General features: G+C 61.2%; 55 protein-coding genes, 2 tRNA genes and 2 pseudogenes (2 of these 59 running past the window's edge). 34 read left to right on the forward strand and 25 right to left on the reverse strand.

What is annotated here, in order from left to right:
• The 4 genes from BW992_RS05390 to BW992_RS05405 all read right to left on the reverse strand — a co-directional run.
• Positions 1–15 carry the 5' end (the start) of a DUF2164 domain-containing protein gene (locus BW992_RS05390; protein ID WP_072397915.1) on the reverse strand. Its footprint begins 240 nt before the window's first position, so the window shows 15 of its 255 coding nt (coding positions 1–15); its start codon is at positions 13–15; the stop codon falls past the left edge of the window.
• Positions 15–653, reverse strand: coding sequence for an imidazole glycerol phosphate synthase subunit HisH (gene hisH, locus BW992_RS05395; protein WP_072397914.1), 639 nt, complete (start codon positions 651–653; stop codon positions 15–17). The genes BW992_RS05390 and hisH overlap by 1 nt, the downstream gene beginning before the upstream one ends.
• Positions 653–1246 carry an imidazoleglycerol-phosphate dehydratase HisB gene (gene hisB, locus BW992_RS05400; protein WP_003186751.1) on the reverse strand — a complete coding sequence of 198 codons (594 nt, stop codon included), beginning with the start codon at positions 1244–1246 and terminating at the stop codon, positions 653–655. Before hisB ends, hisH begins: the two co-directional genes overlap by 1 nt.
• Before the next feature lie 290 nt (positions 1247–1536).
• Positions 1537–3198, reverse strand: coding sequence for an OFA family MFS transporter (locus BW992_RS05405; protein ID WP_072397913.1), 1662 nt, complete (start codon positions 3196–3198; stop codon positions 1537–1539).
• A 261-nt stretch (positions 3199–3459) separates the two neighbouring features.
• On the opposite strand from BW992_RS05405, the gene panM reads away from it, so the two are divergent.
• The 11 genes and pseudogenes from panM to BW992_RS05460 all read left to right on the forward strand — a co-directional run bounded on the left by panM (position 3460) and on the right by BW992_RS05460 (position 13101).
• Positions 3460–3858, forward strand: a complete 399-nt coding sequence (gene panM, locus BW992_RS05410) for an aspartate 1-decarboxylase autocleavage activator PanM (protein WP_072459104.1) — start codon at positions 3460–3462, stop codon at positions 3856–3858.
• A 210-nt stretch (positions 3859–4068) separates the two neighbouring features.
• On the forward strand, positions 4069–6294 hold the full coding sequence (locus BW992_RS05415; RefSeq protein WP_072431687.1) for an AsmA family protein: 2226 nt from the start codon (positions 4069–4071) through the stop codon (positions 6292–6294).
• Positions 6291–7358, forward strand: coding sequence for an A/G-specific adenine glycosylase (mutY, locus tag BW992_RS05420; RefSeq protein ID WP_072397910.1), 1068 nt, complete (start codon positions 6291–6293; stop codon positions 7356–7358). The genes BW992_RS05415 and mutY overlap by 4 nt, the downstream gene beginning before the upstream one ends.
• On the forward strand, positions 7355–7627 hold the full coding sequence (locus BW992_RS05425; RefSeq protein ID WP_053147893.1) for an oxidative damage protection protein: 273 nt from the start codon (positions 7355–7357) through the stop codon (positions 7625–7627). The genes mutY and BW992_RS05425 overlap by 4 nt, the downstream gene beginning before the upstream one ends.
• A 102-nt stretch (positions 7628–7729) precedes the next feature.
• Positions 7730–7805 (forward strand) — tRNA-Phe (locus tag BW992_RS05430).
• Between the two features lie 125 nt (positions 7806–7930).
• Positions 7931–8260, forward strand: coding sequence for a DHCW motif cupin fold protein (locus BW992_RS05435; protein ID WP_072397776.1), 330 nt, complete (start codon positions 7931–7933; stop codon positions 8258–8260).
• Positions 8261–8327: 67 nt separating this feature from the next.
• The gene (locus tag BW992_RS05440) at positions 8328–8735 is read left to right on the forward strand and encodes a hypothetical protein (protein ID WP_072397775.1); all 408 of its coding nucleotides are present in this window, start codon (positions 8328–8330) and stop codon (positions 8733–8735) included.
• Positions 8736–8957: 222 nt separating this feature from the next.
• Positions 8958–9589, forward strand: a pseudogene (locus BW992_RS05445) (DUF1016 N-terminal domain-containing protein); the annotation flags it as partial.
• A gap of 192 nt (positions 9590–9781) precedes the next feature.
• On the forward strand, positions 9782–10381 hold the full coding sequence (locus BW992_RS05450) for a biliverdin-producing heme oxygenase (protein WP_076405731.1): 600 nt from the start codon (positions 9782–9784) through the stop codon (positions 10379–10381).
• Entirely contained in the window at positions 10378–12612 is a 2235-nt protein-coding gene (locus BW992_RS05455) for an ATP-binding protein (protein ID WP_076405732.1), read from the forward strand. Before BW992_RS05450 ends, BW992_RS05455 begins: the two co-directional genes overlap by 4 nt.
• 42 nt (positions 12613–12654) lie before the next feature.
• Positions 12655–13101, forward strand: coding sequence for a hypothetical protein (locus BW992_RS05460; protein ID WP_072397772.1), 447 nt, complete (start codon positions 12655–12657; stop codon positions 13099–13101).
• Positions 13102–13113: 12 nt separating this feature from the next.
• On the opposite strand, the gene BW992_RS05465 is transcribed toward BW992_RS05460, so the two are convergent.
• Complete coding sequence (locus BW992_RS05465; protein ID WP_072397771.1) at positions 13114–13566, reverse strand: hypothetical protein; 453 nt, start codon at positions 13564–13566, stop codon at positions 13114–13116.
• A 513-nt stretch (positions 13567–14079) separates the two neighbouring features.
• Between BW992_RS05465 and BW992_RS05470 the strand changes: the two genes are divergently transcribed.
• From BW992_RS05470 to BW992_RS05500, 7 genes are all read left to right on the forward strand, one after another.
• Positions 14080–14853 carry an ABC transporter ATP-binding protein gene (locus tag BW992_RS05470; protein ID WP_072397770.1) on the forward strand — a complete coding sequence of 258 codons (774 nt, stop codon included), beginning with the start codon at positions 14080–14082 and terminating at the stop codon, positions 14851–14853.
• Between the two features lie 13 nt (positions 14854–14866).
• A complete protein-coding gene (locus tag BW992_RS05475) occupies positions 14867–15622 on the forward strand; it encodes an ABC transporter substrate-binding protein (protein WP_072397769.1) in 756 nt (251 codons plus the stop codon).
• Positions 15623–15697: 75 nt separating this feature from the next.
• Positions 15698–16393 carry an ABC transporter permease gene (locus BW992_RS05480; protein ID WP_072397768.1) on the forward strand — a complete coding sequence of 232 codons (696 nt, stop codon included), beginning with the start codon at positions 15698–15700 and terminating at the stop codon, positions 16391–16393.
• On the forward strand, positions 16390–17079 hold the full coding sequence (locus BW992_RS05485; RefSeq protein ID WP_072397767.1) for an ABC transporter permease: 690 nt from the start codon (positions 16390–16392) through the stop codon (positions 17077–17079). Before BW992_RS05480 ends, BW992_RS05485 begins: the two co-directional genes overlap by 4 nt.
• Positions 17060–18313 carry a methyltransferase gene (locus BW992_RS05490; RefSeq protein ID WP_072397766.1) on the forward strand — a complete coding sequence of 418 codons (1254 nt, stop codon included), beginning with the start codon at positions 17060–17062 and terminating at the stop codon, positions 18311–18313. The genes BW992_RS05485 and BW992_RS05490 overlap by 20 nt, the downstream gene beginning before the upstream one ends.
• Before the next feature lie 310 nt (positions 18314–18623).
• A complete protein-coding gene (locus BW992_RS05495; protein ID WP_072431693.1) occupies positions 18624–19469 on the forward strand; it encodes an FkbM family methyltransferase in 846 nt (281 codons plus the stop codon).
• A gap of 54 nt (positions 19470–19523) precedes the next feature.
• Positions 19524–19599: transfer RNA gene (locus BW992_RS05500), tRNA-Thr, on the forward strand.
• Between the two features lie 410 nt (positions 19600–20009).
• Here BW992_RS05500 and BW992_RS05505 read toward each other — a convergent pair.
• Positions 20010–20969 carry an alpha/beta fold hydrolase gene (locus BW992_RS05505; RefSeq protein ID WP_083714535.1) on the reverse strand — a complete coding sequence of 320 codons (960 nt, stop codon included), beginning with the start codon at positions 20967–20969 and terminating at the stop codon, positions 20010–20012.
• A gap of 323 nt (positions 20970–21292) precedes the next feature.
• Here BW992_RS05505 and BW992_RS05510 point away from each other — a divergent pair, with 323 nt between their 5' ends.
• Positions 21293–22900 carry a methyl-accepting chemotaxis protein gene (locus BW992_RS05510; protein ID WP_076405734.1) on the forward strand — a complete coding sequence of 536 codons (1608 nt, stop codon included), beginning with the start codon at positions 21293–21295 and terminating at the stop codon, positions 22898–22900.
• Positions 22901–22950: 50 nt separating this feature from the next.
• On the opposite strand, the gene BW992_RS05515 is transcribed toward BW992_RS05510, so the two are convergent.
• The 3 genes from BW992_RS05515 to BW992_RS26865 all read right to left on the reverse strand — a co-directional run bounded on the left by BW992_RS05515 (position 22951) and on the right by BW992_RS26865 (position 24380).
• Positions 22951–23628 (reverse strand): RES family NAD+ phosphorylase, encoded by a 678-nt coding sequence (locus BW992_RS05515; protein ID WP_072397763.1) that lies wholly within the window; start codon positions 23626–23628, stop codon positions 22951–22953.
• Entirely contained in the window at positions 23628–24038 is a 411-nt protein-coding gene (locus BW992_RS05520) for an MbcA/ParS/Xre antitoxin family protein (protein ID WP_072397762.1), read from the reverse strand. Before BW992_RS05520 ends, BW992_RS05515 begins: the two co-directional genes overlap by 1 nt.
• 135 nt (positions 24039–24173) lie before the next feature.
• Positions 24174–24380, reverse strand: a complete 207-nt coding sequence (locus BW992_RS26865; RefSeq protein ID WP_143147066.1) for a hypothetical protein — start codon at positions 24378–24380, stop codon at positions 24174–24176.
• Between the two features lie 79 nt (positions 24381–24459).
• On the opposite strand from BW992_RS26865, the gene BW992_RS05525 reads away from it, so the two are divergent.
• A complete protein-coding gene (locus tag BW992_RS05525) occupies positions 24460–25386 on the forward strand; it encodes a LysR family transcriptional regulator (RefSeq protein ID WP_072397761.1) in 927 nt (308 codons plus the stop codon).
• Here the strand turns inward: BW992_RS05525 and BW992_RS05530 are convergent.
• From BW992_RS05530 to BW992_RS05570, 9 genes and pseudogenes are all read right to left on the reverse strand, one after another.
• Entirely contained in the window at positions 25303–25620 is a 318-nt protein-coding gene (locus BW992_RS05530) for an AzlD domain-containing protein (RefSeq protein ID WP_076405736.1), read from the reverse strand. The two genes, BW992_RS05525 and BW992_RS05530, sit on opposite strands and share 84 nt — an antisense overlap.
• Entirely contained in the window at positions 25599–26312 is a 714-nt protein-coding gene (locus BW992_RS05535; protein ID WP_072397759.1) for an AzlC family ABC transporter permease, read from the reverse strand. The genes BW992_RS05530 and BW992_RS05535 overlap by 22 nt, the downstream gene beginning before the upstream one ends.
• Positions 26309–26746 carry a GNAT family N-acetyltransferase gene (locus BW992_RS05540; RefSeq protein WP_172834649.1) on the reverse strand — a complete coding sequence of 146 codons (438 nt, stop codon included), beginning with the start codon at positions 26744–26746 and terminating at the stop codon, positions 26309–26311. The genes BW992_RS05535 and BW992_RS05540 overlap by 4 nt, the downstream gene beginning before the upstream one ends.
• A 13-nt stretch (positions 26747–26759) precedes the next feature.
• Positions 26760–27506, reverse strand: coding sequence for a 2OG-Fe dioxygenase family protein (locus BW992_RS05545; RefSeq protein WP_072397758.1), 747 nt, complete (start codon positions 27504–27506; stop codon positions 26760–26762).
• A 233-nt stretch (positions 27507–27739) separates the two neighbouring features.
• Complete coding sequence (locus BW992_RS05550; RefSeq protein ID WP_072397757.1) at positions 27740–29026, reverse strand: OprD family porin; 1287 nt, start codon at positions 29024–29026, stop codon at positions 27740–27742.
• A 369-nt stretch (positions 29027–29395) separates the two neighbouring features.
• Complete coding sequence (locus BW992_RS05555) at positions 29396–29596, reverse strand: hypothetical protein (RefSeq protein WP_072397756.1); 201 nt, start codon at positions 29594–29596, stop codon at positions 29396–29398.
• A gap of 244 nt (positions 29597–29840) precedes the next feature.
• Complete coding sequence (gene aguA / locus BW992_RS05560) at positions 29841–30947, reverse strand: agmatine deiminase (protein ID WP_072459169.1); 1107 nt, start codon at positions 30945–30947, stop codon at positions 29841–29843.
• Positions 30948–30950: 3 nt separating this feature from the next.
• Positions 30951–31829, reverse strand: coding sequence for an N-carbamoylputrescine amidase (gene aguB, locus BW992_RS05565; protein WP_072397754.1), 879 nt, complete (start codon positions 31827–31829; stop codon positions 30951–30953).
• A 309-nt stretch (positions 31830–32138) separates the two neighbouring features.
• A pseudogene (locus tag BW992_RS05570) lies at positions 32139–35050 on the reverse strand (aminotransferase).
• Positions 35051–35301: 251 nt separating this feature from the next.
• On the opposite strand from BW992_RS05570, the gene rfbB reads away from it, so the two are divergent.
• From rfbB to BW992_RS05605, 7 genes are all read left to right on the forward strand, one after another.
• Entirely contained in the window at positions 35302–36384 is a 1083-nt protein-coding gene (gene rfbB, locus BW992_RS05575) for a dTDP-glucose 4,6-dehydratase (RefSeq protein WP_072397752.1), read from the forward strand.
• Entirely contained in the window at positions 36381–37256 is an 876-nt protein-coding gene (gene rfbA, locus BW992_RS05580) for a glucose-1-phosphate thymidylyltransferase RfbA (RefSeq protein WP_072397751.1), read from the forward strand. Before rfbB ends, rfbA begins: the two co-directional genes overlap by 4 nt.
• Positions 37253–37798, forward strand: a complete 546-nt coding sequence (gene rfbC, locus BW992_RS05585; protein ID WP_072459167.1) for a dTDP-4-dehydrorhamnose 3,5-epimerase — start codon at positions 37253–37255, stop codon at positions 37796–37798. The genes rfbA and rfbC overlap by 4 nt, the downstream gene beginning before the upstream one ends.
• The gene (gene rfbD / locus BW992_RS05590; RefSeq protein WP_072431751.1) at positions 37795–38676 is read left to right on the forward strand and encodes a dTDP-4-dehydrorhamnose reductase; all 882 of its coding nucleotides are present in this window, start codon (positions 37795–37797) and stop codon (positions 38674–38676) included. Before rfbC ends, rfbD begins: the two co-directional genes overlap by 4 nt.
• A gap of 109 nt (positions 38677–38785) precedes the next feature.
• Positions 38786–40594: a sensor histidine kinase gene (locus tag BW992_RS05595; protein WP_072459166.1), complete on the forward strand. Its 1809-nt coding sequence runs from the start codon at positions 38786–38788 to the stop codon at positions 40592–40594.
• Entirely contained in the window at positions 40591–41982 is a 1392-nt protein-coding gene (locus BW992_RS05600) for a sigma-54-dependent transcriptional regulator (protein WP_072459165.1), read from the forward strand. Before BW992_RS05595 ends, BW992_RS05600 begins: the two co-directional genes overlap by 4 nt.
• Before the next feature lie 36 nt (positions 41983–42018).
• Positions 42019–42474, forward strand: a complete 456-nt coding sequence (locus BW992_RS05605; RefSeq protein WP_072397746.1) for a YiiD C-terminal domain-containing protein — start codon at positions 42019–42021, stop codon at positions 42472–42474.
• A 130-nt stretch (positions 42475–42604) separates the two neighbouring features.
• Here the strand turns inward: BW992_RS05605 and cysQ are convergent, their stop codons facing one another.
• A complete protein-coding gene (gene cysQ, locus BW992_RS05610) occupies positions 42605–43432 on the reverse strand; it encodes a 3'(2'),5'-bisphosphate nucleotidase CysQ (RefSeq protein ID WP_072459164.1) in 828 nt (275 codons plus the stop codon).
• Positions 43429–43995 carry an ADP compounds hydrolase NudE gene (gene nudE / locus BW992_RS05615; RefSeq protein ID WP_072397744.1) on the reverse strand — a complete coding sequence of 189 codons (567 nt, stop codon included), beginning with the start codon at positions 43993–43995 and terminating at the stop codon, positions 43429–43431. The genes cysQ and nudE overlap by 4 nt, the downstream gene beginning before the upstream one ends.
• An 88-nt stretch (positions 43996–44083) precedes the next feature.
• Here nudE and yrfG point away from each other — a divergent pair, with 88 nt between their 5' ends.
• On the forward strand, positions 44084–44746 hold the full coding sequence (gene yrfG / locus BW992_RS05620) for a GMP/IMP nucleotidase (protein ID WP_072397743.1): 663 nt from the start codon (positions 44084–44086) through the stop codon (positions 44744–44746).
• Between the two features lie 43 nt (positions 44747–44789).
• Here yrfG and lysM read toward each other — a convergent pair whose 3' ends face one another.
• Entirely contained in the window at positions 44790–45230 is a 441-nt protein-coding gene (gene lysM / locus BW992_RS05625) for a peptidoglycan-binding protein LysM (RefSeq protein WP_072397742.1), read from the reverse strand.
• Positions 45231–45512: 282 nt separating this feature from the next.
• Between lysM and BW992_RS05630 the strand changes: the two genes are divergently transcribed.
• From BW992_RS05630 to BW992_RS05645, 4 genes are all read left to right on the forward strand, one after another.
• Positions 45513–46400, forward strand: coding sequence for a LysR family transcriptional regulator (locus BW992_RS05630; protein ID WP_072397741.1), 888 nt, complete (start codon positions 45513–45515; stop codon positions 46398–46400).
• Positions 46401–46492: 92 nt separating this feature from the next.
• Entirely contained in the window at positions 46493–47332 is an 840-nt protein-coding gene (gene fdhD, locus BW992_RS05635) for a formate dehydrogenase accessory sulfurtransferase FdhD (protein ID WP_072397740.1), read from the forward strand.
• Positions 47329–49677 carry an FdhF/YdeP family oxidoreductase gene (locus BW992_RS05640; RefSeq protein WP_072397739.1) on the forward strand — a complete coding sequence of 783 codons (2349 nt, stop codon included), beginning with the start codon at positions 47329–47331 and terminating at the stop codon, positions 49675–49677. The genes fdhD and BW992_RS05640 overlap by 4 nt, the downstream gene beginning before the upstream one ends.
• A 203-nt stretch (positions 49678–49880) precedes the next feature.
• Entirely contained in the window at positions 49881–50360 is a 480-nt protein-coding gene (locus BW992_RS05645; protein ID WP_072397738.1) for a glycine zipper domain-containing protein, read from the forward strand.
• A gap of 65 nt (positions 50361–50425) precedes the next feature.
• Here the strand turns inward: BW992_RS05645 and BW992_RS05650 are convergent, their stop codons facing one another.
• On the reverse strand, positions 50426–50845 hold the full coding sequence (locus BW992_RS05650) for an acyl-CoA thioesterase (protein ID WP_072431754.1): 420 nt from the start codon (positions 50843–50845) through the stop codon (positions 50426–50428).
• 43 nt (positions 50846–50888) lie between these two features.
• Complete coding sequence (locus BW992_RS05655) at positions 50889–52115, reverse strand: 3-hydroxyacyl-CoA dehydrogenase (protein WP_076405738.1); 1227 nt, start codon at positions 52113–52115, stop codon at positions 50889–50891.
• Positions 52116–52429: 314 nt separating this feature from the next.
• On the opposite strand from BW992_RS05655, the gene BW992_RS05660 reads away from it, so the two are divergent.
• Both BW992_RS05660 and BW992_RS05670 read left to right on the forward strand, forming a co-directional pair.
• Positions 52430–53455 carry a S8 family peptidase gene (locus BW992_RS05660; protein ID WP_076407328.1) on the forward strand — a complete coding sequence of 342 codons (1026 nt, stop codon included), beginning with the start codon at positions 52430–52432 and terminating at the stop codon, positions 53453–53455.
• Positions 53456–53912: 457 nt separating this feature from the next.
• Positions 53913–54179 carry a hypothetical protein gene (locus tag BW992_RS05670; RefSeq protein WP_072397734.1) on the forward strand — a complete coding sequence of 89 codons (267 nt, stop codon included), beginning with the start codon at positions 53913–53915 and terminating at the stop codon, positions 54177–54179.
• Between the two features lie 175 nt (positions 54180–54354).
• Here BW992_RS05670 and BW992_RS05675 read toward each other — a convergent pair whose 3' ends face one another.
• Together BW992_RS05675 and hslO are read right to left on the reverse strand one after the other, a co-directional pair.
• Positions 54355–55896: a phosphoenolpyruvate carboxykinase gene (locus tag BW992_RS05675; RefSeq protein ID WP_076405740.1), complete on the reverse strand. Its 1542-nt coding sequence runs from the start codon at positions 55894–55896 to the stop codon at positions 54355–54357.
• A gap of 178 nt (positions 55897–56074) precedes the next feature.
• On the reverse strand, positions 56075–56777 hold the 3' portion of the coding sequence (gene hslO, locus BW992_RS05680) for an Hsp33 family molecular chaperone HslO (protein WP_072397732.1). The gene runs 200 nt beyond the window's last position; 703 of the gene's 903 nt are visible here — the last part of the coding sequence; the start codon falls outside the window, past its right edge — the gene reads right to left on this strand; the stop codon is at positions 56075–56077.

Here is a 56777-nt window from a genome sequence, read left to right on the forward strand (position 1 = left end):
TTTCTTGCGCGCCATTACCAGCGGCCGTCCCACGCCGCGAAATTCTGCAGCAACTGCAGCCCATGGGTGTGGCTCTTCTCGGGGTGGAACTGCACGGCGAAGCGCGAGCCGTCGGCCAGGGCGGCGGCGAAGTCGACGCCATAATGGCCGCTGCCCACCACCTGCCGCGCATTGCCGGCCGCGATGTAGTAGCTGTGCACGAAGTAGAAACGCGCCAGGTCCGGAATGTTGTGCCAAAGCGGGTGGTCCACCGTCTGCTTCACTTCGTTCCAGCCCATGTGCGGGACTTTCAGGTGCTCGCCGTCCTCATGCAGGTCCTTGCCGAAAAACTTCACCTGGCCCGGGAACATACCGATGCAATCGACGCCGGTGTTCTCTTCGCTGTGTTCGAGCAAGGCCTGCATGCCGACGCAGATTCCCAGGAACGGACGATCCTGGCTGACTTCCTGGACCAGCGAGTCGAAGCCCAGGCGACGGATCTCGGCCATGCAATCGCGGATTGCACCGACACCGGGGAATACCACCCGGTCGGCTTCACGAATCACATCCGCATCGCTGGTGATCAGCACCTTGCCGGCCCCCACGTGCTCGAGAGCCTTGGCCACCGAGTGCAGGTTGCCCATACCGTAGTCGATAACCGCGACCGTCTGCATTACAGGACGCCTTTGGTGGAGGGCATCTGCCCGGCCATGCGGTCATCGAGCTCCACGGCCATGCGCAGGGCGCGGCCGAAAGCCTTGAACACGGTTTCGATCTGGTGGTGGGTGTTGTGCCCGCGCAGGTTGTCGATGTGCAAGGTCACGTTGGCGTGATTGACGAAGCCCTGGAAGAATTCCTGGAACAGGTCAACGTCGAAACCACCCACGGTGGCACGGGTGTACGGCACGTGCATCTGCAGGCCCGGGCGGCCGGAGAAATCGATGACCACCCGCGACAGCGCCTCATCGAGCGGCACGTAGGCGTGGCCGTAGCGACGAATACCCTTCTTGTCGCCAATGGCCTTGGTAAAGGCCTGGCCCAGGGTGATCCCGACATCCTCCACGGTGTGGTGGTCGTCGATATGCAGGTCGCCCTTGCTGACGATGTCCAGGTCGATCAGCCCATGACGGGCGATCTGGTCCAGCATGTGCTCAAGAAACGGCACGCCGATATCAAACCGGGCCTTACCGGTGCCATCCAGGTTGATCGAGGCTTTGATCTGGGTTTCCAGAGTGTCGCGCTCGACAGACGCCTTACGTTCGGCCATCACCAGCTCCGCAAAATCATTGGGCGAAAAAGGCAGCCATTATAGGGGCGCGAGCGGCAAACAGAAACACGGGAGGTGATATCGCTGACGGGCTGAATCCCGGGCTGTCGGTGATAGACATGTCCATACAAGCCTTTGCCATCACCCAAAACGACTGTGGGAGCGAGCTTGCTCGCGATAGCGGTGTGTCAGCCGACCATGATATCGACTGACACACCCTCATCGCGAGCAGGCTCGCTCCCACAGGGTAGGCCCGTCTCCGATGGATTCGGGCCTACCTGCATTGTCGCTTAGCGGAACAGCACCGCCGTCTTCTGCAGGGTCACCCACACACCCCACGCCAACGGAATGCCCACCACCAGCCAGGCGGCGATCGCCAGGGGCTTGGTGCCCGGCGCGGCCTTCCATTCCAGCGACGTGGTGCTGTCGGCACCTTTGTCATGGCCCAGCGCCTGTTCGGCGGCCAGCTCGGCGTCGGTCATGAAGTACTTGTCGGCGACCGGGCGGACCATCAGGTTGCACAGGAAGCCCAGCACCAGCAGGCCGGCGAGGATGTACAAGGTGATGTCATAGGCCGCGGCACGTTCAACGCCGATGCTCAGTTGATATTCACGCAGGTAGTTCACCAGCACCGGACCCAGCACGCCCGCCGCAGCCCAGGCGGTCAGCAGGCGACCGTGGATCGCGCCGACCATTTGCGTACCGAACAGGTCCGCCAGGTAGGCCGGCACGGTGGCGAAACCGCCGCCGTACATCGACAGGATGATGCAGAACGCCGCCACGAACAGCGCGACGCTGCCCAGGTGACCCAGGTTCGGGATCAGCGCGTACAGTGCAAAGCCCAGGGCGAAGAACACGAAATAGGTGTTTTTACGACCCAGGTAATCCGAGAAGGATGCCCAGAAGAACCGGCCGCCGATGTTGAACAGGCTCAACAGACCGGTGAAACCGGCCGCGATGGCCGCGATCTGGCCCAGTTGTGCGGCGTCCAGTTGACCGAACGGCAGGTCGTTGCCGAGCAGCTTGCCGCCGAACACTTCCTGCAACAGTGGCGAAGCCATGCCCAGGATGCCGATACCGGCGGATACGTTCAGGCACAGTACCAGCCAGACCAGACGGAATTGCGGGGTTTTCCAGGCCACATTCACGTGAACGTGACGATGGGTGATCATCGCGTTCGCGGCTTTCTTCGGTGCCGGGGTCCAGCCTTCAGGTTTCCAGCCGGTCGGCGGAACGCGGTACGACAAGGCACCACCGATCATGAACACGAAGTAGATCGCAGCCATGACCAGGAAGCTCTGCCATACGCCCACGTCTGTCGGCGAAGCAAAGTGGTTCATCAGCGCAGCGGCCAGCGGAGCACCCACCATCGCGCCGCCACCGAAGCCCATGATCGCCATGCCGGTCGCCATGCCACGCTTGTCCGGGAACCACTTGATCAGGGTCGAGACCGGGGAAATGTAGCCCAGGCCAAGGCCGATACCGCCGATCACGCCGGAACCGACCCACATCAGCCAGATCTGGTGGGTATAGATACCCAGCGCGGAGATCAGCAGGCCACCGCACCAGCACAATGCCGACACGACACCGGCCTTGCGTGGCCCGGCATGTTCCAGCCAGCCGCCCCAGATGGCTGCCGAGCAACCCAGGAAGATGAAGAACAGGGTGTAGATCCAGCCGAGCATCGAGATCGGCCAGTCGCATTGGGACGAAAAGACTTGCGAGATGAAGCTCATGTCCGGCGCGCAGGCGACCGGTTTGGTGATACCCAGGGCCTTGGACAGTGGCAACCAGAACACCGAGAAGCCGTAGGCCATGCCGATGCAGAGGTGAATGGCCAGTGCGGCCGGAGGAACCAGCCACCGGTTGAAACCGGGCTTGGCGATAATGCGTTCCTTGGAGAGGAATGCAGGCTGGTCGGCAATGCCGTCCGCCGTGATGCTCGTGCTCATTGTGTATCCCCCAGTTGTTAGAATGGCTCGCCAGCCACACTTCACCCTCGGCCTTATTGCACGCAGGCACGGCCGTATTTTACGGTGAAGCTCCATAGTGGTGCGACATCAGGTCGCAGAAAGGCAGGCGAACGGGTAAAGATTACCATTTGCTCGTGACAGAAAAACCAAAGTGATATCACCTTTTTCACGTCATCCGTCTTATCGCGCCTTCGGCGGTTTTCTGTAGGGTGCTAATGATTTATTTTTTCAGGGATTTTCATGCCTATCGTCGTCGAGCACCTGAACGCAGCCACCCGCCAGGACCGGCAGGACCTGGAAAAAATCTATCGGGACGCCCCCGCCTGGCTGATGGAACCCTTCGGCGATGCCGCCCGGCTGATAGAGGATTGCCTGGAAGATGGCTCATTGATCGCGGCACGTTTCAATGATCGACTGCTGGGGGCCGCGCGCCTGCAACGGCACCAGGACGCTTGGGACTTGTCCCAGATGTGCGTACGGAACGTTACCCGACGTCGTGGCGTCGCGGAACGACTGGTGAGCGAGGCGCAGAGAATGGCCCTGCAGAACGGTGCCCAGCTGCGGCTGCGGGCCCCTGGCGGGCATCCCATAGCCCAAGCCCTCGCCGCCAGATTGAAACTGGCGCTGGATGAGTACTGACCAGGCTCTGCAAGAAGAGCCTTGGGACGAAGGCAAGGCGAAAACAGCCGAGCAAGCGCAGCGCACTGGAACACACGAACGTTGCGAGGCAGTTTTCAACGCTGCATGAACGGGTATCAAGGCTTTTCGTACAGAGCCTAAAGCCCAATACAAACCCACAGCGTTATACTCCCAGGCTAAATTTTGAACTCAACCTACAAGGACTCGCCCATGAAAGCGTTCGGCAAAATCCTGGGTCTGGTACTTCTCGGGCTGTTGCTGATCATTGTGGCCTTGGGCTTTGCCCTGACCCACCTCTTCGATCCCAACGACTACAAGGAAGAGATCCGCCAGATTGCCCGCGACAAAGCCCACATTGAGCTCACGCTCAATGGCGACATCGGCTGGAGCCTGTTTCCATGGCTGGGTCTGGAATTGCACGATGCCAGTGTCGCCACGCTGGCCAACCCGACACAACCTTTCGCCGACCTGCAGATGCTCGGCCTTTCGGTACGCGTGATCCCGCTGCTGCGCAAGGAGGTGCAGATGAGCGACGTGCGGGTCGAAGGCCTGAACCTGCGACTCAACCGTGACAAGAACGGCCACGGCAACTGGGAAGACATCGGCAAGGCGCCCGCCTCGACGACGACGGCCGGAACTCCGGCGCCAGCCGAGCCACCCGCTCCGTCCACCAGCGCCCCGCCGGAAAAACCGGCGCAGCCGACCCGGCTGGACATCGACAGCCTGACGGTGAACAACGCCAGGGTTCAATACACCGACGAGCAGACCGGCAAGCAATTCAGTGCCGAGAGCATCCAGTTGAGCACCGGCCCGGTCCACGACTCCACCAATATCCCGGTCACGCTGACCGCGTTCCTGTCCAGCAACCAGCCGGCCGTGCGCGTGCGCACCGAAGTCACCGGCGAACTGCGCTTCGAGCGCGCCTTGCAGCGCTACAAGTTCGAAGACCTGAAGTTGTCCGGCGAAGTCACGGGGGATCCGTTGCAGGGCAAGACCCTTAACTTCAACGCACAGGGACAGTTGTTCCTGGACAGGGCCGCCAACGTGGCCGAATGGACCGGCATCAAGCTCTCCCTGAACCAGCTGCGCGCCTTGGGCGAACTGAAGGTCAACGACCTCGACAAGACCCCGCAACTGAACGGCGGAATTTCGATTGCCCAGTTCGACCTGGCGAACTTTGTCGACAGCATCGGCCAGAAACTACCGACCATGGCCGAGGGCAGCCTGACCAAGGTCGAGCTGGCCAGCCGCATCGCCGGCACGCCGACCAGCGTCGAATTCAACGACATCAACCTGAAAGTCGACGACAGCAGCTTCAGTGGCCGTATCGCCGTGGAAGATTTCGCAAAGCAATCCCTCCGTGCGCAGCTCAAGGCCGACAAATTCAACGTCGACCGCTACCTACCCCCGAAATCCGCCGAGAGCAACAGCGCCAAGGCCGCCCGCGAAGCCGAAGTCAGCGACACCGAGACCAGCGCCATGGCAGGCGCCGGCAGCACGCCACTGCCAAGCTCGCCAACCCAGGGAGCCTGGAGTAACGAGCGACTGTTCCCGGTGGAACGCCTGAGCAAACTGGACATCGATGCCGACCTGACCTTCGGCCAACTGATCCTCGACAGACTGCCGATCGAGAATGCTGCCCTCAAGGCCACCGGCCAGAATGGCCTGCTGACCCTGGAGAACCTGCGGGGCGACCTGTACAACGGCAACTTCGAAGCCAAGGGCACCCTGGATGTGCGCCAGCCCACGCCGCAATTGAACCTGCAAACCCGGATCAACCGGGTGCCGGCGGAAAAAATCATCGAGAGCCAGGGCAAGACTCCGCCAGTCAAGGGGCTGGTGACGCTCAACAGCGCCGTGACCGCCAGCGGCAACAGCCAGAAGGCCCTGATCGAAAGCCTCAACGGCACCGCCGGTTTCGTCATCAACGATGGCGTGCTGCTCAATGCCAACCTCGAACAGCAGCTGTGCAAAGGCATCGCCCTGCTCAACCGCAAGAACCTCAGTGGCGAACCCCGGGGCAAGGACACACCGTTCCAGCAGCTCAACGGCAATCTCACCCTGCGCAACGGCGTGGCCAGCAACCCCGACCTGAAAGTCCGTGTACCGGGCATGACCGTAAACGGCAATGGCGATATCGACCTGCGGGTGCTGGGCATGGATTACCGCGTCGGCGTCATCGTCGAAGGCGACAAGAGCGACATGCCCGACCCGGCCTGCCAGGTCAACGAACGCTACGTCGATGTCGAATGGCCGCTGCGCTGCCGCGGTCCCCTGGAGCTCGGCGCCAAAGCCTGCCGCCTGGATAACGACGGCCTGGGCAAGGTCGCGGCAAAACTGGCCGGCGACCGCCTCGGTGACAAGATCGACGAGAAGCTGGGCGACAAGGTCAGCCCCGAGCTGAAAGATGCGCTGAAGGGGCTGTTCAAGCGATGAGAGCCGAGCAGTTTTCCACCGCGGTGCTGGACTGGTTCGACCGCCACGGGCGTCACGACCTGCCTTGGCAACAGGACATCACGCCGTACCGGGTGTGGGTTTCGGAGATCATGTTGCAACAGACCCAGGTAAGCACCGTGCTCAACTACTTCGACCGGTTCATGGCCTCGCTGCCTACCGTCGAAGCCCTGGCCGCCGCGCCTGAGGATGAAGTGCTGCACCTGTGGACCGGGTTGGGCTACTACACCCGTGCTCGCAATCTGCAGAAAACCGCAAAGATCGTGGTCGAACAATACGGCGGCGAATTCCCCCGGGACGTGGAGAAACTCACCGAGCTGCCGGGGATCGGCCTGTCTACCGCCGGTGCCATCGCCAGCATCAGCATGGGCCTGCGGGCACCGATCCTCGACGGTAACGTCAAGCGGGTGCTGGCACGCTTTACCGCCCAGGAAGGCTATCCGGGCGAACCCAAGGTCGCAAAGCAACTGTGGGCCACCGCGGAGCGCTTCACCCCCCAGGACCGGGTCAATGCCTATACCCAGGCAATGATGGACCTGGGCGCCACGCTCTGCACCCGCAGCAAGCCCAGTTGCCTGCTCTGCCCGCTGAAGACCGGTTGCCAAGCCCATATGCTGGGCCTGGAGACCCGCTATCCGATCCCCAAGCCACGCAAGGAAGTACCCAGGAAACGTACCTTGATGCCGATGCTGGCCAACCGTGAGGGCGCGATCCTGCTTTATCGTCGTCCCTCCACCGGCCTGTGGGGCGGCCTGTGGAGCCTGCCGGAACTCGATGACCTCGACGACCTGCAGCATCTGGCCCTGCAACACTCGCTGGAACTGGGCAGGCAACAGGAAATGCCCGGCCTGGTGCACACCTTCAGCCATTTCCAGTTGGCAATCGAACCCTGGCTGGTCTGGGTCCAGGAAACCGGCCATCACGTGGCCGAGGCCGACTGGCTCTGGTATAACCTCGCCACCCCGCCGCGCCTGGGCCTTGCCGCCCCGGTCAAAACCTTGCTCGAACGCGCGGCCGTCGTCTTGAATGCAGGAGAGTCGTCATGACCCGCACCATCATGTGCCGCAAATACAAAGAAGAGCTGCCCGCCCTGGAGCGCGCTCCGTTCCCTGGCGCCAAGGGCCAGGACATCTACGACAACGTCTCGGCCAAGGCCTGGGCAGACTGGCAGAAACACCAGACCCTGCTGATCAACGAAAAACGCCTGAACATGATGAACGCCGAGGATCGCAAATATATCCAGGGCGAAATGGACAAGTTCTTTTCCGGCGAAGAATACGCCAAGGCTGAGGGCTACGTACCGCCTTCCGAATAAGCTGCTTACCCCGGGGGCGAATCGTAAGCGACGGTAATAATTAAATATTTTTTGATAACGTGCTTGACGCCCTCCTGAAAAACCCGTTTAATGCGCCCCGTTGCCCAGATAGCTCAGTCGGTAGAGCAGGGGATTGAAAATCCCCGTGTCGGCGGTTCGATTCCGTCTCTGGGCACCAAATACCAAAACCCCGATCAAGAAATTGATCGGGGTTTTTTATTGCCCGCTGATTTCATTGACGTGTTCCGCTCCCCCAGGGACTCAGCTACATTCGACCCTCGCCGCCCTCCCGCAGAGAACCTTATGGACATCACTGGCATCCCCTTCGGCACCACCGACTGGTCGACAATCGAACCCAGCGAACACAAAGGCGTCACCGGAACCGCCTACTGGCGAACCCGGCAGTTCGGGAATATCCGCGTCCGGATGGTCGAGTACACGGCGGGTTACCTGGCCGATCACTGGTGCACCAAGGGGCACATCCTGTTTTGCCTGAAGGGCGAGCTGCATACGGAGCTGGAAGATGGGCGACAGTTCGTGCTCAAGCCGGGCATGAGCTACCAGGTAGCGGACCAGGCCGAGCCCCATCGCTCTTCAACCTCGGTGGGCGCCACCTTGTTCGTGGTGGATTGAGTTTCGAAGCACTCGTCCTGGAGCTGTAGAATCAACCGCCTCATTTTTCATATCAGGAGCCTTGGCCATGCCGTCGGCAAACAAACAGCAGAAGCGAAACCAGCGCGCCAAGGCGAAAGCCAAGAAGAACCGGGTACAGCGTGCCGCTGCGCCGAACGACTTCCTGGACCCGAACGATGAGCGCATCGACCTGGAGACCGTGGACCTGTCCGAGCTGTTCCAGCTCATGCGCGACGCTGAAAAGATCAGCCAGCAAGCCATGTGCATCGCCTTCCTGGGGCACCCACTGCTGGCGCTTGTGCTGGAACAGGAAGGCGAAGAAGAAGCCATGGATTTCATTATCACCGCCCTGATCGAATACCGTCGCGCCACCACCGGCGTCGATGAACAGACTGCGCTTGACTGGGTCGAGAGCGAGCAATTCCAGGCTGATTATCTCGCGGCCTCCAGGGAACTGGTGCAACCCCAGGCCTGAGCCTCGCCCGCCCGGCGCTCTTGCGATGAGGGCGCTTGCTGGGGGGATGACATCCTTCAGCGACAGTTCCTACAAGCCAAGCTCCATCAATATGAGCCGGCGTCAAAACCGTCTTGCATGAAGCGGTTGTTTTTCCTCCACGGCAATCAGCTCCGTCCGGCATCATCAATATGAAGCCTGACGCATCATTCAGTCCGTCCCACTCCACGGCTGAACATCTTGATGACTTCGATCTCCCCACAAGACGATCCGCAATTGGCACCACTGATCGGCGAACTCGCCGAATTGATCCGCCAGGCACGCCAGAAGGTCATGCGCGCCGTTGACACCCTGCAGGTACAGACCTGCTGGCAGATCGGCCGGCATATCATCGAATTCGAACAGGAGGGCGCCGAGCGGGCGACTTACGGGGCCCGACTGTTGCCGACACTGGCGAAGGCGCTGACGGTGAAGTTCGGGAAAGGATTTGATGCATCGAACCTTCGTTACATGCGCCTCTTCTACCAGGCGTTTCCAATATGTGACGCACTGCGTCACGAATTGAGCTGGACTCATTACCGCTTGTTGCTTCGTATAGAAGATGATCATGCGCGCCACTGGCCGCAGTGCAGAACTGGTCAACGCGCGCCCTGGAACGCCAGATCGGCACCTTCTATTACGAACGCCTGCTGGCAAGTCGGGACAGGCCGGCGGTAGAGCAGGAGGCCAGCGCCCATATCGAGTCACTGGACCCCGGGCCCAGGGATATCGTCAGGGACCCGGTGGTGCTGGAATTTCTCGGGTTGCCCAACGCGGGCACCTTGCTGGAGACCGATCTGGAGCAGGCCTTGATCGACCAGCTACAGGATTTTCTACAAACTGCTCCTGCCCACCGAAGAAGAACTGCGCAATGAGCTGGATCGCGAACGGAGGCGGCTCGAAGAACAGCGACGACACACGATCACTTGAAGCCACGAAAGCCGGCATTGCGTGACCGTTTATTGTAAAAACCGATGTAAGCTTGATGCGCTTCGGAAATACCTACATCTTCAAGAGCTCTATCCTGCATGTCACCGGCCGCACCCTACCCCACTCTGATCCAGGCGTTGCGGACCGAAACCGCTGAACTGCACGTCGCCCTGGAAAAACGCCTGCCGTTTTTCTCCCAACAGCTGGATCTCGATCTGTATCGGCGCCTGATGGTGGCCTACTACGGCTTTTATCAGCCATTGGAACAACGACTCCATGCCCTGGCGCTGGCCGGGCTGGACCAGCCCCTGCGAGTCAAGCTCCCAGTGCTGAGGGCGGATCTCACGGCACTGGGCCTGGACGAAGCGGCTATCGAGGCGCTGCCCCTTTGCAGCGAGTTGCCCGTTATCGACTCTCGTGCCGCCGCGCTTGGGGTTTCCTATGTCCTGGAAGGCGCAACCCTGGGCGGCCAGATCCTGCGGCGCAGGGTGGCCGAGCAGCTTGGCCTCGACGCCAGCAGCGGGGCAGCATTTCTCAACGTATACGGCGAGCTGACGGGGCGGCGCTGGAAGGACTTCCTGGAGTACCTGGGCGACAGGAACCTTGGCGATGGCCAAACGCTCGAAGTCACACATGCTGCCAAAACGACATTTATCTGCTTTGAACGCTGGCTGGACAGCCAGGAGGTCCTGTTATGAACCCTGAAAACCAAGAGGCCTTCGAAGAGCTGCTGGCCAACTGCGCAGACGAACCGATTCGGTTCCCCGGCGCCATCCAGCCTCACGGCGTGCTGGTGATGCTGTCCGAACCCGACTTCGTGATCCGCCAGGTCAGTGCCAACGTATCGCAGCTGATGGGACATGATCCCGAGGCGCTGTTGGGGCAGACGCTGGACGTGCTGCTGGGGCCGGAGCAGGCAGCAGCCATCCTTGACGCCCGGCGCATCGAAGCAGGCCACGACAACGCACCGCTGGATATTCTCGTGAACCGGCACCGCTTCGACGCGCTGGTCCATCGTCACCAGGGCGTACTGATCGTCGAACTCGAGCAGCACCTGAGCGACTATCGTCCGGAAGGCGTCAGCGGCGAAGCCGATATGGGGCGCATGCTCCAGCGTCTGCACAGCGCGAAAAGCCTTCAGGCCCTCTACGAAATCAGCGTTCGGGAAATCCAGGCCATGACCGGCTATGACCGCGTGCTGATCTATCGTTTCGAGGAAGAGGGCCACGGCCAGGTGATCGCCGAGGCCAGCGCGCCATCGATGGAGCTTTACAAGGGCCTGTTCTTCCCGGCCTCGGATATCCCCGAACAGGCCCGGGAGCTGTATCGCACCAACTGGTTGCGGATCATCCCCAACGCCGATTACACGCCGGTACCGCTGGTTCCGAATCTGCGCCCCGACACCCGGGCGCCCCTGGACCTGAGCTTCGCGACCCTGCGCAGTGTCTCGCCGATCCACCGGCAATATATGAAGAACATGGGGGTGCTGTCGTCCATGAGCATCTCGCTGATGGACGGTGAACGCCTGTGGGGCCTGATCAGTTGCGGCAACCGTAAGCCCTTGCTCGTCCCCCATGAGATGCGCAAGGCCTGCCAGACCATCGGTCAGGTCCTGTCACTGCAGATCAGCGCCATGGAAGCACTGGAGCTGAGCCGTCAACGAGACGCCAAGCTCGAGGACCTCGGCATACTTGCCAAGGCCATGGCCGAGTCCAGCGATAACGTCTTCGACGGCTTGTCCCATGAGCCACAACGCTTGATGGACCTGACCGGTGCCAGCGGCGTCGCGATTATCGAGGACAACAAGCTGCATCGCCACGGCCAGTGCCCTGAACCGGAGCAGATCCGGGCGCTGCACCAGTGGATCCTCGAAAGCGGGCAACCGGTGTTTTCGCACCATCAACTGGGCAGCGTCTACGCCCCGGCCCGCGGTTACCAGGACGTGGTGAGCGGCGTGCTGGCGATTCACCTGCCCAAGCCTGTGGAAAACGGCGTGCTGTGGTTCCGGCCCGAAGTGAAGGAAACCATCCATTGGAGCGGTGACCCACAGAAACCCCTGGACCTGGAAAACAGCGAGAACGGCCTGCGCCTGCGCCCCCGGACATCCTTCGAGATCTGGAAAGTCGAAATGGCCGGCATCAGCAACAGATGGAGCCATGGCGAACTGTTCGCCGCCAACGACCTGCGGCGCTCGGCCCTGGAAAACGACCTGGCCCGGCAAGTGCTCAAGGAGCGCCAGGCCGTGCACGCTCGCGACGAGCTGGTGGCAGTGGTTTCCCACGACCTGCGCAGCCCGATGACGGTCATTTCCATGCTCTGCGGCATGATGCAGAAGTCCTTCAGTTCCGACGGTTCCCACAGTTCGAAGCGAATCGCCTCGGCCATCGACACCATGCAACAGGCCACCAGCCGCATGAACACGCTGCTGGAAGACTTGCTCGACACCTCGCGAATCGACGCCGGACGCTACACCATCAATCCCAAGCCAATGGAAGTCAGCCAGATATTCGACGACGCCTGTTCGCTGTTGACGCCGCTGGCCAGCGCCAAGGCCATCAATATCTCGTTCCATGCCGAACCCGACCTGAAGATCAAGGCCGACCCCGAACGGTTGTTCCAGGTGCTGTCCAACCTGATTGGAAACGCCATCAAGTTCACGCCGCACGAAGGCGTCATTGGCATCAGCGCGATGTCGGTGGGCAACGAGATCGTGTTCAGCGTTCGCGATTCCGGCCAAGGCATCGCGCCGGAGCAGTTACCCCACATCTTTGATCGCTATTGGACAATCAAGGAAGGCAACCCCAGCGGCACCGGTCTTGGATTGTATATTTCCAAGGGGATTGTCCAGGCCCATGGCGGTAAACTGCACGCCGAAAGCCAGCCCGGCCAAGGCAGTGAGTTCCGCTTCACTGTCCCGAAAATCGACTGAACCGGGCAACGCCCCTCCTGACAAACTGGAACCCGAAGCCCAATGGCCTCATTGAACAAGCAGCAGAAACGCGCCAAACGCGCAAAGGAAAAAGCCAAGCAGATTCGCATGAGCGGCCGCAAGGCCTCGCCCATGTACGGCGATCCTGCCTACGCCACCGCCCAGCCACCGGTCTATGTACTGGAACTGTTCGCCAAGCTGCGCGAAGCCGAGGCCATCGGTCGCGGCGAACTGCTCGACACGCTGCTGTCCTCCCTGAGTGTGATGATCGCTGAGCGACCAGGCCTGCTGGACCTGAAAAACGCCGAGAACGAAAGCATGGCGGCCACCAACCTGGCTGCCGACATGCTGGTGGACTACCGCATGTGGACCGATGACATGGACCGCGAAACGGCACAGCGCTGGCTCAGCACGCCGGAGTTCATCAAGGATTTCAGCGAAGCGCTGGACCGCTATCGCCAGTCCATGGAAGAACCGGCCGGCGAATAAACCTGTCGTCGGCTATTCGTCACTGTTCCAATGGAACACCAGCTTGCGTGGAGCGCCACTGCCGATGTTGGCGGTGTCGCGCCGCTCCTCATCGTTACGTGTCGCCACCACCGTGTATTTGCCCGGTGGCAGTTGCACGAAAACCAGAGGTCCGGCCTGATCCAGCGTCAGCAGCGTTTGCCCGGACGCATTGCCAATAGCGATGTCCACATCCGCGACATACCTGTTTTCCGGCCCGATCGCGAAGGTCACGTGCAGGTTATACCCCTGGGCCTGGCTGATGGCGCGGGCTTCATCCTCACCGATCCCACCGGACAGATAAGTGATGCCGTTCTGCTGCAACGGCTGGACCTGCACACCGGAGCTGTCGATGGGGGCGAGGTTGGTGGCGTTGAGCGCCAGGATAGGAAACAGCAGCGCCACAGCCGCAAGGGAAGACAACAGAACGCACCGGGTCAGTTTCATGGCGAAGACTCCAGGATCTGGAAAACAACTTCACACGAACACACCTTTGATCCGTAACGCCCGACGTGGTTTAGACCGATTGGAAGTAGGCCGTAGAACGTACCGCTCTCCTGGACCGTTCTTGGTACTCGACACAGCAATGAGATTCAGCGCTGCAGAACAAAAGCGCACGCCAGAAATTCCTCGCTCCTGCCCGGCCGTTCTGCCCTGATGCGGCCGGTATCCAAGCGCAACGGCAACGCTTATCCGTTAACCCTTCCAACCCCCGCCCAAAGCTGGCACCATCGCGCCTTTTTTTACGCAACTCCCCGGGCTCTTCATCGGTAAACAGGGTTCAAACGGCCGTTCGGTTGTTGATGGCGCGACAGTCTGCTGTGCCTATGCGACAACCTGCCACACATCACCGGTTTACCACCCGCAGCGCTGTTGGCTGTCATTCGGACGCATGCTAGCTTGGCCGCCTCGCCAGGAAGGCCACCAACAGCAAGGGAGCACATACCATGAGGACCGCACATGGCCCAGGCCACGCCCGCGCTTGAAATCCGCAACCTGCACAAACGCTACGGACAGCTGGAGGTGCTCAAGGGCGTCTCGCTGACCGCCCGCGACGGCGACGTGATCTCGATCCTGGGTTCGTCCGGGTCCGGCAAGTCCACGTTCCTGCGCTGCATCAACCTGCTGGAAAACCCCAACCAGGGCCAGATCCTGGTGGCCGGCGAAGAGCTCAAGCTCAAGGCCGCGAAAAACGGTGAGCTGGTGGCCGCCGACGGCAGGCAGATCAATCGCATGCGCAGCGAGATCGGTTTTGTATTTCAAAACTTTAACCTCTGGCCGCACATGAGCGTGCTCGACAACATCATCGAAGCCCCGCGCCGCGTCCTTGGCCAGAGCAAGGCCGAAGCCATCGAAGTGGCCGAGGCCCTGCTGGCCAAGGTCGGCATCGCCGACAAGCGTCACGCCTACCCCGCCGAGCTGTCCGGCGGCCAGCAGCAGCGCGCGGCCATCGCACGTACCCTGGCCATGCAGCCCAAGGTGATTCTGTTCGACGAGCCCACCTCCGCCCTTGACCCGGAAATGGTCCAGGAAGTACTTAGTGTGATCCGCGCCCTGGCCGAAGAAGGTCGCACCATGCTGCTGGTGACCCACGAAATGGGCTTCGCCCGTCAGGTTTCCAGCGAAGTGGTGTTCCTTCATCAGGGCCTGGTCGAGGAGCAAGGATCGCCACAGCAGGTCTTCGAAAACCCGCTTTCGGCGCGCTGCAAACAATTCATGTCCAGCAACCGCTAACGGAGCAGTACATATGCAGATCTACAAGAAGTTTTTCCTGGCCGCTGCCGCCGGCCTGGTGTTCTCTGCCAACGCCATGGCGGCTGAAAAGCTGCAGATGGGCATCGAAGCAGCCTACCCCCCCTTCAACAACAAGGACGCCAGCGGTCAGGTCGTAGGCTTCGACAAAGACATCGGCGATGCCCTGTGCGCCAAGATGAAAGTCGAGTGCGGCGTGGTCACCTCCGACTGGGACGGCATCATCCCGGCCCTGAACGCCAAGAAATTCGACTTCCTGATCTCTTCCCTGTCGATCACCGAAGAACGCAAGCAAGCGGTGGATTTCACCGACCCGTACTACTCCAACAAACTGCAATTCATTGCGCCCAAGAACGTTGACTTCAAGACCGACCCTGCCACTCTCAAAGGCAAGATCATCGGCGCTCAACGCGCCACCCTGGCCGGTACCTGGCTCGAAGACCTGGGCGACGACGACATCACCATCAAACTCTACGACACCCAGGAAAACGCCTATCTGGACCTGACTTCCGGTCGTGTCGACGCGATCCTGGCGGACAAGTACGTCAACTACGACTGGCTGAAGACCGATGCCGGCCGCGCCTACGAATTCAAGGGCGATCCGGTGGTGGAAAGCGACAAGATCGGCATTGCCGTGCGCAAGGGTGACAATGACCTGCGCAACCGGCTCAACGCCGCCCTGAAGGAAATCGTTGCCGACGGCACCTACAAGAAAATCAACGACAAGTACTTCCCGTTCAGCATCTATTGATCCTGACGTGCCTGGCCGGTGCCGCTCCCCGCGGCCCCGGCCCTTAGCAAAGCCTGCCGATATGAACACGTACCCATGATCATCGACCTCTACGGATTCGGCCCGGCGCTCGCCGCCGGCGCGCTGATGACCGTCAAGCTGGCGCTCTCGGCCCTGTGCCTGGGGCTGGTGCTCGGCCTGCTCGGCGCCTTGGCCAAGACTTCACCGTACAAGCCCCTGCAATGGCTTGGCGGCACCTATTCGACACTGGTCCGCGGCGTCCCGGAATTGCTCTGGGTGCTGCTGATCTACTTTGGCACCGTCAACCTGATGCGTGCCATGGGCGAGTATTTCGGCCTCCCCGATCTTGCCCTCGATGCCTTCACCGCCGGCGTCATCGCCCTTGGGCTGTGCTTCGGCGCCTATGCCACGGAAGTCTTTCGCGGCGCGATCCTGGCGATCCCCAAGGGCCACCGTGAGGCCGGCGTGGCCCTGGGCCTGTCGAAATGGCGGATTTTCACCCGGTTGATCATGCCGCAGATGTGGCGCATCGCCCTGCCCGGCCTGGGCAACCTGTTCATGATCCTGATGAAAGACACCGCCCTGGTCTCGGTGATCGGCCTGGAAGAAATCATGCGCCACACGCAAATAGGCGTGACCGTGTCCAAGCAACCGTTCACTTTCTACATGGTGGCGGCGTTCATGTACCTGGGCCTGACGATCCTCGCCATGGCCGGCATGCATGTGCTGGAACGACGAGCGGCCCGCGGCTTTGCCAGGAGTACCCAATGAACTGGGAAGTCATCATCAAGTGGCTGCCGAAACTGGCCCAGGGCGCGACCCTGACCCTGGAGCTGGTCGCCATCGCCGTGCTCGCCGGCCTGCTGCTGGCGATTCCGCTGGGCATCGCCCGCTCTTCTCGCCTGTGGTACGTACGGGCGCTGCCCTACGCCTATATCTTCTTTTTCCGTGGCACGCCGCTGCTGGTCCAACTGTTCCTGGTCTATTACGGCCTGGCGCAATTCGATGCCGTGCGCAGCAGCGCCCTGTGGCCGTACCTGCGGGATCCGTTCTGGTGCGCCACGGCCACCATGACCCTGCACACCGCAGCTTACATCGCCGAGATCCTGCGCGGCGCGATCCAGGCCATTCCCCGTGGCGAGATCGAGGCGGCACGCGCCCTGGGCATGTCGCGGCCCAAGGCGCTGTTCTACATCATCCTGCCCCGCGCCGCGCGAATCGGCCTGCCGGCCTACAGTAACGAAGTGATCCTGATGCTCAAGGCCAGCGCCCTGGCCAGTACCGTGACCCTGCTGGAGCTCACCGGCATGGCCCGCACCATCATTGCCCGTACCTACCTGCCGGTTGAGATCTTCTTCGCGGCCGGTATGTTCTATCTGTTGATGGCGTTTGTGCTGGTGCAAGGCTTCAAGCAGCTGGAGCGCTGGTTGCGCGTCGATGCCTGCCAGGGACGCTGAAACGGTCGTCTTGACGGGCGAGGCATTACTCGCCCGCTTCAGGGCGCTGGACGCTTTTCTCACTGCGCACCAAGGGTTGTGGAAACCCCGGCCGTTCACCCATCTGCAACTACCCTGGGAAACGTCCTACCCGGAGTTAGCCCAATGGCTACGCCGACGTTCGCTGGAAGAGGCGGAAAATGACCATCACCAGCCTTGGCTGATTGAAAACGCCCCCGCACCGTTTCCCGAATGGGCGGCTGTCGCCCATGGGTTGAGCACGATCGGCCCACTGCCTGGCATGGCGCTCGAAGCGCCTGCCCATCGCCTCGACGTCGAGGTGCCCGGCCGCAAGTGGCAGCAGATCGAGGCCTTCGCCAGTCGCCTGGACTTTTCCAGCGAACCGAGCCATTGGCTCGACTGGTGCGCCGGTAAAGGCCATCTCGGCCGGCGCCTGCTGCGCGGCACACAGCGCCTGACCTGCCTGGAATATGATCCGGCCCTGGTCGCCAACGGCCAGCAACTGAGCCAGCGCCACCACCTGAGCGCCACCCATGTGCGACAAGACGTGCTGGCGCAGGACGCAGCCCAAGCGATCCACTCCGAACACACGCCTGTCGCCCTGCATGCCTGCGGCGACCTCCATGTACGGCTCATGCAACTGGCCAGCGCCGCCCATTGCAAGCAGATGGCCATCGCACCGTGCTGCTACAACCGCATCGGCGCCGAACACTACCAACCCCTGTCCGACGCAGCCAAAGGTTCTGCCTTGCAACTGTCGCTGGAAGACCTCGGCCTGCCACTGAGCGAAACCGTTACCGCCGGCGCACGGGTGCGAAGGCAACGAGACCACTCCATGGCCTGGCGCCTGGGTTTCGATCTGCTGCAACGGCAAATCCGGGGTAGCGACAGCTATCTGCCGACGCCCTCGCTTCCCACGTCCTGGCTGGAGAAAACCTTCGCCCAATACTGCACCGATCTGGCGGCCCTGAAAGACTTATCCACAATCGGCTCGCCTGACTGGGCAGCCTTGGAAGCAGCGGGCCATCAACGCCTGGCCCAGGTACGCAACCTGGAGTTGCTACGAAGCCTGTTCCGCCGTCCCCTGGAGCTGTGGCTGGTTGTGGACAGGGCTCTTTTTCTGATTCAAGAAGGCTATGAGGTTCGCCTTGGGACCTTCTGCGAAGCGACCCTGACACCTCGAAACCTGATGCTGTTGGCTGAGCGTTGCGCAGAAGCAACACCCTGTGGATAACTCTGTTGATGAAATACACCTGGATCCAATAAATTCGCCATTTCCTGACCGATTCAAGGCTGGTCATTTTTTATTCATATGAATAAAAAACCATGAAAACAGGCATTTGCACGCAAACGCGAAAGCTGTCACAGAATTACAATATTCCTTGCGCCTGACCCTGCCCGTTGTGCATAAGCGCCCAATCAAAACGACATAACCGCCGAATCCTAGGGTGCTCTGCGCCAACAATTGCACCCACCGTGCCCGTGCAGTACAACAGTTCCATTTATCGTGACAGACACCCTGCCGACGCACTCAAGGACTGACCGTGACGTTCATCTCCTACGCACAGAACTTCGAAGACATACGCCTGTGGCGCGCCCTCCAGTCGGTGGAAAACGGCTTTTATCTCGACGTCGGCGCAAACCATCCGACAGACGACTCCGTGACCCGGGCCTTTTATGACCACGGCTGGCGCGGAATCAACATCGAACCGGTGTCGACCTATTACGAAGCGCTCTGCCAACAGCGCCCCAATGACATCAACCTGCAATGCGTGGCGGGCGAAAACGCCGAAAGCCTGACCTTCTACACCATCGCCGACACCGGCCTGTCCACCGTCGAGGCCAGCGTCGCCCGGCAGCACCGAGAATCCGGCATGGATGTGCGCGAACAGACCGTCCAGTCCCGCACCCTGGCCTCGATCTGCGAGCAATACGCCCAGGACCGCCCCATCCATTTCCTGAAGATCGACGTCGAAGGCCATGAAGAAACCGTGCTGCGAGGCATGGACTTCAGCCGCTGGCGGCCGTGGATCATCCTCATCGAAACCCCATGGGCCCGCGACCAGGCCTGGGAAAGCCTGGTCACCAACACCGGCTACCAATCCATCCTCTTCGACGGAATCAACACCTATTACCTCGCCGAAGAGCACCTGGCCCTCAAACCCGCCTTCGACATCCCCCCGTGCAACCTCGACGGTTTCCAGTTCTGCAAAGGCCACAAATTCAGCCACCCCACCGGCGACACCGAACACCAACTCGCCCTCGCCCTGCAACGCGCCGAACGGGCCGAAGCCCAACTCAGAGCCATCCAGGACAGCCGCACCTGGCGAGTCCTGCACAAATTACGCAACCTCCTGCCCCGCCCATCGCCACGCCCCGCGCAAAAATAGTCAGAATTCAGGGGTTTACAGAAATCCCCCAATGGCTATAATCGTCGCCCACACGCCGGTATAGCTCAGTTGGTAGAGCAACTGACTTGTAATCAGTAGGTCCCGGGTTCGACTCCTGGTGCCGGCACCATACAAAACAAAGCCCTCGCAGAAATGCGAGGGCTTTGTTGTTTCCGGGTTTTGGTAATTCCCTGAAGCCGACTTGCCGCGATCAGACCAAAGAGGCCTTACCTCCATCGACAGCCAAACGTTATCCGCATGCCTGCCCGTTACAATTCAATATCAGCGCAACGTTGACGGACTCTCACTCCTACCCGTAATGCCCCCCAACACACCCGCCAAGCCTAGGTTGAGCCTGTCAGCAAGCTCGAATCGTGCGGTTTTTCTGGCCTGGAGAAAACTACATGAGGCCCTTCGACAAGCCGGCCAGTTGGTGGGTCATGCCCGTGAACAGCAGTGGGCGAGACGTTTTGATGCGAGGACGTGAATTCAAGGACGGCGACATCCGTTTGCACCGTTGGCTTGCGAGGCTCTCCGTGATCAGTTGCGCAGAAAATCCAGGATAGCCTGGCTGGTGAACTGCATTTTCTCTTCAAGGACCCAATGCCCGGTGTTTTCCAGGATCAAGGATTGCGGCTGCGAGGTAATGTGCTGCACCTGCGTGAATAACGTCTTGCCTCTGGAATGATCCCCACCGATGGTAAGCACCGGTATGTTCAGCTTGTGCTCGGCAAACGCCTGATTGTCATTGGCGTCATGCTCTACCCAGGCAGAATAAAGCTTGAATGCCGCCTCCATGCGTCCGGGTCGGGAATAATCCTTTACCAAGGCGTCCCGCACCTCGTCGGGCACCCGGGGATTGTCGTTGTATACGAACTCATCGAAGAACATGTCCAGGTAATTTCTTTCCTTACCTTCGATCATCTTTATGGCTGTGGCGCCAAAGAAGCGGAAGTGCCACTTGCTCGTAGTGCCTGTGGCAGGGTTACCGTTATAGGGAATCTCCCATCCGGGAATGCCGGGTATGAACCCGTCCATCAGCACGATATGCGTGGTTTCCTCGGGATAAAGAGCGCCATAGGCATAGGCGATAATCAACCCCATGTCATGACCGACGATATCCACCTGCTTGATACCCAGCGTCTTGATCAGCTCATGAAGATCCAGGGCCATGTTCTTTTTGTCATAGCCGCTTGCTGAGATCTCCGTTTCTCCGGCACCCCGATAATCCGGAACGATCGGGGTGTAGCCGGCGCGTAGCAGTCTCCCCATCAATGCTTCCCAATTACGCCAGCTTCCCGGAAAACCGTGGACCAGCAAGACCGGCTTCTCGCCGTTTCCGCTTACCAGATAGTGCATGCGGATGCCGTTCACGTTCGCGTATTCGCTTCTGAATTTATCGCCATTCACGACAACGCCGCGCTTTGCCAAGGCAGCGCTCGCCTGGTTGGAAGCCATCGAATCGAACAAGCAAAGCACTGACGAAATCAGCTTCTTCATACACAGACCACCTTGATAAGCCAGAGCCATACGCAATGACTCGCCGTATTCAGAAGCTCTCTTCGGCGACCAGTTTCAATTCAACTCAACCAGCAGACTACTGTCAGGAATGACAGTGCCGACCAACGGCGAACCCGATCTGCCCCGCCATTACCGCGCCACGCTCCGATTCAGGTGCAAGCCCTTTTTCAGCCAGAAGTGTCATGCAGTCTTCAGCCAATCGTTATTGCCGCCGATACCCCGAATAAGAGCATCACTTTCCCAAGGCTCCGCCGACGCTCAACTACACTTGCCCAAAATCCTCGCCTCAGGAGCAGTCGGCGATGAAAATCCGCACCAAGATCATCGGCTCGGGGTTGGTCAGTCTGATTTTTGCACTGCTGCTCGGTGGCATCGGGTTGTGGGGATATCACTCCATGACCGAAGCCCTGGTGCAGAACGAGACCAGTATCTCGGCCATGCGCAAGCACATGGAGGCGGACATGATGCACGACGCCATTCGTGCCGATGTGCTGGCTGCGTTGCTGGTGGCGCCGGGCGATGCCGGGGCGGCCAAGGAAGTCACCGAGGCGTTCGATGAGCACACGGCGCGGATGCGCAAGGTCATTGCCGAGAACGCCGAAGCGCAGCTGCCAGAGGATGTGGCGCAAGCGATCGTCGAGCTGAAACCCCAGGTGGAAACCTATATCGACAAGGCCAGGCAGGTCATCGGCAAAGCCTTGAGTGGCGCCCAGGATGGTCGTGCGTTACGGGCGGAGTTCGATCAAGCGTTTTCGGCGCTCGAAGAGCGCAACGAGGTCGTGAGTGAACTGATCGAAAACCAGGCCCACTCGTCCCGCCAGCATCAGGATCGAAGCATCCATGCCTCGGAACGCTGGTTGATCGTGACGCTGCTGGCTACCTGCGTGGCGCTGGCACTGCTGTCCTGGAGCCTGCTCAAGGCGGTGCTCACGCCGTTGAACAAGATCATTCTCAACACCCAGGCGATTTCCCAAGGGGATCTGCAGCGGTCGATGGGCGCGCATGGCAAGGACGAGCTGGGCCAATTGCAAAGTGTGATCGAACAGATGCAGGCCAACCTGCGCCAGATGATCGCCACGATCCGCAACCAGAGCGATGAACTGCACGATACCTCCCGGACCCTGGGCGATACCGCACGACAAATTGTTTCCAGCGCCGACCACCAGGCCCAGAGTGCCACCAGCATGGCGGCGAGCATGGAGCAGATGATGGCGAATATCAGCCAGATCCATGAACATGCCGACAATGCCCGGACAATTTCGGCACAGTCCGAACAACTGGCGAGCAGCGGCGGACAGGTGATTCTCGGGGTGGTGGAAGGCATGAGCCGCATCGCCGAGGTGGTGAACCAGTCCTCCGTCAAGATCACGGCCCTGGACGCTTCGTCCGAAGACATTCATTCCATCATCCAGGTGATCAAGGGCATCGCCGAGCAAACCAACCTGCTGGCCTTGAATGCCGCCATCGAGGCCGCTCGCGCGGGTGAGGCAGGCCGCGGCTTCGCGGTAGTGGCCGATGAAGTGCGTAACCTGGCGGCTCGTACAACCCAATCCACCCAGGAAATCACCGCGATGATCGAACGCATCCAGGCCAACGCCCGGGATGCGGTCGCGAACATGCAGGCTTGCGTCAGCAGTGTCGATGAAGGCGTGAACCTGGCCCAACAGGCCGGGGTCTCTATCAGCGAAATCCGCTCGGGTGCCCGGCATGCCGCCGAAGTGGTGGAGGAGATATCCCTGACCATCGCCGAGCAATCGAAGGCCAGCGATGAGATGGCCCAGCGGGTAGAGTCGATTGCCGAGCAGTCACGGGAAAATACGCGGTCGATTCACAACCTGACGCAAACGGCGGATCAGCTCAACGATGCGGCCGGCTCGATGCAGGCATCGGTGCAGCAGTTCAAGATCTGAAGGCTGGCCCGGCCTCGCCTTGGCCCAGGATGCCCTGGGCCAAAAACCGCTCACACCTGGCTCACCTCGAACACGAACGAAATCTCGCGCTTCTGGGCACTCCAGACGTACCGGATGTGTTTACCCTGCACTGGAATGGAAACCGCAGGCGGTCGAAACGCGGCGACACATTCGTGGCCGGCCAGACGAACGCTGTTGTAGAGCAGGCCCCAGGACAGGCTCTCGCGCAGTTGCCGGGCGAATACCTGGGACGGGCCGTAGGCATCGGGGTCCGGGTTGTGCAGGTGCGGGTAATCGTGGCGGATGTCGTGCAGCGGCTTCACCACCTGGTTGACGTAGGTCCGCATGGTCAATTCCAGGTCCGGTTCGTTGGTCGCCCCCAGGAATCGCGCCTGGTGATAACAGGTCTCGGCGATGGCGGCCTCCTGGCTGCTGGCGGCGTAGTAGACGCCGAAGGTGCCGTCGCTGAAGCGGCTGCTCTTGCCGATATGGGTAAACGCCGCCATCACCGGCGAGGAACCCGGCCCCGACACACGGTCTTCGGGACGCACGCGTGACAATACCCCCGCCTCCTCCATCAGCCGGTCATTGGTCAACGCCTCCAGGGCATAGGCGGTTGGCAGGTCCTCCGGATCGAGCACATCTTCGAACAGCGTGATGGGTGGGAAGCAGCTGTTGACGATCCGGTAGGCGCGCGTCCATTGCGGGTCCGCCAGTGGGGGGGTCATCAGCCGCGCACTCCATCCAGGTATCGCCGCACGTCGGCAATGTCCACCACCCGTCCGGCCAGCATATAGGACAGCGCCGATTGACCATTGAATGGCGCCGCGGTGTTGGGCGTGCTGACCCATTGATAGGCACGGTCCCGGCTGTTGCTGAAGATGATGCTCAATGCCTTGTGAATACCCATGAGATAGGAGATGCGCTCCAGAGTGTCACGCGGCAAGCGTATGTTGGCCGGCAGTTGCTTGTATTTATAGAAGGTGGTGTTTCCTACCTTGCCCAGCAACGTCCGCTGTTGCTCGACGCTACAGCCCCACAGCTCCATGAGGTTGAAGAAGAACTTCAACGCGACTCGACCCGCATCCGGGGAGTCCAGCTGTTGTTGTGCGTTGAGGGTGATGGAAGACGTGGCCATGGAATCAGGACTCCGTTGTTACCGGTAATGCCTAGAGAATAGTACACATACGGATATAAATTAAGTTTTAATTCGCAAACGAATAAACACGACCGAGCGTGATTGTTCCTCAAGGCAACTTGGTGAGCATCAATTTCATCCATTACACCGGCGTTCGGATATCAGCCAAGGCTTTTTCTTTCCTGGGAAATTTCTACCGGGGCCGCAGGCAAAGCCCTCACGAGGCGAACTGAACCATTCAATAAACGCCAAACCGGCAAAAAAATCGAAATCCGCATAAGCTCCAACCATCGCCTGCCGAGCTTTTCGCGACAAAATCGCGACAACCACGGCAAGGTGCATGATGATAGCCGCATGTACTGCCTGACCCGGGCCAGGTACACAACAATAGCGAGCCCACTTAAGCAGAGGGCATTACCTCATGGATAGCAGAACCTTACGCAACCTCATGCGCATCGTGCAGACCGGCTCCCTGTCGGCGGCAGCGGAGCATTCGTGCCTCACGGTGCAGGCATTGGCGGCGCAACTGAACAAGGTAGAGGAGCAATTCGGTTTCCGATTGTTCCGGCGTTCGAACAAGGGGCTGACGTTGACGAGCCAAGGCTCGGAACTGACCCCCTTCATGGATCAGGTACTGGTGGCTACGCGACAGTTGGAAGAAAAGGTCGCGGCTCTCAAGAAGCCTCGACAACGCACACTGAAAGTGGCGCTCAACACCACCCTTCCGGCGGAATTCAACCGACGATTGATCGATAGGCTGATCGCCGTCTTTCCTCAATATCAACTGGAGTTCAGCTACGCCGAATCCATGGAGAACCTGAGCAAGCTCAAGAACGAGGAGTTTGACCTGGCGATCCTGATCGGGCCGCAGCAGAGCGGCTTTTCCAGTATCGCGATGCCGGATGTGCAGGTCCGGGTGGTGGGCGCTCATTGCGGTGACGAGGACGATCCGCTGGGGTTGCTGGGCGACAGGTTCCAGGTGCGTCCGGCACAGGAGTGCCCGTACTCCCACAGCTTCCTTCGTTTCCTCGATGCCGGCCTGGGCGAATACGGTTCGAGCCAGCGCATGGTGTATTCCTGCAGTGAAACGCTGACCTTGTCGTTGATCACACAGCTCGATGGGCTGGGACTGGTCTCCAGGGAAGCGGCGCTGCACAACGGCCTGGCGATCTTTCCGGATTTCGAAGACTTTCTCGAAGTCCGCCTGGCGGTGAACAACCCGGAGCTGTCCGACCAGGCGCTGCACGACGTGGTGGACCTGAAGCTACAGGAACGAGCCGAGCGCGATATACGCCGCCGTGCCCACCGCCACACTGAGAAACAGGTTACGGCTGAAATACGCACATAGCAGCGTCGGAATCGCGGCATAGAACTCCGGGCGATCCAGTTGTATCTGCTGATCCTTGATCAACAGCGGGGTGAGGCTGATGGCAGCGACGATCGCCACCGGCAGGTATTCGAGGGCACGGGCGACGAAGGGCGGCCAGTGCTCCGTATTGACCTGCAACGGCAAGGCGCGGGGCAGGAAGGTCACGGCCATCATCAGGACCACCACCAGGATCAGGAACGTTTGGTCAGGCATACGCCTACCCCGCAGCCAACGAACGTGGCGATGAAGACGTTGAACGGCGAACTGCCCAGCAGGCTCAGCACGCCCATGCAGACAACGGCCGCCAGGGCCGCGATCAGTTTGTTGCGGGTGTCGCACAACGAAACCAGCACGTAGAGCATCATCGCCGTCAGTGCGTAATCGAGCTGGTACTTGATCAGGTGGGCGGCGTATTGCGCGCAAACGGCGCCCAACAAGCCACCAAGCACCCATGAGGTATGGCAGAACAGGTTGAAACCGATGAGGTAGCGCACGCTGACCGGCGCCCCGCTGCCGAGCTTGACGCTGTGGAAGGCAAACGATTCGTCCGTGAGCCCGGCGGCGTAGCACCAGCGTTCGAAACGACTGAGCCCCAGCGCGCGCAGGGCCTTGGCCATGTAGACCGACATCAGCATGTGTCGCGCATTGATCAGGAACGTGGTGAGCACGATGGTGGTCAGCGACGCCCCGCTGGAAATCAACGCCAGCGCGGCGAACTGTGAGGCGCCTGCATAGACGAACAGGCACATCGCGACCGGCAGCCACAAAGGCAACCCGGCGTTGACCGCCATCAGACCGAACACAAACGAAACCGTAAAATAACCCGCCACCACCGGACTGGCTTCAGCGAAGGTGCGCGAGGCTTGTGGTTCGACCGCCAGCGGCTGGCTGGAAGTCTTGCTCATAAATCCCTCTCGAAAGTGATTTCACCCCGGGGTTCGTAGAACCCCTGGGCCGCCCAGAAACGCTTGCCGGCCAGGTTAGCATCGTCGACGAACAGGAACATGCGCAACACGCCCACCCGTTTCATGTCGGCCGATGCCGCTTCCACCAGGCGCTGGCCCAGGCCCCGGGTACGATAGCCCGGGCTGACCGCCAGGTGATTGATGGTGCCACGGGTACCGAGCCTGCCGCCAATCACCGCGCCGACCACTTCACCGCTGGCATCGATGGCCAGGTAGGCCGTGGTGGTCTCCTGGAGAATGACCCCACGCAGGAATCGAGCATCCTGCCATTCGCAGAACGATACTTCGTCGAAGCCGCGAAAGAACTGCTCCATTCTTTCCGCATCCCTGACCATGGCCCGGCGCAACATGACCTGTTGCACCGGATCTTCCATGGGTTCGAGCTGTTCAGCGAACAATGTCAAAAGCGGTCCCGGGCCGCGAGAAGGAAATCGCCAGGATCTGCCTGAACGCCATTTCATGGCTATGGACGTTTCGGGCCGGGGTCACGTAGTGACGCATGTCGCGGTCGAGGAAGAAGGTAGTGTCGAGGATGTCCTCGTAGGTGGTCGCCGCCAGTTGCTCTTCCTGGGGGCTGTACAGCCGGCTTTCCGCGCCTGCCACGTTATGGCGGCCCCAGAAGTGCACGCCGCTGAACGGGTAGCCGTCGCAGTGAATCCCTTCGGGAGTGATTTCCAGCTGCTTGCCAGGCTTGATCTCGATGCGGATCTGATGGATCTGGCACTGCCAGATTTCATCATGCAGCTCTTGTGGAAGGACGTTTTTATAAACTTCGAAGTCCGTATCGATCAGGCTGCGCATCACGGGCGAGTTGATCACTTCGTTGGAAAAATCCTGGAAGTGCCGCTCCAGTCCTCCGACATAGCTGTTGTTGGCCTTGGACTGGATGTAGGCCCGGTGTTCGAGCTGCTTGAGCTCACGGGTCTTCGGGTTGTATTCGAAGTCGCTGTAACGACGAAAACGCATGCCTGACTCGGCCTGGCCGTAATAACTGTCGGGCTCCATGTTTTCCCAGCTTTTGGTCAGCCGGACAAAGTCGCCGAAATGACCGTAGAGATTGAAGTCTCCACCGCGGACGTTAACGTATTTGTCACGTCGAAGCGCTTCGCCCACTTCCCTGTTCAGAACGATCATTTTTATCAGGTCTCCACTGCATTGAGCGGCCTAATCTAGTAGGTGCAGGATTTACGTCCATGAGAAAGAATTTGAGGCATTTCAAGCCTTGCTTGAAACGATGGGGGAAGGTCCGTCGGCACGACTTTTTATCGGGAAAAAGGTCGTTTTCAGTGGTATTTCTGGCGCCAAAAGATAAAAAACCCCCGAATTGGATTCGGGGGTCTGTTCAAACTGACTGACGCGATCTGCTATCAGAAGACGTTGATCGGGTAATCCACGAAGACCCGCAGCTCGTTACCGCTGACGTTGTACTCGCTGGACTTCTGCGAGACACGCAGCACCGAGCTGCGCAATCTTACGCTCAGGTCCTTGGCCGCACCGCTCTGGACCACGTACTTGAACTGGTTGAAGATTTCCCGCTCGGTCCCGCCTTCGCTGGTGGACGTGGTGATGTTGTCGCCGCGCACATATGCCACGTTGTAGGTCAGCCCGGGGATGCCGAAGGTGGTGAAATCCAGACCGTAGCCCAACTGCCAGCTGCGCTCGTCCTCGGCGTTGAAGTCCGACCAGTAGGAGTTGGCCAGGTAGATCGTGTTACCGCCATCGCCCACCCGATTCTGTCCCCGCTGGTATCCGCCATAGGCATAGCCCAGGTTGCTGTCGCCGGTGCTGCGCTGATGGGCGAGGGTGAAGCTGTGCGGTCCGGTGGCGAACGTCGCGGCCAGGCTCCAGATCTTGTTGTCGTCGCCGGTGACGTTGTTCTCGCGAACGTAACTGTTATCCAGCTTGGTGCGATAGCCGTTGAAATCCAGGGTCAGGGATTGATCCTTGGCCAGCGGGAACACGTAGTTGGCATTGACGTATTGTTTCTTCAGCACGTCCTCGACATCCGAGGCATACAGGGACGCCTTGAACTGCTCGGTGAACTGATAGCTGCCGCCCAATACGTTGATCGACTTCAGGCCACCGCTGTCACGGCCTTCGGCGCTCTTGCGCGACTCGGCGGTGAAGCGCCCCGCATTCAGCTCCAGGCCCTTGATCTCCTTGGAGGTGATCAGGGTGCCGGTGTAGCTTTCCGGCAGCAGGCGCGAATTGTCGTAGCTCAGCACCGGCAGAGCCGGCATCTGGTCACCGTAGGCCAGCACCGTGTTGGAAACGCGGAATTTGACTGCCGCACCGAACTTGGACAGGTCATCCGCGGCGTTGCCACTGTCGCCCTGCTTGAAGAAGTCGATGCCTTGCGCGCCGCTACGGCCCTTGCCACCGTCCAGACGCAGCGCGTACAGGCCAAAGGCATCCACTCCCACACCGATGGTGCCCTGGGTGAAACCGGACGAGAACGTACCGATAGCGGCCTGGCCCCACTCGGCCTTGTCCTCGTTGCCGTCCTTGTAGTCGCGGTTCATGTAGGCATTGCGCAACAGCACCTTCAGGCTGCTGTCCTCAACGAACCCCTTCGATTGTGCCTGGTCGTTGGCCATGGCGTGTGTCGTGCTCAAAATCCCCAATGCGATCAGACTGATGCGCTTGTTCAACATGATTATTTTCCTTATACGGGTTGATACGCACTGCGACCGGCAACCGAAACGGCGCTTTTTGCGCTCTTTTCTCGGACTCTTGCTCCTGGAAATAATGAAAAGGCCCGCCCACGAGCGATCGTGTCGGGCCTTTTTATTATTTAAGAGTCATGGCTGTTGGCCACAGGCGTAGGCGAATCCTATTCGCGCCGCTAACAATGTGTCAATTTCGTGAATCGTCTGTAATCAGGCGAAAAACGACTAATAACTTTCAAAAACGGAATATGCCCCAAGGGCCGCAAGAATGTTTGCGCCCAGCGGGCGTATATACAGCCCATAAAAAAAGCGCTGCCATGCCGGCCAGCGCTTTTTATTCAATCCGTCGAATTTCTATCCTTGCATCACGTCCCACAACGCCTCCAGCTCCGCCTCGCTGAACAGTCCAGCGGGGTAGCGCTCCGTGATCATCCGACGCGGATCAGGTTCTCTGATCTGACGCGTTCCATTGGACTTCAACCACTGCGCCAAGGCTTGAAGCGACTCACCATTAACGGCCAAGGGATGGCATGCGCGCTCGCTTATCATATTCATTCCAGCGCCCTCTCCTGGTTGATGAGCGGCTAATTTATCCAAGGTTTATGACAAAACAACTCAGTTCCGCTCCCCAGAACTGCCGATATGCAGATACAAGAGCTATGCCAATGTATCGACGCCGCTGGCACGAAGGGCATAAAAAAGCCCGCGCCCCAATCAGGGCGCGGGCTTGCTGAAAATGGATCCAAAAACCCCGGCGCAGAGCCGTGGGATAACTATCACCAAGCTGTTACATCGCCACTCATTTTGTGCGCGGAGCGGGCTGCTGCTGGGTAAGGCAATGGATATTCCCACCCCCCAGTAACAATTCACGCCCGGGCACCATGACCACTTCGTGCTGCGCAAACAGGTTCTGCAGGATGTCCTTCGCCGTGGCATCCAGCGGGTCGTCGAAGCCCGGGACGATAATGCCGCCGTTGACGATCAGGAAGTTCACGTAGGAACCGGCCAGCCGTACGGTCGGATTGCGCTCCTGGGAGCCTTCCACCGCATCCACGCCGGCGCATTCCTCTTCGGTGGCATAGAGAGGTCCCGGAATCGGCATCTTGTGCACTATGAACGGGCGCCCCTTGGCGTCGGTGCTGTTTTGCAGGACGTTCATCGCAGCATGGCAACGGCTGTAGTTGGGATCCTGCTCGTCGTCGGTCCAGGCGAGCAAGACTTCTCCCGGGCGAACGTAGCAGCAGAAGTTATCCACATGGCCGTCGGTCTCGTCATTGAACAGGCCGTCCGGCAGCCAGATGATCTTGTCCACCGCCAGTTGCTCCCTGAGCACCGCCTCGATTTCCTCGCGGCCCAGGTGCGGGTTGCGATTGCGGTTGAGCAGGCATTCCTCGGTGGTGATCAGGGTGCCTTCGCCATCGACGTGGATCGAGCCGCCCTCCAGCACGAACCCTTCGGTGCGGTAACGCGGACTGCGCTCGATCTCCAGGATCTTGCCGGCGACCTGCGAGTCACGGTTCCACGGCGAATACAGCCCACCGTCGAAACCGCCCCAGGCGTTGAAATCCCAATCGATGCCGCGCACTTCGCCACTGTCATTGATGACGAACGTCGGGCCGGTATCCCGGACCCAGGCGTCGTCGCTGGACATTTCCACCACACGTATATTCGGTACATCGAGGCGCGCCCGGGCGTTTTCGTACTGGGCCGCGGAGACCGCCACGGTCACTGGCTCGAAACGGGCGATGGCCTTGGCCACGGCGACATGAGCCGCCTGCGCGGGTTTGCCACCCAGGCGCCAGTTGTCTGGACGCTCGGGCCAGATCATCCAGACCTGGGTCTGGGTTGCCCACTCGGCAGGCATATGGAAACCATCCGCGCGAGGCGTGCTGTGCAAGGTTGTCATGAATCAGGACTCCAGTGAGCCGTCGAGGGTTTTGATCGCGCCGTACAGGTTCGGGCGCCGATCCCGGAATGTGCCCCAGGCACTGCGTATATGTTCCAGTTCGTCGAGGTCGAAGCTGTGCACCAGCACGCCCTCTTCGGTTTCGTTCAGTTCCTGGACCTTTTCGCCGAACGGGTTGGCGATGAAAGACGAACCATAGAACGTGATGTCGTAGCCGTCCTGTTCTTCATTGCCTATCCGGTTGCTGGCCACCAGCGGCATCACGTTTGCGCCGGCATGGCCTTGTTGCACACGCTGCCAGTGATCGCGGGACGAAATGGTCTTGTCGTGGGGCTCGCTACCGATGGCGGTAGGGTAGAACAGTATCTGCGCGCCTTGCAGCGCCATGCTGCGGGCGCATTCCGGGAACCATTGATCCCAGCAGATCCCCACGCCGATTCTGGCGTAGCGGGTATTCCACACCTTGAAGCCGGTATCGCCCGGGTTGAAATAATATTTCTCATGGTAGCCGGGGCCGTCTGGAATGTGGCTCTTGCGGTACACCCCCAGGTTCCGGCCGTCGGCATCGATGATCGCGATGCTGTTGAAGCGTGCGCGCCCGGCCCGCTCGAAGAAGCTGATGGGCAATACCACCTGCAGCTCCTTCGCCACCTTCTGGAAATGCCGGATGGCGACGTTCTCTTCTACCGTAGTCGCCAGTTGCAGGTAGTCCGGGTTCGGCTTCTGGCAGAAGTACGGCGTCTCGAACAACTCCTGGATCAGGATGATCTGCGCACCTTTGGCCGCAGCTTCGCGAACCAGCCTCTCGGCGGTCTCGATATTGGCTTCGAGGTCCCAGGAACAGGCCATCTGAGTGGCGGCAACGGTAACGATACGACTCATGAATCATCTCCTGGATGATGGGCAAGGCCGGGGCTGGCTTCGATCGATGACGGAAAGTGAACCCCAGGTGCGAACAGAGGCACCGCGTCACCGGGAGACGTTATAGCCGATAAAAATCGACTTTAGAAGCAAATTTTTTTAACAAGAACCTCAAACCGCTTATTTAAGCCGACAAATATCGATATAAAAGTTTTAGTGTTGGGTGGAGCGGGCTTGCCCGCGCAGGCAATGGACCGTCGACCCTGAAGATCGATCGGTCCGCAGCCGTCACGGGCAAGCCCTGGTGCGGGCGTCAGCCCTGTGGAATGGTCATAGATCTTCGTCCAACACTTTCGACAGCATATCGACGAAGAAATCCACGCTCTGGCGCGTGGTAACCATCGGAGGCTTGATCTTGAGGATGTTCAGGTAATCACCGGTTGGTTGCATGAAGATACCCAGCTCCCGCAGGCGATCGCACAATGCCGCGGTTTCTTCGGTGGCCGGCTCCAGGGTGTCGCGATTGCGGATCAGCTCCAGTCCCAGGTAAAACCCCGAGCCATGGACTGCGCCCACCAAGGGATGGCGCTCGATCAAGGCTTGCAGCCGCGCCTTGAAATACCGCCCCACTTCCCGGGCGTTTTCCCAGAGCCTTTCTTCCTGCATGACATCCAGCACGGCGATACCAATCTGGCAACTCACCGGGCTGCCACCGGCCGACGAGAAGAAATAGCCTTCCGCCTCCAGCGCCTCGGCGATTTCCCGCCGGGTGATCACCGCACCCAAGGGCTGGCCGTTGCCCATGCCCTTGGCCATGGTGATGATGTCCGGCACCACTCCCTGCTCTTCGAAGCCCCAGAAAAACTCGCCCATACGCCCGTAGCCGACCTGTACCTCATCGGCGATACACACCCCCCCCGCTCGCGCACCAGCCCATAGACCTGCTTGAGGTAACCGGGCGGCAGGGCGATCCCTCCGGCATTTCCATACACAGGCTCACAGATAAAGCCCGCCAGTTGACGCTTGCGCTCGGCGATTTTCGCCAGGCTGTGTTCGACGCTGCGCAGGTAGTCCGGCGTGCTGTCCGGACCGCGGAATTCCCCGCGATAGGTGTTGGGCGCGGTCACCGGATGCACCCAGTCCGGGCGACTGCTCAGCGCCTGGGGGTTGTCGGCGATGGAGGTCGACACCGCATCGGCTGCCACCGACCAGCCGTGGTAGGCCTCCAATACGCTGAGCATGTCCCGGCCACCGCTATAGGCCCAGGCCAGGCGGATCGCCAGGTCATTGGCCTCCGTGCCGCTGTTGACCAGGAAAACCCGGTCCATGCCCGGCGGCGCCAGCGCCAGCAAGCGTTCGGAGAACTCGGTGACCGATGCATAGTGAAAACGCGAGTTGGTATTGAGCAGCGACCATTGCCGGGCGGCCACTGCCGCCATGCGCGGGTGGCCGTGTCCCAGTACCGCGACGTTGTTGAGCATGTCGAGATAGGAGCGCCCCTGCATGTCGATCAGATGGTTGCGCCAGCCACGCTCGATGCGCGGTGGATCGACGTAGTAGTGCTTCTGCGTCCGGGCAAAGCTCGCGTCGCGACGGGCCAGCAGCGTCTTGGCGTCCACTTCTGCCTCGGCATCGCACGCCAGCCCCAGCAACACCGAGGGCGACGGGCACAGCGCCTGCCAGGCCGCGGCTCGGGACGGCGTGCAAAACAGCGGTGGATCCAACTGCGCGCCCCGGCATAGTTGAACCAGCAAGGGCTCGCTCACCTCCCCCAATACCTGTCCCTTGACCAGCGCGGCTCCGGAGTGCAAAGGCGAAGTAACGCCCCAGAGCCGCACGCTCAACTGCGCACCGTCCAGCTGCAGCATGCCGTCGGCGCGCTTGTGCACCACACCGGCGAACGGCGACTCCAATGGCGTGCCCCTGGGTACGTGCAATTCCACATGCAGCGGGAAAGTATCGGGTTCCTCGGCACTGTCCGGCCGGGTTCGAGACAATCGGTACTGCCCGTAGCGGCTGGCGGCCAGCCCGTGAACGGCCGCGGCCTCACCCAGCAGACGCCGGTCGATACCCGGTGCCTCCCAGTTCCCGGCCTCGAAATGCGGGCTCAGCACACCCAGGTCGATCAGGGCGAACTCACGCCCCACCAGGGTGGGCAGTAACGGCGCGAAGCCTTCACTGGCCACAGGTGGCAAAGACTGGTCGACGGCAGCCAGGATCGCTGCTTCCATCAATTCGAACGGCACCGAGTGGGCGACCCGGAAGATCTCCCATTCATGCTCCAGGTTATCGCGACTGTAGGCATTATCCGGATCGATGCTGGCCTGTTGCTCGCCACTGAGCACCAGTATGGCGGCACGCGTCACGATCAACGGCCAAAGCGCCAACAGTTCCTCGCGCTGCAAGGGGTTGGCCGAGTGATAGGCCTGGACCGCCGGCAGGATGAAGAGCGGATCGCCGTCGGCATGATGCAACAACGCCGCGCAGGTCACCGATAACTCGGTGATGCGCCAGGTACGGATCAGATCACCGAAATCGATGACCCCCTTCACCTGCCACCGACGCAGGGCATCACGCTGCCAGACCACATTGTCATCGGTGAGGTCCATGTGGATCGCCTGTACCGGCAGGCTGGCCTTGAGCGGATGCAGGCGCCGCTCGGCCTGTTGCGCGGCTTCAGCGACGAGGCTGCGCCGCGGGTCATCCTGGACGACGGGCAGCAGGTGGTCGATCAGGGCACTGGCATGGCGAGGATCCCATTGCAGGGTGCGCTCCAGGCCCGGGTGGTCAAACGACGCCAGGGCCAGGTCGACTTGCGCGCACAGGCGCCCCAGGCCGCTCACCAGCTCGGGTCCCATGTGCTTGAGCCGGGTCAGGGGCTGGCCGTCTATATATTCCAGCAAGCGGACGTGTACCGCCTGGCCGTCCACATCGAGTGTCAGCAAGTCCTGGCCGTTATTGGCGGCGATGACCTGCGGCACTTTCACGGCGCCGTTCCCGGCCAGTTGCTTGAGAGCGGCATGCTGGGCCTGGAGCTCCTGGACGGCATAGTCGCCATGACAGATCTTCAACACGAATCGTCCGCGCTCGCTGTCGACGCGCAAGTTGAGGTCCTGCTGGCTGCCAAGGGGTCGCAGGTCACCGCTGAGTCCGTAATTCGAGCGCAGCAGTACCACCGCCTGGGCGGCGCTGAGCTGTGGGCTTGGCAAACTGGCACGGTGAACCAACGTGGCGAGTGGCATGTAACGACCCCTAGGGTGGTTTGTTGAGTGCCTATCTCGCCACTGAGTCAAGGGATAAGCAACCCCTCCCTGCGGAAACCATGGCGCCGGGACGGGTCGGCGATCCCCCCCTCGACGGGTTGTCCGGTAAGAAAAGCGCCTGTGCCATCCCTTTCGCGCCCTCTGGCCCCGAGATCCCGCTTGCATCCCCCTCCTCCTGCCGACAAGCTATGCTCCATGCTTTGTCGTCTCATGGAAAAAGGCTTAACCGGATGCGCATTCTCATCACTGGCGGTGCCGGCTTCATCGGCTCGGCTCTCATACGGCATTTGATCCACGATACGGGACATCAGGTCCTGAACCTCGACAAGCTGACCTACGCAGGCAATCTTGAATCCCTGAGTAGCATCGATCATGACAGTCGTTATGAATTCGTACAGGCCGATATCGTCGACCAACCGACTGTCAGCGCGGTGCTGGAGCGGTTCAAGCCCGACGCGATCATGCACCTGGCGGCCGAGTCCCACGTGGATCGCTCCATCGATGGCCCGGCGGACTTCATCCAGACCAATATCGTAGGCACCTACAGCCTGCTGGAAGCGACCCGCGCCTACTGGCAGGCCCTGCCCGAACCCCAGAAGCGCGCGTTTCGTTTCCACCACATTTCCACCGACGAGGTCTACGGGGACCTGCATGGCGTGGACGACCTGTTCACCGAAACCACCGCCTACGCCCCCAGTTCCCCCTATTCGGCCAGCAAAGCGGCGTCCGACCACCTGGTCCGTGCCTGGCAGCGTACCTACGGGCTGCCTGTGCTGCTGACCAATTGCTCGAACAACTACGGGCCGTTCCACTTCCCCGAGAAGCTGATTCCGCTGGTGATCCTCAACGCGCTGGCAGGCAAGCAGCTGCCGGTATACGGCGACGGTCAACAAGTACGGGACTGGCTGTACGTTGAAGACCACGCCAGGGCGCTGCTGAAGGTCGTCACCGAAGGTACCGTCGGCGAGACCTACAATATCGGCGGCCACAATGAGCAGAAGAACATCGATGTGGTACGCAACATCTGCGCGCTGCTGGAAGAGCTCGCGCCACATAAACCCGAAGGGGTGGAGCACTACGCCGACCTGATTACCTTCGTCAAGGATCGTCCCGGTCACGACCTGCGCTACGCCATCGATGCCGGCAAGATCGAACGGGAGCTGGGCTGGACGCCGCAGGAGACCTTCGATACCGGGTTGCGCAAGACTGTGCAGTGGTACCTGGAAAACCTGCTGTGGTGCCGACGTGTCCAGGACGGCAGCTATCAGGGCGAGCGCCTGGGCTCGCTCGACAACAAGGAATCGATTGCATGATGAAGGGCATCGTTCTGGCCGGCGGTTCCGGCACACGCCTGCACCCTATTACCCTCGGCGTGTCCAAACAGCTGTTGCCGGTTTATGACAAGCCGATGATCTACTATCCGATCTCGGTGCTGATGCTGGCAGGCATCAAGGACATCCTGGTGATTTCCACACCGCAAGACCTGCCGCAATACCGCAACCTGCTGGGCGACGGCAGCCAGTTCGGCGTGCAGTTCAGTTATGCCGAGCAGCCTTCGCCCGATGGGCTGGCCCAGGCATTCCTGATCGGTGAGCAGTTCATCGGCAGCGACCCGGTGTGCCTGATCCTGGGCGACAACATCTTTCACGGCCAGCGCTTCAGCGAGCAGTTGCAGACCGCCGTCAACCGACAGAGCGGCGCGACCGTGTTCGGCTATTGGGTCAAGGATCCGGAGCGTTTTGGCGTGATTGACTTCAACGACGAAGGCCATGCCATTTCTATCGAAGAAAAACCGACCGTACCTAAATCCAGCTACGCGGTGACCGGCCTGTATTTCTACGATAACGACGTGATCCGGATCGCCAAGTCCATCAAACCCTCCAAGCGAGGCGAACTGGAAATCACCGACGTCAACAACGCTTACCTGCAACGCGGCGATCTGCATGTCGAGCGCTTCGGCCGGGGTTTCGCCTGGCTGGACACCGGCACCCACGACAGCTTGCTGGAGGCCTCGCAGTACGTACAGACCATCGAGCACCGACAAGGCCTGAAGGTGGCTTGCCTGGAAGAAATCGCCTACCAGCAGGGATGGGTCAGTCGCGAGCACGTTCTCGAGCGCGCCGGCTATTTCGGCAAGACCGGCTATGGCCAGTACCTGTTCAAGATCGTGGGAGAGACACGTTGAACGTCATCGCCACCCGATTGCCTGGAGTGCTGATCATCGAGCCGAAAGTCTTCGGTGACGATCGCGGTTTTTTCTTTGAGAGCTTCAATGCCAGGGCGTTCGCCGATGCCACAGGCTGTGCCCTGCAGTTCGTCCAGGACAACCATTCGCGTTCGAGCCGGGGCGTATTGCGCGGCTTGCATTACCAGATCGAACAGGCCCAGGGAAAACTCGTGCGGGTCACCGCCGGAGAAGTGCTGGACGTCGCGGTGGACATCCGCCGCAGTTCGCCCACCTTCGGCCAGTGGGCCAGCGCACGTCTTTCGGCGCACAACCAGCGCCAGCTATGGATTCCGCCCGGGTTTGCCCACGGTTTTGTGGTATTGAGCGAATCGGCGGATTTCCTCTACAAGACCACCGATTACTATGCCCCCGCGGCCGAACGCTGCATTCGCTGGGACGACCCGCGACTGGCCATTGACTGGGAGCTCGAAGACACGCCGATCCTGTCGCCCAAGGACCAGAACGGCAAATCCCTGGACGAGGCCGACCTGTTCCCATGACTGCCTCCTTGCGCATCCTGATCATTGGCCGCAACGGCCAGGTGGCTCAGGCGCTTCAATCGCGCCTGGCCGGCACTGCGGAACTGATCGTGCGCGGCAGTGACCAGCTCGACCTGGCGCACCCGGACAACCTGCGGTCCGCCATCACTGCCCTGGGGCCGGACCTGATCATCAACGCCGCGGCCCATACGGCAGTCGACCAGGCCGAGAGCGAGCCGGAGCTGGCATTCGCCATCAACGCCACCGCCCCCGGGATCCTGGCTGGAACGGCGGTCTCCCTGGGCGTCCCGTTGATCCATTACTCCACCGATTATGTCTTCGATGGCCACCGGCGCGAGCCCTACACCGAGGACGACGCGACCAACCCGCTGAGCGTCTATGGACGCAGCAAACTGGCCGGCGAAGATGCGATCCGCCAGGCCGGGGGGCAGTACCTGATACTGCGCACCAGCTGGGTGTATTCCACCAGAGGTCGCAATTTCCTGCTGACCATGCAGCGCCTGCTTCAGGAAAAACCGAGCCTGCGGGTGGTGGCCGACCAGATCGGTGCACCGACCTGGGCGGCCACCATTGCCGACAGCACCGCGAAGCTCATCGAGCGCTGGCAGGCCGGACAGCCTGGCGCCTGGGGCACCTATCACCTGACGGCCCAGGGCGAGACGTCCTGGTTCGGTTTCGCCCAGGCCATCGGCGAACATCTGGCCGAGCAGCAAAAGCCCTGTGCCGTACTCGAACCCATCCCCTCCAGTGCTTACCCGACGCCGGCTCATCGGCCCCTCAACTCGCGGCTGGATTGCTCGCGACTGCTGCGGGAATGGGGAGTGAGCCAGCCAGACTGGCGAATCGCGTTGCGCCAGTGCCTTGCCGGGCAGACCTAGGCTCTGGCCGAAGAATATCTTTCAGGCAGCGCCGGCTTTGTACGTCGCTGCGCAGGCATTTTCCATTCAAGCCCGGGCATAATGCGCGTGTTCCCACAGGCGCACGTTTATGAACTCCACTCTTCCCCGCAGACCCCGTTGGCGCAGCCTGGCCCTGCTAGCGCTGTGCCTGGCACCCTTGCTGTGGCCGCTGGAGCATCTGGCTGAACGTTATTACCGCAGCGAACTGGCCGGGCAGAACCGCCAGACCCTCGATCTGTACGTCGCCAACCTGTTGGGTACGCTGCATCGCTATGAGGTGCTGCCGCAGATCCTCGGCGACCTGCCGGCCCTGCGCGCGGCACTGTCGGCTCCCGACGACAGCGTCACCCAAGGCAACGCCAACCAGCTGCTGAAGAACATCAGCGCCCAGAGCGGGGCCGAAGTGATGTACCTGATGGACCCCACCGGCAAGACGCTGGCGGCGTCGAACTGGGACAAGCATGACAGTTTCGTCGGGCGCAATTTCTCCTTCCGGCCGTATTTCATCGAAGCCATGGCCGGGCGCCTGGGACGCTTCTTCGGCCTGGGCACCACGTCGGGCAAGCGCGGTTACTTTTTCGCCGCCGCGGTACGCGACCATGAAAAAGTCATCGGCGTGCTGGTGGTCAAGGTGGATCTGGACCACACCGAAAGCCTGTGGGGCAAGACGCCGGAGCAACTGTTGGTCACCGACCACAACGGCGTGGTCATCCTGACATCTCGGCAGGAGTGGCGATTTCGCGCGACCCGCCCCCTCAGCGACGAGGAGCGCACGGCCATCAGCGCCGTACAGCCCTACCCGACCCGCGATCCCCAGCCGTTGAACCTGGATGCCAACGCCTGGCTGACCCAGACCCAGTCCATCGAGGAGACGGGCTGGAGCGTGAGCATTCTCGCCCCTCGTACGCTGATCGACCGGCCAGTGCGCACCGTGGTCGCCACGGGCGGCGCGGCGCTTCTGGTGCTGATGCTGCTGCTCGGATTGATGATGCAGCGCCGGCGCCATTACCTGGATAGGATCGCCTTCGAAGCCAAGGCACGCCACGAACTGGAGGGCCGGGTGGCCGAGCGTACCAGCGACCTGGAAGGGTTGAACCGGCGACTGAGACAGGAAGTGCTGGAGCGTGAACATGCCCAGCAGGAGCTGGTCCGTGCCCAGGACGACCTGGTCCAGGCCGGCAAACTTTCCGCCCTGGGCACCATGTCGGCCAGTATCAGCCACGAACTCAACCAGCCCCTGGCGGCGATTCGAAGCTATGCCGAAAACGCCGAGATCCTCCTGGACCACCAGCGCACCGAGGACGCCCGGGGCAATCTCAAGCAAATCGGCGAACTGACCGGGCGCATGGCCTCGATCATCGCCCACCTGCGCGCCTTCGCCCGGCGCGACCGCCACGCTCCGGAAAGCGTCGCCCTGCAACCGGCCCTGGACGACGCCCTGGCGTTGCTTGCCAAACGCCGCCGCAGCATGGAAGTCGAGCTGATCCGTGACCTGCCGGCCGCCACGCTGTGGGTCGAGGCCGGCGAAACCCGCTTGCGCCAGGTGCTGGGCAACCTGCTGGCCAATGCCCTGGATGCCCTGACCGAGAAAGGTCCGCCGCGCAAACTCTGGCTCAGTGCCCAGGCCACCGAAACCGGCGTCACCCTGTACATCCGCGATAACGGTCCAGGCTTCTGCATGGAAGCCCTTGGCCGCGCCAGCGAACCCTTCTACACCACCAAGACCCGTACCCAGGGCCTTGGCCTTGGGCTGGCGATCTGCGAAACCCTGATGCGCGCCTTCGGCGGTGAACTGTCGTTCGCCAACCACAAGGAAGGCGGCGCACTGATCACCCTCAAGCTGCGCGCCGGCGCGCCCGGAGTGAGCCTGCAACCATCCGAGGACCGTAGCGTATGACCATCGATAACCGGATTGAGGTGGTGCTGATCGACGACGATCCCCACCTGCGCCAGGCCCTGAGCCAGACCCTCGACCTGGCCGGGCTGAAAGTCCTGCCCCTGGGCGAGGCCAAGGACCTTGTCGAGCAATTGCCCCGTGACTGGCCGGGCGTGGTGGTCAGCGATATCCGCATGCCGGGTATCGACGGCCTCGAACTGCTCAACCTGCTGCATGCCCAGGATCCGGAATTGCCGGTGCTGCTGATCACCGGTCACGGCGACGTGCCGCTGGCAGTGCAGGCCATGCGCGCGGGCGCCTACGACTTCCTGGAGAAGCCCTTCCCCAGCGATCACTTGCTCGACAGCGTACGCCGGGCCTTGGCGCTACGCCGCCTGGTGATGGACAACCGCAGCCTGCGCCTGGCCCTCAGTGACCGTCATGAGCTCAGCGCCCGGTTGATCGGCCAATCGACGCCGATCCTGCGCCTGCGCGAGCAGATCGGCGCCTTGGCCGCGACCCGTGCCGACGTATTGATCCTGGGTGAAACCGGTGCGGGCAAGGAAGTGGTCGCCCGTGCCTTGCATGACCTCTCGGGGCGGCGCAACGGCCCGTTCGTGGCGATCAACGCCGGAGCGCTGGCCGAATCGGTGGTGGAAAGCGAGCTGTTCGGCCACGAGCCTGGCGCTTTCACCGGGGCGCAAAAGCGCCGCATCGGCAAGTTCGAGTTCGCCAACGGCGGTACGCTGTTTCTCGATGAAATCGAAAGCATGAGCATGGACGTCCAGGTCAAGCTGTTGCGTCTGTTGCAGGAACGCGTGGTGGAACGCTTGGGAGGCAATCAACAGATCCCGTTGGATATCCGCATCATCGCCGCCACCAAGGAAGACCTGCGCCAGGCCGCGGACCAAGGGCGTTTCCGCGCCGACCTGTATTACCGCCTGAACGTCGCGCCGCTGCGCATTCCGCCGCTGCGCGAGCGGGGCGAGGATACGCTGATGCTGTTCCAGCACTTCGCCAACGAAGCCAGCGCCCGCCACGGGCTGCCACCCCATGAGTTGCAACCTGCACAACGGGCGCTGTTGCTGCGTCACAGTTGGCCGGGCAACGTCCGGGAACTGCAGAACGCGGCCGAACGCTTTGCCCTGGGCCTGGAACTGGCCCTGGATAACAGCGTGCCGGACGGCACCCCGGGGGCACCGGTGGAGATCGTCAGCGGCGGCTTGAGCGAACAAGTGGAAAACTTCGAGAAGACCCTGATCGCCGCCGAACTGGCCCGCCCCCACAGCTCGGTACGCAGCCTCGCCGAAGCCCTGGGCATTCCGCGCAAGACCTTGCACGACAAGCTGCGCAAGCATGGCCTGACCTTTGGCGACAGCAGCCAGGGTGCGGCCGATGAGTCCGATTGAGTTATCGTCATCCTTCTTTCACCCAAGAGGCCTGCAATGAACCGCGACAGTCGCTACCTGGAATCGATCCTGCACCACGACATCCCGCTGACCCGGGACATGGGCCTCAAGGTGCTCGATTGGCAGGCCCGGCAACTGCGCCTGTTCCTGCCACTTGCGGCCAACGTCAACCACAAGAGCACCATGTTCGGCGGTAGCCTGTATTGCGGCGCGGTACTCGGCGGTTGGGGCTGGCTGCACCTGGCCTTGCGCGAGGAAGGCATCGAAGACGGGCATATCGTGATCCAGGAAGGGCAGATCAGCTATCCGCTGCCAGTGACGCGCGATGCGACGGTTGTCTGCGATGCGCCCGAGGAAAAGACCTGGAAACGCTTCCTGGCCACTTACCGGCGCTATGGCCGGGCGCGGCTGGCCCTGCAGACCCAGGTGATGAACGTGGAAAGCGATGACACCGCGGTGCAGTTCGAAGGGCAGTACGTGTTGCACCGCTGACATTGAAAAAACACCGCAACACCTGTGACAAGGGGAGTTATCCCGTCGGGGCGCGAAGCAGCCCTGGTTTTTGGGGCGGCTGCGCAGCCCAACGGGGAGCGATCCCCTCACCCGTATGGCCGGAGGTGGCTCAGGAGCGGGCCAGTTCCAGCAATTTGCCCCGCCACGCGGCTTTCGCCGGCAGCGCCAGGAACGACGCATTGAGCAGCGACTCCCGCGGTGGATAGCAGAACACTTCGCCACTCAGGTCCAACACCTCGCCCCCCGCGCCCTCCAGCACGCCCTGGGCGGCAGCGGTGTCCCATTGGGACGTCGGCGCCAGCCGTGGATAGCAATCCGCCGCGCCTTCGGCCACCAGGCAGAACTTCAATGAACTGCCGATACTGGTCAGTTGCAGCTCTCCCAGGCTTTGGCTCAAGCCATCCAGCAGGCGCTCCTGTTCGGGGCTGGTATGGCGGCGACTGGCGACCACGGTAAACGTTTCGCCGGGCGCCAGTGCATGACGAACCTCGATGGGCGACGGCTCGCCCCCCTTGTCACCACGCCAGGCACCGAGCCCCGCGCCGCCGACGTAGAAGCGCCCACTGGTGGGCATCGACACCACGCCAAACACCACCTGCCCCTGCTCGATCAGTGCGATGTTGACCGTGAACTCCTCGCTGCCGGAAATGAACTCCTTGGTGCCATCCAACGGATCCACCAGCCACCAGCGCTGCCAGCCGGCGCGCAGGTCCTGGGCGATATCGGCGTCCTCCTCGGAGAGGATCGGGATCTGCGGCGCCAGCGCCGTCAGCCCGGCCACGATGACGTCGTGAGCGGCCATGTCCGCCGCGGTGACGGGCGACTCGTCGGCCTTGCGATCAACCTGCACGTTGGCTCGCCAGAAAGGCAGGATCGCCTCACCGGCCTTGAGCGCCAGCTCGATGACGGGGGCCATCAGTGGATGAGGATAATTCATGCCAGGAATGCTCCGCGCTGGGTCAGCAGGTCACGGGCCAGGTACAACGCCGCCAAGGCGCGGCCCTCCGTGAATTGCGGGTTCTGCGCCAGGGCCGCCAGCTCCCGCAGATTGACCTTGTCTACGCGCATCGGCTCGGGCTCGTCGCCCTCCAGCCGTTCCTCGTACAGATCGCTTGCCAGCACCACCTGGATCTTCTGGCTCATGTAGCCGGGCGACAAGGACAGTTCGGTCAGGTGCTCCAGTTGCCGCGCACCGAAACCGGCCTCCTCCTTGAGCTCCCGCTCGGCTGCCGCCAGCACGTCTTCCCCGGGCTCGATCAATCCCTTGGGCAGGGACAGTTCGTAGGCATCGGTACCGCCACAATACTCTTCCACCAACACCGCGTGCTCGGCATCGAGCATGGCCACGATCATCACCGCCCCATACCCGGCGCCCTTGCCCGCCAGGCGCTCATAGGTGCGCTCCACACCATTGGAAAAACGCAGTTTCAGTTCTTCCACGCAAAACAGGCGGCTGGTGGCGACGATCCGTCGATCGAGTATGGTGGGTTTCTGGCGCATAAACGGCTCCCTGGGCGATAGCGGGCTACTATACCCGGCCTATTCTGATTGTTTGTGTCGGATATCCGATTACCGCTGGAGAAGTTTTATGACCTTGTTGCCCTGGCACGAGATCGATACGGTTCTGCTGGACATGGACGGCACGCTGCTGGACCTGCATTACGACAATCATTTCTGGATGGAGCACCTGCCCCAGCGCTACGCCGAACTGCATGGCGTGAGCCGGGCCATGGCCGAAATGGAGCTGCAACCGCTGTTCGAACGCAACGCCGGACAATTGCAATGGTATTGCCTGGACTTCTGGACCGCCGAACTGAAGCTGCCGGTGCGCGAATTGAAGCTGGAGACCGCACACCTGATCGCCTTGCGACCCGACGCCGATACCTTCCTGGCGGCGATCCAGCGAGCCGGAAAGCGGGTGGTGATGATTACCAACGCTCACCGGGACTCGTTGTCCCTGAAACTGGAACGTATCGAGCTTGAGCCTTATTTCGAGCGTTTGATCAGCTCCCATGACTACGGTTTCCCGAAAGAAAATCCGCAGTTCTGGGACGCACTGCAAGCCGACCTGAACTTCGATCCGGCCCGCAGCCTGTTTATCGACGACACCCTGCCGGTACTACGCAGCGCAAGGGATTTCGGCGTGGCGCACTTACTGGCCGTCAGGGAGCCGGACAGCCGCAAAGGCCCCAAGGACACGGGGGAGTTCGAGGCGCTGGAGGATTACCGGGACGTGCTTGTGGGTCTATGACGTCGGTGAAGCGAGGGGACCTGTCCCCTCGCCATGGGCGGTACTATTGCGGGATGCGCAACGTCTGCCCCGGATAGATCTTGTCCGGGTGCTTGAGCATCGGTTTATTGGCTTCGAAGATCTTGTTGTACTGGTTCGCATCGCCATACTCTCGCTTGGCGATGGCGCTGAGGGTGTCGCCTTTCTTCACCGTCACGAACCGCGCAGGCTGCTCCACGGGGCCGGTCACGGTGATCCGGTCTTCGACACTGCCGACATCTTCGATGTTGCCTACCGCCAACAGGATCTTTTCCTTTGCTTCCTGACTTTCGACTTCGCCGGTCACGATGACCCTGTCGCCTTCGATGGTCGCCTGGACGTTCGGATTACCCAACCCGACATTTTCGATGTGCGCTCTCAACTGCTCGCTGGCGTTGGCGTTGCCGGGGGTCAGCAGATCGATCAGTTTTGTGCCTGCTTCCTTTACAAAGTTGAAGATGCTCATGGTGCACGCTCCCTGGGTTTTTGTGTCCAATCGCAAAAAACTGGGCTCTTTGAAATAGGTAAAGGCCAGGCAAGGCGAAACGGGGCGAGGAAGCGGAGCGGACTGGAGTACATGAGCATTCCGATCGGACTCGCGCACGAGCCTCGTTTCAACGCGCCATGGCCGATTGCAGACCTATTTGGGACAGCCTAGTCCAAGCCAGGCGAACCGGGCTGCGGATCGACCAATGACCCGGCCTTGCGCAGGCGCTAGAATCGGGTCTTCCTGCGCCCCGGAGCGAAGATGGACATCAAGCAGCTGAAATTTCTCATTGCACTGGACGAAACCCGCCACTTCGGCCAGGCCGCCGCACGCTGTCACATCACCCAACCGACCTTGTCGATGCGCTTGCGCAGCCTTGAAGAGGAACTGGGCCTGCCACTGGTCAATCGAGGCCAGCGTTTCGAAGGCTTCACCGCACCGGGGGAACGGGTGCTGGCCTGGGCCCGCACGGTGCTGGCGGCCTATGATGGCCTGCAGGCCGAAGCGGCGGCCTGTCGTGGCAACCTGGTGGGCACCCTGCGCCTGGGCATCGTTCCGTTGTCGGACTTCGACCCGCTGTCGATGATGCAGCGCTTGCATACCGAGCATCCCAACCTGCGCTTCGAGCTGTCCTCACTGAGCTCCGAGCAGATCATCGAACAACTGGCCAATAACCGCATCGACCTGGGGATCTCCTACCTGGAACGCCTGGACAACGAGCGCTTCGAGTCCCTGAGTTTCACGCCGACCCGCATGGGCCTGTTGTACGACCAGCGTTTCTTCTACTTTGGTGAACAACCGCTGAGTTGGCAGGCGTTGATCGAACTGCCCCTGGGGATGCTCACCAGCGGCATGCATTTTCGCCAGTCCATCGACCACAGTTTCCACAGTCGAGGGCTGACGCCCAAGCCGCTGTTGCAGACCGATGCGGTGTATCAATTGTTACAAGCTGTGCACGGCGGGCTGTGCTGTGCGGTGATGCCATTGAACAGCGGCATGGACATACTGACCGAAGATTTACGCATGCAGCCCATCGAAGAGGCGCAAACCCTGGTACCGCTTGGCCTGATCATGCGCCGTGGCGCGCCTCGCTCGGCGCTGGCGGAGGCGTGTTTCGCCCTCTATCAGAAATCAGCGGCCATATCTTGATCGACGTCATCTATTGATAGATTGGTAATAGCGATTAGACGTGGCAGATTGCCGCATTTAGTCTAGCCACTATCCAAACCGTCGGTGATGCCATGAAAGCCAAGCCTCCGGTCTGCCCGGTGCCTGCGGTGGAAACACCCGCGGCCACTGCCAGCCAGAGTTACCGCTACTGCAACCTGGACCACTCCGAATCGGACAGCACAGCGCTGGCCGAGGAAGTGGCGCTGGCGATTGCCTATAACGGCATCAGCCAGGCCGTGATGCTGGTCACGCCCACCGACCTCGAGGATTTCATCGTCGGCTTCAGCCTTGGCAGCGGCATCATCGAAGACCCATCGGACATCTATGACCTGCAGCTGACCGGCGCGGGCTCCGCGCAGTACGCCCAGGTAACCATCGCCAATCGTGCCTTCTGGAACCTCAAGCAACAGCGCCGGCAACTGGCCGGTACCAGTGGCTGCGGGCTATGCGGGGTGGAAGCCGTGGAACAGGCGCTGCCGGATCTCAAGGTACTGCCTGGCGCGCCGCTGCCGCCGGCGCAATGGCTCGATGGCCTGCGCCAGCGCATCGGCCAGTTCCAGCCCCTGGGACAGCACTGCGGCGCGGTACACGCGGCGCTGTTCATGAATGACCAGGGTGAATTGCTGCTGGGCCGTGAAGACATCGGCCGCCACAATGCCCTGGACAAGCTGATCGGCGCATTGATCCGGCAACGGATCCCGGTAGCCGGTGGCCTGGCGATCGTGACCAGTCGCTGCAGCCTCGAACTGATCCAGAAGGTGCTGCGCGCCGGTATCCAGACCCTGGTCAGCCTGTCGTCGCCCACCGGGCTCGCCGTGCAATGGGCCCGACAACACAACCTCAATCTTATCCACCTGCCACAGAAAAGTGCGCCTCGGGTCTACAGCCCTGCGATGGAGAAACAAGCGTGAGCAATCATCAACAAGCCGACCAGAAACCCGTACCACGCTACAAGCCCTACAAGGGCCCGGCCGGTGGTTGGGGCGCGCTGATCAGCGTCGCTCAAGCCTGGCTGACCAGCGACAACGCGCTGAAGAACATCCGCATGATGCTCAAGACCAACCAGAACGGTGGTTTCGATTGCCCGGGCTGCGCCTGGGGCGACTCGCCGGAAAGCGGCGTGGTCAAGTTCTGCGAAAACGGCGCCAAGGCCGTGAACTGGGAGGCCACCAAGCGCCGTGTCGACGCGGCCTTCTTCGCCAGGCACAGCGTGACCTCGTTGCTGGAGCAGAGCGACTACTGGCTTGAATACCAGGGCCGGCTGACCGAGCCGATGAGCTATGACGCCCAGACCGATCGCTACAAGCCCATCAGTTGGGAAGCGGCGTTTGCCTTGATCGGCAAGCACCTGCAAGGCCTGTCCAGCCCGGACCAGGCCGAGTTCTACACCTCGGGGCGGGCCAGCAACGAAGCGGCCTATCTGTACCAGTTGTTCGTCCGTGCCTATGGCACCAACAACTTCCCCGACTGCTCGAACATGTGCCACGAGGCCAGCGGCGTAGCGCTGTCCCAGAGTGTCGGCGTGGGCAAGGGCACCGTGACCTTCGACGACTTCGAGCACGCCGACGCTATTTTCGTCTGGGGACAGAACCCCGGCACCAACCACCCGCGGATGCTGGAGCCGCTGCGCGAAGCGGTGAAGCGCGGCGCCCAGGTAGTGTGCATCAACCCGCTCAAGGAGCGCGGCCTGGAGCGCTTCCAGCATCCCCAGCATCCGCTCGAAATGCTGACCAATGGCGACAAGCCGACCAACACCGCCTATTTCCGGCCAGCCCTGGGCGGTGACATGGCGATTGTGCGGGGCATGGCGAAGTTCCTGCTGCAATGGGAACGCGAAGCACAGAACACCGGCGCCCCCGCGGTGTTCGACCACGGATTCCTCAACGAGCACAGCACCAACGTGCTGGAGTATCTGGCCGTGGTCGACGATACGCCATGGGAACAGATCGTCGAGCAATCTGGCCTGACCCTGGCCGAGATCGAACAGGCGGCACGCATGTACGCCAAGGGCAAGAATGTGATCATGTGCTGGGCCATGGGCATCACCCAGCATCGCCACTCGGTGGCCACCATCCAGGAAATCGCCAACCTGATGCTGCTGCGCGGCAACATCGGCCGGCCGGGCGCAGGCCTGTGCCCGGTTCGCGGCCACAGTAACGTCCAGGGCGACCGGACCATGGGCATCAACGAGCGCCCACCGGTGGCCTTCCTCGATTCGCTGGAACGGCGCTTCCAATTCAAGGTTCCGCGGGAGAACGGTCACAACGTCGTCGAGGCGATCCACGCCATGGCCGCCGGCCGGGCGAAGGTATTCATCGGCCTGGGGGGCAACTTCGCCCAGGCCACGCCGGACAGCCACCGCACTTTCCAGGCCCTGAGCAATTGCGACCTGACGGTGCAGATCAGCACCAAGCTCAATCGCAGCCATCTGGCCCATGGCAAGCAAGCACTGATATTGCCCTGCCTGGGCCGTACCGACATCGATCGGCAAGCCGAAGGCCCGCAAGCGGTGACCGTGGAAGACTCGTTCAGCATGGTCCATGCGTCCATGGGACAATTGGAACCACTGTCGACCCAGATGCGCTCCGAACCCTGGATCATCGCCGGCATGGCCGCCGCCACGCTGGGCAACCGTCCGGTGGACTGGAGCTGGCTGGTGGCCGACTACAGCCGCATCCGCAACCTGATTGCCGACACCATCCCAGGATTCAAGGATTTCAACGAGAAGCTGCGCAACCCCGGCGGTTTCTACCTGGGCAACAGTGCCGGGGCGCGTCGCTGGAATACCCCTTCGGGCCGCGCCAACTTCAAGCCCAACCGCCTGCCGACCGACCTGGTGCATGAACGCACCCGTGCCACCGGCCGGCTGCCGGATTTGATCCTGCAATCCATGCGCTCCCACGACCAGTACAACACCACCATCTACGGCCTCAACGACCGCTATCGTGGCGTGAAAGGTCAGCGCGACGTGTTGTTCGTCAACGAGGCCGATATCATCCGCCTGGGCTTCAAGCCCGGACAGAAGGCCGATATCGTTTCACTCTGGGATGACGGCCATGAGCGACGGGTCAAGGGCTTTACCCTGCTGGCGTTCGATATCCCCGCTGGACAGGCCGCAGCCTATTACCCCGAAGTGAACCCGTTGGTGCCATTGGAAAGCACTGGCGATGGCAGCCACACGCCAACATCGAAATTCGTCGCGATCCGCCTGGAAGCGGCAAGCGAGGACAGCCTGATCCTGGCCAAGTCGGCCTGAGCAAAACCCGGGCACAAAAAAGGCCGCTTTACGTGTAAAGCGGCCTGTCCGAAGTAGCTAAAGACCGGCGAAAAATGCTTAAGTTCCGCCCAAAAAACAATAAGTTAGAGAATTGTGCACAAGTCGTGCTACTCGTCGGATTTCGATTGTAACCAAGCGAAGCCAGCCTCAGGATCGCGCCGTCATCCCTTTGAGGCTCCTCTATGAAGTTCTCCTCCATTCTCTTGTTGTCCCTTGGCCTGGTCAGTGGCATCGCCTCCGCTGGTGGTACTACCGAAGCAGGCGTGGGCGGCGCATTGGGCGGGGTATTGGGTTCGGTTGTCGGCCAATCCCTGGGCGGCAGCACTGGCTCGACCATTGGCGCGGCCATTGGCGGCGCAGGTGGCAGTGCGGTCGGTGCGGACAGACACAGCCGTGGCGAAGCAGCCATCGGCGGTGCGTTGGGCGCCGCTGGCGGTAACGTGGTCGGTCGCAACCTGGGCGGCACCACCGGCAGCCTGATCGGCGCAGCCGCGGGCGGTGGTGCCGGCGGCGCGCTGGGCAACTACATGGGCAAGGACGATGACGACGACCGTCATTATGACGGTCGCCGTGGTGACCGCCGCTACTACCGTGACGGCCACCCGGGTCGCGGCCATGCCTATGGGCATCGCAAGAAGCATCATCGCTACTACCGCGACTAACGGCTGACAGACTCCAGCCGTTGAAGATCGCAGCCTCCGCCCGCCGGAGGCTGCGATCTTTCGTTTCAGGCCACCAAACGTTCCAACGCCGTACGCAGCCGCCCTGGAATCGTCACCGGCAGGTTCGACGCCCGGTCCACGAACACGTGTACGAAGCGTCCCGCAGCACAAGCCTCTTCCTCCCCCGCCTTGAACACAGCCAGCTCGTATTGCACCGAGCTGTTGCCCAGCTTGCCGACTCGCAGGCCGACTTCGATCCGGTCGGGAAAGGCGATGGATGCAAAGTAATCGCAGGCCGAACTCACCACGAACCCCACCACTTCCCCGGTGTGGATATCCAGGCCGCCGACCTCGATCAGATAGGTGTTCACCGCCGTGTCGAAAAAACTGTAGTAGGTGACGTTGTTGACGTGACCGTACACATCGTTGTCATGCCAGCGCGTGGTGATGGGATGCAGGTGCGGGTATTCGCTACGTTGGGGCATCGGTTGTCCTTTGCGGTGGTCCAGTGATCGTCGCGCGATGCGGTTACCGCTGCGCAAACCCCTTGTGCTGGGCGGCAAGCTCCCCGATCAGGCGCGCGGGCTGCCAATGATCCCCCTGCTTCGTCTCGAGTTCGAGCAGGCGCGCGTGAATACCCTCGAGCCCTTGCTCATCCGCCCAGGCCATCGGCCCACCCTTTTGCGCTGGAAAACCATAGCCGTTGAGATACACCAGGTCGATATCGTGGGCCGACTCGGCGATGCCCTCCTGCAGGATCTTCGCGCCTTCGTTGACCAGCGCCAGGAGACAACGCTCGAGAATCTCCTCGGTGCCGATCTGGCGACGCTGGAAACCCAGCTCTTCGCTGACCCGCTGCACCAGCGCATCCACTTCCACGTCATGCTCGGCCTGCCGGCTACCCGGCTCGTAGTGATAGTAACCGTTGCCGCTTTTCTGCCCGAACCGCCCCAGCTCGCACAAGCGGTTATCCACCTGCACCTCGGGCGCGTCCTGGCCTTTGCCCGCCAGCTCCCGGGCGCGCCACTCCAGGTCGATCCCCACCACGTCGTACATGCGGAACGGCCCCATGGCGAAGCCGAAGCCCTGTAGCGCCGCATCGACCTGATGAGGGAACGCCCCCTCCAGCAGCATCTTGCGGGCCTCCAGCACATACGGGTGCAGCATGCGGTTGCCGATGAACCCATGGCAGTTGCCGGAGATCACACTGACCTTGCCCATGCGCTTGCCCAGGGCCAGGGCCGCGTCCAGGACCGCCCTGGAGGTCTGGGCGCCCCGTACGATCTCCAGCAGTTTCATGATGTGCGCCGGGCTGAAGAAGTGCAGGCCCAGCACCTGGGTGGGCCGCTGAGTGGCGGCCGCGATGGCGTCGATGTCCAGCGCCGAGGTGTTGCTTGCCAGGATGGCCTCGGGCTTGAGCAACGCATCCAGGTCTCGAAAGATCTTCTGCTTGAGTTCGAGGTTTTCGTAGACGGCTTCGATCACCAGGTCCACCTCACGAATCGCCGCATAGTCATCGGCCCGTGTCACCCGGGCGACCCGCGCATCGGCCTCAGCCTGTTCGAGACGTCCCTGGCGTACGTTATGGGCGTAGGTCTCGGCCACCGCAGCCAGCGCCTGCTCAAGCATCTGCGGGTTATTGTCGACCCACTGTACCGCCACGCCGGCATTGGCCAGGCACATCACGATGCCACGGCCCATGGTACCTGCACCCACTACGGCGGCGCGCTGAATATCGAAGGGTGTCTGGTTCATGTCTGTTCTCTTGTCAGCGATCCAAAGACAGCCTCCACCTTAGTCAGGCATTGAATCTTTTTGAAATTTATTCGTGTGATGGCGGGCATTCAGCGGATGGATGCGGCTTGCTGGGCACCCTGCACAAACGCGCCGGAGATCGCCACGAAGAGATACAAATCCGGGCACTCTGATGCCTCGTTCCCACGAGACCAGCACGTTAAGGTGCCTTTTCACTTCATGCATGCGCCGGGCAGGAAGCCCGGCGCCCACGACACTTTTCAAGGAACGAACCATTGTCACCCTTATCGCTCACCTTACGTGCCCTGTTCGTGATGTCAGTCCTGTCGCTGACGGGCTGCCTGACCGTCGCTGAACGCACCGACACCGATCCGGGCGTTTTCGAAACAGCGGAATATCATGCCCAGCGAGGCTTGGCGGCGGTCAAGGCTTCCGCCCTCTACGCCCGGGGCGGTACTGGCAAGGATACGGTCGTTGCCTTGATCGACTCGGGGCTCGACACCCGCCAGAAGGAATTCGAGGGCAGGCTGGCCGACCCCGGGTTCGATCATGTCGAAAACCGTCCCGGCACCCTTGACCGTATCGGTCATGGCACACAGATGGCCGGCATCCTCGCCGCCAACAAGGACGGCCAGGGCATGCACGGCATCGCATTCGACGCCCGCTTGATCCCCTTTCGTTTCGGCGACGACAACGAGCCTTTCTTCTTCGACACGCAAATTGCCCGATCCTGGCAAAGCGGCTTCGACAAAGGCGCTCGCCTGTTCAATAACGCCTGGGCCAACGCCATTCCGGCGACTGAAATCAACGAAGCCCGTTACAACCAGGTCATGCCGGACGCCCTGGCCACCGCTCGAAAGCTGGTGCAGGACGGAGCCGTCTTTGTCTTCCCGACCGGCAACGAACTCAAGCGCCAGCCCCTGGCCGAACCCGGATTGCCGGTGGCATTGCCCGAACTGGAAAAAGGCTGGATCGCGGTTGTTGCACTGAAGAACGACGGCAGTGCCATCAACGGCAAATCCAACTATTGCGGGGTCGCGGCCGCCTGGTGCATTGCCGTGCCCGGCGGCGACGTCGGCGAAGGACGCGGGCTGCTCACGGTGGGCAAGAACGGTCGCTACGTACAAACCGCGGGCACCTCGCCGGCGACCGCGATGGTCAGCGGCGCACTGGCAGCCCTGCACAGCCTGTATCCCCAGCTCAGTGCGCAACAAGTGCGCGACCATCTGCTGGCAACCGCCAACCGCACGGGCGTCTACGCCAACCAGGAAGCTTATGGCAGGGGCTTGATGGACCTCGACGCAGCCTCCCGACGCCCCCCTGAACCGATGGTTGAATGATCGAACTCCATAAGGAGACCACCATGCCGCACACATTGACCCGCCACATCGCTGTCATCACATGCCTGTTCCTGAGCGCATGCACGAAGCTTCCCGAAGAAGTACCAATGCTTGCGACCCTTGAGGCCCCGATCACAATGTCCTGGGCGGCTTCCTCCCGACTGATTTTCTGCGAGGCCCCTGGCTAGCTGACACCTGATACGGTGGACGTTTTTGACAGCATCGTCGGAAGTAGCCTACCGCTTCCGACGGTGGTCCTACGGCGCATGGGTAGGCACGGGATGATTGTCGAAGGGGAATGGGGACGGATCGAAGAAAACCAGGCAAGCGCATCAAACTGGACTTCAGACGGTGGTAAACGCCCTACACATCCCGTCCCTCCAAGCCATATTGCGGTACCTGATCGGGGCTCTCTATAGTCCCCACACGATTCCAAAATCGTACCGAAGAGGCTCAAATGCAAGTATCCAACCCGCCTTGCGAGCGGTACCAGCAGCTCCACAGCACACCGGCCATGGTCATCGACACCGAGGCCAATCTCCAGCAACTCTGCGATGCCGCCGCCCAACGTATCCGGGCATCCAGCGACCTGCTCGAAACCCTGCATTGCCTGTGCTTCAAGCACGCCGATGTGAAGGATATCCCCAGCATCGTTCACGCCCTTTACCTGTTGGTCCAGGACGGCAGCCAAATGCTCGAAGTCGTGCGGCAAAGAGTGCGTTGAGCCGGATAGTCACCAGGTCTCCTCCCCCCCTTGATGAAGCCCCTGCCAGAGTCGATCTTCATCTCCCTGAACCACGGAGCAGCCGTCGAGACATTCACTTCTCCAGGCGCTGGACAAATAGCGGCCATGAAAAAGCCGCCCATGAGGGGCGGCTTTTTCATTCGCAAACCAGGCCTTACAACTGTGGACCGGCAGCCTTGATTGCATCGCTCACTTCGAACTTCTTGAAGTTCTCGATGAACAGGCCAGCCAGCGCCTTGGCAGCTTCGTCGTAGGCGGCCTTGTCGGCCCAGGTATTGCGTGGGTTCAGCAGGCCAGTCTCGACGCCTGGAACGGCCAGCGGCACGTCCAGGTTGATGATGTCCAGGTGCTCGGTTGCGGCACCCACCAGCGCGCCGCTCTGGATCGCTGCGATCACCGCGCGGGTGGTCGGGATGTTGAAGCGCTTGCCGACGCCGTAGCCACCACCGGTCCAGCCGGTGTTGACCAGATAGACCTTGGAACCGAAGCCACGGATACGCTTGATCAGCAGTTCTGCGTATTCGCCGGCCGGACGTGGGAAGAACGGTGCACCGAAGCAGGTGGAAAAGGTCGACTTGATGCCGCTGCCCGACCCCATTTCAGTCGAGCCCACCAGTGCGGTGTAGCCGGACAGGAAGTGGTAGGCCGCTTGCTCTTCGCTGAGGATCGAGACAGGCGGCAGTACGCCGGTCAGGTCGCAGGTCAGGAAGATCACGGCGTTAGGCTCACCGCCGAGGTTTTTCGCCGAACGCTTCTCGACATGCTCCAGCGGGTAGGCTGCGCGGCTGTTCTGGGTAAGGCTGCCGTCGGCGTAGTCAGCCTTCTTGGCCTCATCCAACACAACGTTTTCCAGCACGGCGCCGTGCTTGATGGCTTTCCAGATTACCGGCTCGTTCTTCTCCGACAGGTCGATGCACTTGGCATAGCAACCGCCTTCGATGTTGAACACCACGCCTTCGCCCCAACCGTGCTCGTCGTCACCGATCAGGTAACGGCTTTCATCGGCGGACAGAGTGGTCTTGCCGGTGCCGGACAGGCCGAAGAACAGGGTCACGTCACCCTCTTCGCCGATGTTGGCGGCGCAGTGCATTGGCAGCACGTCAGCGGCCGGCAGCAGGAAGTTCTGCACCGAGAACATGGCTTTTTTCATTTCACCGGCGTAGCGCATGCCGGCGATCAGGACTTTCTTCTGCGCGAAATTGAGAATGACGCAACCGTCGGAGTTGGTGCCATCACGCTCGGGCACGCATTCGAAGTTGGCGACGTTGAGGATCTGCCATTCCTGGCGACCAGCGGGGTTGTACTGGGCCGGGTTGATGAACAGGCAACGACCGAACAGGTTCTGCCAGGCAGTCTGGGTGGTCATCGTCACCGCCAGGTAGTGCTCGTCGGACGCGCCTACATGAACGTGGGAGACAAAATGCTCTTGAGCGTTGTTGAACGCTTCGACGCGAGCCCACAGGGCATCGAACTTGTCGGCAGGGAATTTGCGGTTGATCGGGCCCCAGGCGATGGCGTCCTGGGTGCTCGGCTCTTCTACGATGAAACGGTCGGCTGGCGAGCGACCGGTACGATGACCGGTACGGACAACCAGCGCGCCAGTATCGGCAAGCTCGCCTTCACCGCGATTCAGGGCTTCTTTGACCAGATCATCGACACTCAGATCGGTGTACACGGTGTTATTGGCTTGCGTCATGAGATTCCCCATCGGCCCGTGGCCGAGTGCTCCAAACGTTTTGTAGTAGGAAGTCGCGCACTACTACCCGAAAAAAGTGCGCCGGATTATGCCAGAAAAGCCCAAAAAAAGTAGGGCCCTCCCGTCAGTACGGCGTAAAACCGTCGTTTGCCAGGAGATTTACCTGAACTGAACCGTTTCAGTGACGAGTATCTGACGGCGACCCGACACCCGCTCCGGCGAACAATTGCGCAACGTCCGCCGCATCGAACAAGTACCGTTCATTACAGAACTGGCAATCGATCTCGACGGCGCCGCCATGCTCGATCACCAGCTGCTGCGCATCTTCCAGACCCAGACTGACCAGCGCATTGCCTGATCGTTCACGGGAGCAACTGCAACGGAAGCGCAACGGCAGGCTGTCGAACAGCCGAACGGCTTCTTCGTGATAGAGGCGATGCAGGACGGTTTCGTTGTCCAGACCCAGCAGCTCATCGGCAGTCAGGGTGTTGGCCAGCGTGGTGAGGTGCTCCCAATTGGCGTCACGCTCCTCCGGGTCACGAATGCGATCGGGGGGCAATTGTTGCAGCAGCAGGCCACGGGCGCGCCGTCCGTCGGCGTACAGCCAGAAACGCGTGTTAGTCTGCTGGGACATGACGAAGTAGTTGGTGAAGCACTCGGCGAGGGTGGCGCCGTCAAGATCGACGATACCTTGGTAGCGCTTGCCTTGGGTCGGGTCGACCGTCAGGGCCAGGACACCGTTGGGCATCAGGTCGGCCAGGGTGGCGTCGGGGGCGATCTGCTCGGCGTGATAGCGGGCCAGTCCACGGATCTCGCGCTCACTGGAGCACTCGATCATCAGCAAAGGCACCGGGCCTTCGGAGCGGGCCTGGAGAATCAGC

The sequence above is a fragment of the Pseudomonas sp. 7SR1 genome (genome assembly GCF_900156465.1).
Lineage (GTDB): Bacteria > Pseudomonadota > Gammaproteobacteria > Pseudomonadales > Pseudomonadaceae > Aquipseudomonas.

Coding starts and splice junctions, on each gene's coding strand:
- hisH (WP_072397914.1), bottom strand. CDS start 653: ATGCAGACGGTCGCGGTTATCGACTACGGTATGGGCAACCTGCACTCG.
- hisB (WP_003186751.1), bottom strand. CDS start 1,246: ATGGCCGAACGTAAGGCGTCTGTCGAGCGCGACACTCTGGAAACCCAG.
- BW992_RS05405 (WP_072397913.1), bottom strand. CDS start 3,198: ATGAGCACGAGCATCACGGCGGACGGCATTGCCGACCAGCCTGCATTC.
- panM (WP_072459104.1), top strand. CDS start 3,460: ATGCCTATCGTCGTCGAGCACCTGAACGCAGCCACCCGCCAGGACCGG.
- BW992_RS05415 (WP_072431687.1), top strand. CDS start 4,069: ATGAAAGCGTTCGGCAAAATCCTGGGTCTGGTACTTCTCGGGCTGTTG.
- mutY (WP_072397910.1), top strand. CDS start 6,291: ATGAGAGCCGAGCAGTTTTCCACCGCGGTGCTGGACTGGTTCGACCGC.
- BW992_RS05425 (WP_053147893.1), top strand. CDS start 7,355: ATGACCCGCACCATCATGTGCCGCAAATACAAAGAAGAGCTGCCCGCC.
- BW992_RS05435 (WP_072397776.1), top strand. CDS start 7,931: ATGGACATCACTGGCATCCCCTTCGGCACCACCGACTGGTCGACAATC.
- BW992_RS05440 (WP_072397775.1), top strand. CDS start 8,328: ATGCCGTCGGCAAACAAACAGCAGAAGCGAAACCAGCGCGCCAAGGCG.
- BW992_RS05450 (WP_076405731.1), top strand. CDS start 9,782: ATGTCACCGGCCGCACCCTACCCCACTCTGATCCAGGCGTTGCGGACC.
- BW992_RS05455 (WP_076405732.1), top strand. CDS start 10,378: ATGAACCCTGAAAACCAAGAGGCCTTCGAAGAGCTGCTGGCCAACTGC.
- BW992_RS05460 (WP_072397772.1), top strand. CDS start 12,655: ATGGCCTCATTGAACAAGCAGCAGAAACGCGCCAAACGCGCAAAGGAA.
- BW992_RS05465 (WP_072397771.1), bottom strand. CDS start 13,566: ATGAAACTGACCCGGTGCGTTCTGTTGTCTTCCCTTGCGGCTGTGGCG.
- BW992_RS05470 (WP_072397770.1), top strand. CDS start 14,080: ATGGCCCAGGCCACGCCCGCGCTTGAAATCCGCAACCTGCACAAACGC.
- BW992_RS05475 (WP_072397769.1), top strand. CDS start 14,867: ATGCAGATCTACAAGAAGTTTTTCCTGGCCGCTGCCGCCGGCCTGGTG.
- BW992_RS05480 (WP_072397768.1), top strand. CDS start 15,698: ATGATCATCGACCTCTACGGATTCGGCCCGGCGCTCGCCGCCGGCGCG.
- BW992_RS05485 (WP_072397767.1), top strand. CDS start 16,390: ATGAACTGGGAAGTCATCATCAAGTGGCTGCCGAAACTGGCCCAGGGC.
- BW992_RS05490 (WP_072397766.1), top strand. CDS start 17,060: ATGCCTGCCAGGGACGCTGAAACGGTCGTCTTGACGGGCGAGGCATTA.
- BW992_RS05505 (WP_083714535.1), bottom strand. CDS start 20,969: ATGAAGAAGCTGATTTCGTCAGTGCTTTGCTTGTTCGATTCGATGGCT.
- BW992_RS05510 (WP_076405734.1), top strand. CDS start 21,293: ATGAAAATCCGCACCAAGATCATCGGCTCGGGGTTGGTCAGTCTGATT.
- BW992_RS05515 (WP_072397763.1), bottom strand. CDS start 23,628: ATGACCCCCCCACTGGCGGACCCGCAATGGACGCGCGCCTACCGGATC.
- BW992_RS05520 (WP_072397762.1), bottom strand. CDS start 24,038: ATGGCCACGTCTTCCATCACCCTCAACGCACAACAACAGCTGGACTCC.
- BW992_RS26865 (WP_143147066.1), bottom strand. CDS start 24,380: ATGCACCTTGCCGTGGTTGTCGCGATTTTGTCGCGAAAAGCTCGGCAG.
- BW992_RS05525 (WP_072397761.1), top strand. CDS start 24,460: ATGGATAGCAGAACCTTACGCAACCTCATGCGCATCGTGCAGACCGGC.
- BW992_RS05530 (WP_076405736.1), bottom strand. CDS start 25,620: ATGCCTGACCAAACGTTCCTGATCCTGGTGGTGGTCCTGATGATGGCC.
- BW992_RS05535 (WP_072397759.1), bottom strand. CDS start 26,312: ATGAGCAAGACTTCCAGCCAGCCGCTGGCGGTCGAACCACAAGCCTCG.
- BW992_RS05540 (WP_172834649.1), bottom strand. CDS start 26,746: ATGGAAGATCCGGTGCAACAGGTCATGTTGCGCCGGGCCATGGTCAGG.
- BW992_RS05545 (WP_072397758.1), bottom strand. CDS start 27,506: ATGATCGTTCTGAACAGGGAAGTGGGCGAAGCGCTTCGACGTGACAAA.
- BW992_RS05550 (WP_072397757.1), bottom strand. CDS start 29,026: ATGTTGAACAAGCGCATCAGTCTGATCGCATTGGGGATTTTGAGCACG.
- BW992_RS05555 (WP_072397756.1), bottom strand. CDS start 29,596: ATGAATATGATAAGCGAGCGCGCATGCCATCCCTTGGCCGTTAATGGT.
- aguA (WP_072459169.1), bottom strand. CDS start 30,947: ATGACAACCTTGCACAGCACGCCTCGCGCGGATGGTTTCCATATGCCT.
- aguB (WP_072397754.1), bottom strand. CDS start 31,829: ATGAGTCGTATCGTTACCGTTGCCGCCACTCAGATGGCCTGTTCCTGG.
- rfbB (WP_072397752.1), top strand. CDS start 35,302: ATGCGCATTCTCATCACTGGCGGTGCCGGCTTCATCGGCTCGGCTCTC.
- rfbA (WP_072397751.1), top strand. CDS start 36,381: ATGATGAAGGGCATCGTTCTGGCCGGCGGTTCCGGCACACGCCTGCAC.
- rfbD (WP_072431751.1), top strand. CDS start 37,795: ATGACTGCCTCCTTGCGCATCCTGATCATTGGCCGCAACGGCCAGGTG.
- BW992_RS05595 (WP_072459166.1), top strand. CDS start 38,786: ATGAACTCCACTCTTCCCCGCAGACCCCGTTGGCGCAGCCTGGCCCTG.
- BW992_RS05600 (WP_072459165.1), top strand. CDS start 40,591: ATGACCATCGATAACCGGATTGAGGTGGTGCTGATCGACGACGATCCC.
- BW992_RS05605 (WP_072397746.1), top strand. CDS start 42,019: ATGAACCGCGACAGTCGCTACCTGGAATCGATCCTGCACCACGACATC.
- cysQ (WP_072459164.1), bottom strand. CDS start 43,432: ATGAATTATCCTCATCCACTGATGGCCCCCGTCATCGAGCTGGCGCTC.
- nudE (WP_072397744.1), bottom strand. CDS start 43,995: ATGCGCCAGAAACCCACCATACTCGATCGACGGATCGTCGCCACCAGC.
- yrfG (WP_072397743.1), top strand. CDS start 44,084: ATGACCTTGTTGCCCTGGCACGAGATCGATACGGTTCTGCTGGACATG.
- lysM (WP_072397742.1), bottom strand. CDS start 45,230: ATGAGCATCTTCAACTTTGTAAAGGAAGCAGGCACAAAACTGATCGAT.
- BW992_RS05630 (WP_072397741.1), top strand. CDS start 45,513: ATGGACATCAAGCAGCTGAAATTTCTCATTGCACTGGACGAAACCCGC.
- fdhD (WP_072397740.1), top strand. CDS start 46,493: ATGAAAGCCAAGCCTCCGGTCTGCCCGGTGCCTGCGGTGGAAACACCC.
- BW992_RS05645 (WP_072397738.1), top strand. CDS start 49,881: ATGAAGTTCTCCTCCATTCTCTTGTTGTCCCTTGGCCTGGTCAGTGGC.
- BW992_RS05650 (WP_072431754.1), bottom strand. CDS start 50,845: ATGCCCCAACGTAGCGAATACCCGCACCTGCATCCCATCACCACGCGC.
- BW992_RS05655 (WP_076405738.1), bottom strand. CDS start 52,115: ATGAACCAGACACCCTTCGATATTCAGCGCGCCGCCGTAGTGGGTGCA.
- BW992_RS05660 (WP_076407328.1), top strand. CDS start 52,430: ATGTCAGTCCTGTCGCTGACGGGCTGCCTGACCGTCGCTGAACGCACC.
- BW992_RS05670 (WP_072397734.1), top strand. CDS start 53,913: ATGCAAGTATCCAACCCGCCTTGCGAGCGGTACCAGCAGCTCCACAGC.
- BW992_RS05675 (WP_076405740.1), bottom strand. CDS start 55,896: ATGACGCAAGCCAATAACACCGTGTACACCGATCTGAGTGTCGATGAT.